Below are 57671 nucleotides of genomic sequence, written 5' to 3' on the forward strand. Positions count from 1 at the left end.
TACGATCATTGATCGACCGATGTTTGCCCCAGTTGCAAAACCGTTTAATTCATTCGCCTCTGTTTGAAAAACTTTCACATCAGAAATTCCAGCCCGACTTAGCACTTTGTCTGCAACAGCTAAAACATTTGGATCATCTATCTCTTTCACGTCTAATGCAATTTTTAATAATCGATCAGAAATGTAAAGATTAAATATCCACAAAACAATGACCGCAATCGTGATCGCCCAAATAGGAACCTTTAGCAGTGATAAGATAACAGTCAATGTCGTGTAGGCGCCGACTCCTTTGACGGAAATGGCAAAGTACATTTTGCCGAGAAGTCTTTTTATATTTTTTTTATGATAAAATGGAAGCACTTCAACTTGTGCAATTTCCGACGGTAGTTCCTTTTCTTCCCGGCTTTCAATGGTCGTAAGCCAAGAAGTGTTTTTAGCATTAAAATAGACAGTTTCGCCTGAAAATACTAGCTTTAATGTTTTTCCCATACTTGTCGTGAAATCTTCATTTGTTGAAAACATCGTAAATAATGGGAATAATTTAAGTACATCAACATTTGACTCGAGCTTTGCTTCCGAAAGTTCTGAAAGCGGATATCGTTTCGCTGTGATGTTCGATAATATGTAAATACAATTTGTTTCTTTGCTGAAATACACTTCAAGGTTTCGATAAAGAACAGCTTTTTTTAACAATTGACAAATCATTACAACATTCGTATATAACAAAATGAGAGACCAAACAGAATCGTATGAATTGAAAACAAAATATAAGACAGATAGACCAATGAATGTCATCGCAAATGCCGCATCAACCCAAACCCGACTCGAATGTTTATTGAGTTCAATCTTTTCAATTTCCACTCTGTTTGCTTCATTTTTTATTTTTTCGTAACCCGATTCATGGGAAAACGTGATTAAACACATAAGAAAAGAGTATCCAAAGCTAGACATCGCTCTAATTGTAAAACCTAATTCATATGCTATAAATAAATAGACTGCAAGAACAGATAACAGTACGATTTCTATCACCAATAACGGAAAAAAGGATATCCGCTTTTTCAACCAAACATGCAAAAAACCAGCTAACACTCCTCCAAGCATAATCAATACCAACGCCCAGATCATGAGCACACCCCGTTTTTTTTATATTCCTTACATATGTATTAACGTTTTTTTTCTATAAAAGTTTCTAAAAAATTGAATTCCTCGCTTCACCAATTCAACAGCAGGGGCTTCCTAAGAACGCCAGCAATCTTTTTATATACTAAAAAAATTGCAATAGCTTGACATTAAGGAGATTTTCGTCCATTTTTTAAAGACTCGTTGGATTGGTCGGGAATGGGAGCGATCTGTTATTCAAATAAAACAAAAAAATCATTTTGATTGCACCTTCCGCCACGCTTGTTGCCATTATTCAGAGCCTGTAATATCTCTGAAGTGTAACGGCAAGCTGAAGCCTTTATTAAAAAATCGCACATTATCGGCATCACCGGAAAAAAGTCATTCAGCATAACGCTAAAACTGTCAATTAATTAGGATGCCATACTCCCTATACGGAATTTGTCTTGCTCATGCTCGATATGTTCCGAGAAAGCTTACTCACTCGCACATTATTTAATTGCAGCTATTCTATTAAAAATCCCTATCAGAATGGACAGTCTAATGTCTTGGACCCCAAAGCATGATTGAAACTCCAATTAAACAAATGCCTGCTCCGATCCAATCGTAAATATCAGGAGTTTTTTTATCAACCCACCATCCCCACAAAACAGAAAGAATAATAAACACGCCGCCATAAGCGGCATATACTCTACCGAATGTAGGAAAGTTTTGCAAAGTAGGGATCAGCCCATATAGAACCAAGATCATACTACCAATAACTCCGTACAAGTAGTGTTTTCCTTCACGTATCCATAGCCAGACTAAGTACCCTCCGCCAATTTCAGCTAAACCAGCAAGAATAAATAAAATAATGGCGTAAATCATATTTCACCACTTTCCTATCGCAATTTAACACTATAGAAGGCCATAGCTTCCAGACTGCCTTCCATTTCAAAAGCTCTCTTTTCAATCAGCTTTCTTAGCCGATATTCCAAGAATTCATCTCCTACATATTGGTCTAGATGCCCCAGTACTTCACCGATTAATCTAACTGATTTTATAAAATCCTTCGTCTTCATTTCATTATGCAGCTTTTTCGCTCTGTTTATTATGAAAAGATCATAATAATCTTCCGAAACGCTGTGTATCGTTCCGTTTTGCCAAATTCGCAATACTTCGCGAGTATTTGCAAGAGCGAGCCATTCCTTTTCAAAATTCTCTCTTTCATGCTGGGAAAGAGGCGGTTCATTTTTACTTTGTTCATATATGAATCGAAGCTTTTCAGGAGGAATTTCACCTGTATCCAAAACAGTATATTTTTCTTTTCGTTTCTTAAAAAGCTCGCCATATACCTTTGTCGTGTTGATGAGGAAGATGTCATTATTTTTATTCTTCAATAGATATAAAACAAATCGCAATCCGGTCTGTTCATGAGCGTTGTCAGAAATCCATATCATAATAGGTGATCCTTCTGGAATCGCTGTTATTTCATTGACTGTTTTTTGAAAGTTTTGTTCATACTCATGAAACTCATTGTATGCATCCGTCAAATTATTTTTTATCCAATGAAATCTCGCTTCTTTTCCAATGTCTTCATGCAGTCTCCAGATCGGACCTACCGAGAATGTTTCCCAAAAAGAAATGACGCGCTCTTTTTTCTCCACATCTAAATCCCTTAAGACCATTTTTAAACTCCCCGAAGGTGAAGCGCCAAGCAGAATATGTATCATTTATAATCTTCCTTCCGCTATCTTATTACTTTATCCTAATCTTTCAAAGTCTTTACGTAAACACGATTTTTTCAGCTTTTTCGACTTTAAGAGGTACTTCATATCAGAAAAATTGTCATATGAAAGCTGAATATGAAAATAGTTTATATACTCAAGTATGGCAAAAACATAAACAAATCCCGCTATGTACAATCCTGTTGCAGGTACCGACGGATACCATCTGACTAGATCGACCAAAAACATGAAAGGCGAAATGATGATAAACAGCGTATTCCATTTCTTTATATTTTTTAATCGCTGAACGATATAAGCAGGAGTTATGGCAGTATTTTCTTTTTTTAATCGCTTCCATTTTGCAAACCAATACACACTACCCTGAAATAAGAGAAACTCTAACAGAAAAAACGAAATCCAAAAAGAGTACAGCGAATATAAATGCAAATGGGCAAAGACTTTATTCCAAATGAAACTAATGATGAAAAAAATGACTGCTGCCATTGCCTCCCCAGTATATAAATAGAAAAATCTCTTCTCCAATTTTCCCCTCAAGTGCATCACCTAGTTCCTTCGTCTCGGATGGCTGATTAATCGTTAAGGATGTAAATACGGTATAGCACCATTTTCATACGTCTCAGCTCTTGTTTTGTTTCACTAGATGCTGTATTCATTGATATTTAACGGAGAAACTTTATGTGCTTTTCGCACCGAACAATCCTAATTTTCCATTGCCAACATCTAGGACACAACTTGAATCGCAGTGTTTAAAAATTGACTAAGGTACTTTATTTTTTAATAAAAAATGGGTTAAAATTCTGAATTGATTCATTGCCCTTTTCCATGAAAATGTTTTATCATTTTTTTACTTTCTCCTATTTTTTGATTGAACGATCAAGAGCCTTCTCTTCAAACTATTTATTGGCAAATAATTTAAATTGCAACAATTTTACAATGAGAAGTGAGCAAAACATTATTTTGGATCCACGAACATATTCTCGTTCTAAATAAAGTTAGATTAAAAAAGAGACACAGATTAATATAGTAATAGACTAAAATCCATAAAAAATGCGTTATGAGTAAGCTGTAATCATCAAACAGTTCGTTAGCGAAATCAAATGTACAAACGCTCATGAACTCTGAGAAAAAATACAAACTTGTACGAAAAATATCAGAAACTCGCCACATCTTCCAAAGATTTTAATTTCCTGACTGTTTTTTTTGGCCTAAAACTAATATATCTGCAACGTTGAAAAGATTAAAATTTATTATATTTACAAACATTCAGTAAATAACTTTTGCATTTAAAGTCCAATAACGATTTTATAATTCCCCAATTTTCAAATTGATAATAAAGCTATCTTAAGAAAATCTTTTTATTGAGAGACATTTACATCCCTTATAAGTTAACAAGAAAAGACTTGGAATGCATGTGTATTAAATTGTTTTTCCATTTTATACTAATTATGATGAATGACTTCCTAAACAGAAATACCTAATTCGTGTTCTCACTAAGATCATTAATCTTTACAATGACCGGCCACTATTTAAATGATAAGCAACCCACCTCTTTGAATCGTCACACTCATCGGAGTTTTAGTGAGAATCTCGCCATCTCCTTGCACAATAACAGGTAATTCGGAGATAACTTCCACTTGTTTTCCTGTTATCATGGTTACACCAGGATGTAGTATATGTTTGCCTTTAAACGCCTTTGGAAAAGTGCGCAACAGCTCCCATTTATTCATGCCGTGTACTATACAAATGTCAAATAGTCCATCATTATAACAAGCATTTGGACATATTTTAATACCTCCGCATAGTTTGAGATATTGGCAATTGCAATTAACCATACATTACAAAAAACTAGTTTCTCCCCATCAACCATTAATTGAATGCTGACAGGACGATATTTTAATAAAACATGCAAGAAGCTAAGTCCATATGAAAGATTACCTAATCTAATAAAATTCAGCCAATTTTTATATTTCGAGCCATTGTTTATCTCGGCGACTTTACCGTCAAAACCGATCCCCATTACAGTAATGAAGTATTCGTTGCCAATTCTTCCAATATCAATTTTTCTTTGTTTTCCCATTAAAATACGTTTTAAAGCCTTTTTATAGTCCTTTGGTATATCAAGAGCCCTTGCAAAATCGTTTCCCGATCCTGCAGGAATAACACCCAAAGGTATATTCGAATTGATTAACCCGTTAGCAACATCATGGATTGTACCATCTCCTCCTACGGCTACAACAGCATAACATTTTTCAGAAGACAACTCCTTAGCAATTTCTGCTGCATGTTTTGGACGATTGGTAAAGCGCACTTGATAATTTATCTGTTTTTCTTGCAGCAACTTTTCAGTCTTTTTCCAAACTTTTAATCCTTTTCCGTTTCCTGAGATTTTATTGACGATAAAATAATACATACTAAAGATCTTTCCTTTATTAAAGATATGAAAGTTTTATATATTATGCCAAAACCGTTTTATTTGGCATGGTTTTATCATCTCCACATTTACTTCGTTTAGAGGTGGGTGTTTCTCGATGAAGCTTCTTGTACAGAAGAAGGTTGTCGGAAGTTTTCTAGATGGATTAGAAAGCAACAACTGCTTGTTTGCCGATTAAGCGGTTCAACCACTTTCCTGCTTGGTTACCAATCCGTTGATACATTCATCTCGTTTGCACATTCAAATGAAAGATGTTCCCATGCACTGTCTTGCCAAGTTTTTTGTAAATTCTCTATCTATTTTATTACAATTTTCTCCTATTTACAGGAATCTATTCACACAACTCCATTTATGCTGTCAATGGGAAAAATCCCCAATGACCGTCGGCTATCACTTGAAATACAAGGAATTGATCTTTGTTTTTTCCTCAGTTTACTGGCAATCCTTTAAAAAATTTTTTGATGAGTAACAAAAGACAAAAGAAAAAACTTCTTTACTATCTTTGCAGAAAAAATGAATGAGACATAGATTGAAGGAGTTGTATTATGTTGCAAAAGGGATGATTGCTTGACATATCCAATCAAATGTTATTTTTTGTAGCAAAGAAAAATTAGGTGAATACAATATAATCGAATTTCAGGAAAGGAGAAATCAATATGCAATATGATTATAACTCGAACTATACTTATAACCTAGATCATCAAGTTCCATATGCGAATCCTCAGGAGCCGTATGAAGAAAATATGCATGATCGGGATCATTATGATCACCATGTGAGCAAGCATGATTTTTGCAAAAGACATAAGCATTATTACGTCTTGCTGGAAATGGACGATGGAAAAATGTATGATGGCATTATTGATAAAGCCGATAATGATCATGCCTATTTATTAGTACCTATTGGCGACCAACGAGAAGAAGATAACGAAGAAGAAAGACAATTTGGCTTTGGTGGGTTCGGAGGTCCTTTTGGTGGATTCGGATCTCCTTTCGGTGGATTCGGAGGTCCTTTTGGTGGATTTGGAGGCCCTTTTGGTGGATTTGGAGGGTTTGGGCATTCCCCATTTCGTTTTCGGAGATTTAGGAGATTCCGATTCCCGTTTTCAAGGATTCGCCGTTTTTCATTTCCGTTTTCTTAATTAATACATTTATGTGGTCGGCAGCTTCGTTATAGAGTTGCCCGTTTTTTGCTTGAAAATTTGTTCCTCTTATATTGAAGCGATAATATTGTCCACCCCTTAATTTAATTTCCTGCTACCACATATAATTTCCATTTATCCATCCGTTAAGTTTTGCGGCTTGTTCCAAAGCAACAATTTTTATTCTGATCTGCCGCCTTTTGTTTGGATTTACGCTTAACAGGATTAAGCGGTGGAAATAGAGTACGGATTTGCTTCAAGTACTGATCGGAGAGTGGTTTTTGCACTAATATTGGCTTGGCATTCTATTTTTATTTAGTACAAAAAAATTTTGATGTTATCGTTATCATCAATATTTGCTAACTAAATGTCGTTTACGTCCTTTACGGTACCGTCAAGAATTTTGTGTGTAATGCAAGATAGATAGGGCAGTCTCCTGTTTGGAAAGGAAGAATCCCTTTTCCCCTTTTTTAATATAATAATATGGTTAAATGTAGCCATTTACAAACACATTCGCTGAGTTTCGATGGTAGCTTCTATGCCGTTCCTCCTGTTAGATTTCGAGGAAATTTTTGATTTCTTCCTGCTAAATCAGTTCTAGCTATGGGAGACTAACCTTTTTTGATTGCTGCAACACCATCATAAGTTTCATAACAGCCTCAGCAAATGCAGTATAAATGGAACTTTCAAGTTCATCTAAATACATCATTGGCCCAACAACAACTTTTTTTACTGGCTTTCGAATCCACTTTTTCGCATCTAGACAAATAATCGCAACCGGAAGAACAGGCGCTCCTGTTTTTAACCCGAAAAAGCTACCCCTTTTTTTCGGATTGACACTTCCCCGTTTTTACATCTTTTACCTTCAGGAAATCAGCCTATCCGTATTTAATCAGGTCTTTAGCAAATCATTTATGTATATCTTAGATAACGATAATGAAACAACAGATATTTATTTTCTTACACCTGAACAAGGTTTTTATAAATTGGAGTATAGAAAAGGAGAAGAAGAAACATTTTTTAAACAAATTTTTGAAAGATTGGAACCGCTCGCAGCTTCGCAGTTAGTCATTGACAATAATTTTTATGATGATCTTCCGGAAGAGATGTGGAACGGAGATGAGATTACGAGATCATTAAGCGAATACGGAAAAAAGCTTGATCGCATGAATTTACTTCCCGCTCCATTTCCATCGGAAGAATATCTTACACCTCGTGGTCTTCGCCATTTAAAAAAACTTTACGGATTAGGAGGACTAAGCTATGGAAACCTCAGTGCCAGACGGGACAGTGAAAGCTTTTGGATGAGTGCAAGCGGAATTAACAAAGCAGATATGAAAACAGTCGGTGAAGATTTTCTCTTAATAAGTGGATATGATCCTGATAAAAATGCCATGAAAGTAAGCGTTCCCCCGAATATAACACCAAAAAGGGCATCTGTCGACGCTATTGAGCACTGGATGATTTATAAAGAACACCCGGAGGTAGGAGCGATTGTACATGTTCATGCTTGGATGGACGGCATAAAGGCTACAGAGATTAACTATCCTTGTGGAACAATTGAACTTGCAAAAACGGTGGCTGAACTTGTCCGAATTTCAAAAGAGCCTTCTAAAGCTATTATTGGTCTTAAAAACCATGGACTAAAGATGACATCTTTGAACGTATCGAAGGCAAAATTATCCCCCAAGTACCGATGTCTTAACGTATTTACATGTTTTTGAACCAACGGAATTTTTATTGAATGATTAAGGCTCCCGAAAAAAATTTGGATAGAGAGAGGGGATTTAACCTTACTTATTTGGTTTGTATGTATTTTTAAGCATCGGCAAATCCCCTGCAACTTTCTCCCTGCTCGCCAAACGGTGCACCGCGTTTTTCACATTGCATCCATCTATTGAAGCATCAGCTTGTCCGCACCGTTTTCTCCCTACTCTGCTTAAATGTTTATTCTGGTTTTACCAAAATTTTCACTTGGTCTTTTTCTTTTATCAGCGTTTCAAATCCTTCTGCTACAATATCATCTAGCTTAATTCGTTTCGTAACGAGTTTTTCTGCTTGGAAGTAGCCTCGTTTCATTAATTCCATTACAGCAGGGAAGATATCGCGGTATGCAATAATTCCTTTTACGTTTCTTTCTTTTAATACGATATTATTTGGCTGAATGCCCGCTTCTTTTTCCCATATGCTAACGATGACTGTTTCTCCTTCAAATGCAGTGCTGTCAATAGCTTGTTGTAAAACAGCCGGTATTCCCGTTACTTCAAACGCAACGTCGACTCCGCCATCGGTCAGTTCACGAAGCTTTTGAACCGGATCTTCCTCTATTGGATTGATGACAGATGTAGCACCGAGTTCTTTCGCTTTTTGCAAACGTTCTTTGGAAACTTCTACTACATAAATTTCTGCAGCGCCAGCTGCTTTTAATGCTTCAATCACAAGAAGACCTATAGGACCTGTTCCAAACACAGCGGCTTTATCGCCAGGTTTGATTTTGCTTAATCTAACAGCATGCAAGGCTACAGCCGCAGGCTCCACCAATGCTCCTTGTTCATAAGAAAGACCTTCAGGCATTTTATGCACCATATGCTCATCAACGACAGTATACTCAGAGAATCCGCCGCCGCCACCGGATAAACCGTGGAATCCTAAAGATTCGCAAAGATTGTACTTACCTTTTTTACAAGCTGGGCATTCTCCACAGCGAAGAATAGGTTCTACAACGACAGGATCCCCAACCTTTACTTTCGTAACGCCTTCTCCAACTTCAACTACTTGACCAGAAAATTCGTGGCCCATGATAATTGGCGCCACATCTTTACTGACAGGATGAGGCTCTTGAACAGGAACAAAAATTGGACCTGCCGCATATTCGTGTAAATCGCTTCCGCAAATTCCTGCCCATTCTACTTTAATTTTTACTTTTCCTTTCCCTGCTTTCGGTTCTTCTACTTCCTCTACTCGAATGTCTCTAGCGTTGTGCCATCTTGCTGCTTTCATTTCATTTCCCCTCCCAATTTTATAATCGCTTTCATTGTATCATTTTTTAGTCCTATTTTTATCATATCGAAAAAATTCGAAATTATTTTATAAAAGAAATTGCTTATTTTGTGATTGGCTCTTTTTCAAACTATGATATGTACAAGCTTCATGGAACAGGAGCATATTTGTCATGCGGCAATTACCATGATCATGAGGTCAGCTTAAGCCTTAAATGTCAAAAATATCTTATTATAAAAATCAGCCCTCTTCTTTCAAATGTTCTATTTGCCAAATGCCTCTTTACCTGAATTTAGTGACTATTTGATCAATCATATAGTTTTCTGCCAGCTGTCTGCAGCATGCACACACTGTTATGAGGGCAAGCACATTTTTCACAGGTTTTAGGGTTTGCAAATTCCCTTCCTTACCGGATCATGCCGGTTGAAAAAGGAAATTCTCATTTCCCTGACCATATATACAAAAGTCCTAAGTTTTTTCGCATCCCACCTCCTGATAGAACTAAAGTTCTATGAATCTATTTTCATTTTATTACAATATAGGAAGGTATTTCAAGAATATCATGATAAAAAAAACTGATTCCCCCCTTCATTACATTTAAAGGTGCGGGGTGAATCGGCAGAAATGAAATGCTAGTTTAAGAATGCACAAAAGTGATTGGACAAGATTTTAACATGCGCGACCTTGATTAATATTGTACATATCAAAATCACTTAAAGAGAAAAAAACATGTACACTCTTAAACAGTCAACAATGTACATGTTTATGGTTCTTACTCAATCTTGGTGATGGGAAGGAGGTTAATGGAGAAAATGAGTGTACAAATAAGTATTTTTATCTCTGTGTTATCAATGACCTCGATTTTTCACCAAAAGAACGTAAGAACCATGTTTATCCTGACTTTTACAGCAAAAAAAGAAATTCCATTCGTTTACTTTTTTGCGTGTTAATTAAATCTGTATCCTCTAGAACGATTTTTTCCCTGATCCTGCAAACGCAGATTTCACAAATCCTGAATCTGATCCGCACACATTTCCGTATGGAGACGCCTCCTTTCTTGATGACTGCTCCTAACAGCTCACTATATAGATCGGCTGAAAAATATAACAAGTTTTGTAGTGGATGGGTCAAATTGACGTCCTTTTGGATGGTGTGTTTTCGTCTTTTTCTTTATATCATAGTAAACAAATCAGAATTCAGGGAGGAGTGATTGTATTTGTCTACTCAAAACAAAAAAGAATCAAAAATCGAAGTGATTAAGCGACAAAGCCGCTATTTACGGGGGACAATCAAGGAAGCTCTTCAAGATGGCAAACCGATGTTTTCGGAAGAAAATGTACAGGTATTGAAGTTTCACGGTGTTTACCAGCAGGACGACCGGGATTTGCGGCACAAGCTTTTGAAAGAAGGCAAAGAGAAGCATTACTCGATGATGGTGCGTGCCCGAATACCAGGCGGGGTGTTGAATCCGGATCAATATTTGGTGTTCGATCGCTTAGCCGATGAATATTCGGAATACGGGACGCTGCGCATTACGACGCGTCAAACCATCCAGCTTCACGGCATACTGAAAGGGAACTTGAAGGCTACCATAAAAAGGCTGAACGAATCACTAATCACAACACTTGGCGCCTGCGGCGATTCGGGGCGGAACATCATCTGTTGCGCAAAGCCGGGCGATGAGCCGTTCCGCGCCGAGATGCGGGAAGATCTGCTTGCACTGACTGATCGGCTGAGTCCTAAGACAAATGCGTATCACGAAATCTGGCTTGACGGCGAACCGGTTCAGCTTTCTGATGGAGAGACTGAGGAGCCGCTGTACGGTGATGTATACCTCCCGCGCAAGTTCAAGGTTGCGATGGTACCGGAAGGAGATAACTGCATCGATGTGTACGACAATGACATCGGACTTGTGGCACATATCGAGAACGGACACGTTGCTGGCTATACTGTGCTGGTAGGCGGCGGTATGGGACGAACGGCGGTCGTTCAGACAACTTATCCGAGGCTGGCGAGTCCGCTTTGCTATGTGCCCAGGAAGGATGTCGTAGACACAATCCTTGATACTTGCGTAGCCATTGTGACCATCGAACGGGACTTCGGAGATCGCTCAAACCGCCGTTTTGCCCGCATGAAATATTTAATCGACCGGCGAGGACTGGATTGGTTCCGGCAAGAGGTTGAGACAAGGCTTGGGCGTACTTTAGAGCCACCGAGAAAGCTGGAATGGTACAACGGGCACGACCATCTCGGCTGGCACCGTGAGCGTGACGGGATAAGCTACCTTGGCCTGTTCGTTCCATATGGTCGTATTAAAGATACTGAAACCATGAAATTGAAATCGGCACTTCAAAACATTGTGCGCGAATTTCGTCCGACCGTTCGCCTCACCACGCAGCAAAATGTGATCCTGAGCGGCATTCCAGACGAATTTCGACCGGCGATTGAAGAGCGATTGCGCTCTGCGGGAGTGCCGCTTCCACATGAGCTATCAACAGTCCGAAAAAATACAATGGCATGTGTAGCCCTGCCGACCTGCGGACTTGCGCTGGCCGAGTCGGAGCGGGCTCTGCCCGATCTGTTGCCACAGTTTGAGCAGCTGTTTCATGAGCTTGGCCTCTCGGACGAGACCATCACCGTCCGCATGACTGGGTGCTCAAACGGCTGTGCGCGCCCGTACAACGCCAACATCGCTTTTATCGGCAATGGCACATTTAAGGCATGGGCTGCTGCGTCCGATGTTTCTTTTATTAACGCCTCTTTTTGTTCTACTGTAAGACTTCCAAACAATTGAATTTGAATAATCGGCATGTTTTTATCCTCGCTTATGATCAGTTTTGCTTTTTCTTACGTCAATGCCTTGGCGAATGACTCCGTCAACTCTCTTCTGTGATAAAAAATTCCTTGACCGATTTTGTCTTCAGTCCATGTTATAGTTGGAAAATCAGGATAAGTAATGTAACCGCTCGCAAAAGCTTCATTGCGATTGCCTGAAGGATCAAAGAAATAAGTTGTTTGTCCTCGCGTAATGCCATGGCGTGTCGGTGTAACATCGAATTGGACATTATTTTTTGATAAAATATCTGCTGCCTTTAGCACATCATACCAATTGTCAACATAGAACGCGACATGGTGCATCTTCTTGTCCGGTCCTTTAATAAAGGCAACATCATGCGGTTTTCCATTTCTAGCATAAATAAAGCTCCCCACCATTTGTTCTCCATCTACTGTTGTAATTTTTTCACTAACGAACATATCCAGGACTTCAGTGAAAAATCTCGTTACAGTGTCTATATCATCTCCTGTTAATGCTAGGTGATCGAGACGATGCGGCGCAATTCCCCGCAGTCCATCCGGCCATGGGTGAGGATTCCAATCTCCTGTTTTCGTACCGACACGCTCGATTTTATGATACAATTCAACTTGGTGGCCTGTTGGAAGTTCAAAACGAATTGCTTCTCCTTCCGCAATTCTTGTTCCTTTTGAAACCCGTTTTAATGTACACCCAAATTGTTCAATCTTCTTTTCGTACTTGGCTAAATCTTCTTCGTTTTCTACTTTAAAAGCAATGTGGTCAAGGCCATGAGAGTCAGCCTCCTGAAGAATAAGGCTATGATGATCGAATTCATCCCACGCCTTTAAATAAACTCTCCCTTCACTTCTTCTCATCTCTTCAAGACCAATTACATTTGTGTAATACTTGACTGATTCTTCAAGGTCCATGACTCTTATTTCAGCCTTGCCAACCCGCATAATAGCCATTTCAACCACTCCTTATATTTGATTTAATTTATGGAATAATTTTAACAATTTTTATTTTCTGATTATACAAATAATTGTGCTGTTTTACCTTTAAATTCTTTGCCATTTTCGCAATAATGTACTAAATTTTCATGAGGAGCTTCGAGAAATACTGAAAAACATATACTTATATGGTAAGAACGAAATCATTGATGATATGTTTGATAAATCCCTGCTGCTTTCAGTTCCTAATCGAAATTAATAAAAACGAAAAATATAATCGAAGTTTAAATTTGTAAAATATATGAAAATATCGGAATTTTTTATAATAGTGTGATATACTACTGAATGTTTGGAAATTTTGAATTTGTATAAAGTGGGGTAGAAAAATAATTTAAAAGTATTTGTTTGTTCTTCCAAGTATTTTTTTCATATTAGTCTTATTTCCGGTTTATGGTTCTGCCGAATCAAACAATACTGTAGAAAAAATAATTCTCTAGAAAACTACACATATTTGAGCATTTTGCATATTTTTTGACCCAAGAGCCATAAGGATTTCAAAGACATAAAAAAGGACTTCACCCCTAAAATGTAGAATTTTTGAAGTGACGAAACCACAAAAATTCAAAAGGAGGAAGTCACTTTGTATATTCTACAAGAAAGCCTATTTTCCTTTGAAGAACTGCAAAAATTAGAGTCAAAAGAGAAATTACCTATCTTTTTTAGCTCGCTTGATTTACGCCCTTATGCTAAACAGTTGAGAAGTTCTTCACCCCGAGGGGCTGACGGTCATTCCAGAGAAGGGATTCTAAGGGCTCTCATCGCTGCCCCACTCGAAGGCATCGACACCTTTACCGCCCTTCATCATCGATTGGATAAAGACCTTCGTTTCCGTTATCAATGCGGTTTATCGATTGATCGCCCCGCACCGTCTATCTCCACTCTCAGCCGGGTTTTTGCGGCACTTACCAAAAAAAAGCTGGCTGAAAAGATCTTCCTTGACTTGGTACAGTTAGCTCAGGAGGAAGGAATAATTGACGGCAGCCACCAGGCCATCGACAGTGCCGCCATTGATGCCTATGAAAAGAAACAGCCCAAAAAGCGTAGTGAACAAACGGGTAATGCCAATTGGGGCGCAAAATATGATTCCTTCGGCAATAAAATTACCTGGTTTGGCTATAAGATGCATCTTTCAGTCGATACCGCAAGCGAACTGCCAATAGCCATAAAAGTAACCCCTGCCCATGTGAACGATGGAGAAGTCGCACCAGAATTAATAGAGCAAGTGGCAGAGCGTACCAAATCCAAAATTGAATTTCTGATCATGGATGGCGGATATGACCAACTAAAAAACTATGAATCAGCCAAAAACATTGGAGCGCAAGCCATTATCCCGCTCAATTTGCGCAACGAAAAAGAGCCTCCTGAAGGGATTTCTTCCAATGGAACTCCGCGTTGTTCCATGGGTTATGAAATGACTTATTGGGGAGCTGATAAGGACCAGCTCAAGTTCAGATGTCCTCACGCAACCGGCAAAGTGGATTGCCCATTAGGAATGGCAGCCTGTTCATCTTCCAACTATGGAATGGTGGTAAAAGTCGACATCAAAAAGGATGTGCGCCGATATTCCAATCCGCACCGTGATACAAAACGTTGGAAAGAGCTTTACAACGAGAGGACAAGTGTAGAACGCTGTAATTCAAGAATGAAAAGCTACCTTACGGCGAACTCCCTACATGTATGGGGAATTGAAAAAGTAAAGACCCATATTTACCTGAACGCTATTGTATTACTTGTTTCAGCGCTAGCGATGGCAAAGGAAAATAAAGGGAAGAAAGCCGCTTAAAAAAATTCAATGTGAAAAATTCTGTAGGTATGCCCGAAAACAAGATTATTGTAATATTTTGTAAAATAACATGCTGGTAGCTATTTGCCGAGTGCTTTATTTTTTATACTTTTATCCAAAAAATCTAATTTTGCAAAATGCTCATTTATTAAAAAGTCCTAAACAGGCTAAAGAAGTTTTAGAAATAATGAAAAACCAATACCCGTCTTTGAATGTAACAGCAATCGAAGATATTGGATTAATATATGTAGAGAATTCTAAAAATATAGATGTAAATAAAATTGAAAATAAAATAATAGAATATATAGATGTACAAGGGGAATTACCAGATCTCATTTCCCCTTACGAAGATGCCGTTACACCAAATAGAATTCTAAACGAAGTGAAGCAATTAACACTCGATGAGTTTAAAGAATCTAATCAATTTGACACTAATATCGAGTTTCCATCACTAAATTCTGAAACATTTACGCCTTTTAATTGGTATTTAAAAGATGTGACAAGTGATTATAAGAATTTATCTATTGATACAGGGGAACATTCCACAATTGCTTTAATAGATAGTGGAGTAGATATAGAACACCCATTGATAAAAGAAAATATTGATTTAACATTAGCAAAAAATTATGTCACAAATGACATGGATATTACTGATGAATTAGGTCATGGCACAACTATTGCTGGGATAATGTCAAGTATTGCTCCAGAGACAACAATTGTTCCTTACAAAGTTATTGGAAATGAGGTAGGGAAATCAGTATGGGTGATAGAAGCTATTATTGATGCAGCTAATAATGATAATGATGTGATCAACTTAAGCGTCGGTACTTATTTTATTAAGTCTGAAAAAGAAGATAAGTTACTGATTAAGGCATATAAAAAAGCTGTAAAATATGCAGAAAGTAAAGGGGCTTGGAATTCCTCAAGGATACACACTAACTGAAGGAACAAGTTATGCAGTAGCACAAGTCAGTGCTACTGCAGCTCTTATTATTTCAGAGTATACAGAACGAACAGGTAATAAGCCTTCTGTTAATAAAGTGCTTAAATATCTAGAGAAGGGAAGTTCTGATATCGGTAAGCCTGGTAGAGACAATTATTTTGGAGAAGGAAAAGTGAATGCATATAGTTCCTTAATGATGATAAATAAATAAAAATTAGAAAAGAGACTTTCTCAGGTTCTTTATATATATATAAATCATTTTTTACTAATAATTGGTAATGATAATTACCCGTTCTAATTTAAAATATTGAGAAAAATAATTTGAAGGAGGCAGTTCATATCAATAAATTTAAAACTGTTGGTATCTCTATTTCTATCGTACTGATAATATTACTCTTTATTGCTTTTTTTGAATACATCATTTTAAGAATAATAGGTTTCCAATATAATTCATTATTGGATTTAGTATTGTTCTTTATTTTGTATTTATTCCTTGAAATACCTCTTGCTTTTATTACAGATGCAATACCAAAAGCTTTAAAATCTGTTGGCATACTTCAAACGAGTAAAGGATGGCTACCATTTATTTTGAATACAACTCTTACCTTTTTATTGATTGAAGTAATAGATAATTTTATGGCAAATATTGAAATCGAATGGCAAGGTTCACTCATATTTGCGATGGTTACTGGATTTATTGGTTGGAAATTAAGAAAAGATGAGGATGAACCACCAGATATTGATAGTGAGGAATTTAAAGAAATAGATAATAAATTTAAACCCAAAAAATAAATCATTAAACATATGTGAATGCTTTATACAAATCTAGGTAACATAAAGCCAACTATGGGAAGTAATGAAAACCGCCAACCCCTTGATACGCAAGGAATTGGCGGTTTTCTGTTTTGACTCGTTTATGCAGGATTTTATACATCCTTGATGGATCAAGGGTTTTCCCCTTTTATGAAGCTCTAAATCTTGCATAAAAAAGGCGGATTTTATGCAGTCCTTCTCTCCCTTTTCCTCCTTACAGAACAGGTAAATGAATTATATCTGTCGAATGCTTCTAAAACGGATAGGAGAACGCTCTATATCCCGTCCCATCCCACTAGGAGGTTGAACGAATGAAATCGCAAGAACGAGCTTACAGTACCAAAGAAGTGAGCCATACCTTAGAAATTGGTGATAGTACATTACGAAAATGGTACCTAGCTTTGGAAAAGAACGGTTATACCTTCATCAAAAATGACCGAGCACAGCGATTATTTATTGAAAGCGACCTAGTCAAACTAAGACACTTCCAAACCCTTGTTCAACAACACAACATGCAGTTAGAGAACGCCGCGATCGTTGTCGTTGACCGGTTTGGGAAAGGGGCGTTCGAAGAAGTAACGGGCCACGTTCCAGCTGAAAAACCAAACGAAAATCGTTCGTTCCCTCATTCGGATGATCACATTTCTAAATTATTGAAACACATCGAGCAGCAAGAAACATTCAATCAAGAATTATCCTTCCAAGCTAGAAATATTTCCATAGCCTCTCACTCCTCGTATACTAAGTTTCAGAAAGTTTTTTTTATCGAATTTCCAGTCCATGCAACAAAAATAGAGTATGAACTTTTCAATTTAAAACATTTATTAATTTCTAAATTACTGTAGTTGAGCAATTTTCATTACAATAATTACCATGTAAAAAGAGACAAACGGAGTACCCCTTATGCCACATGAAGCTGTTTTTTAACGACATCAATGGGAATATCTTGTTTCGCTGCATCGTAAATAAACTCCACGAGGCTATGTCCTTTCTTCTTTCGAAGGAAGTCAAGCCCGGTAGAGAAATCGCTGTTGGATTCGACCATACTGTACACATAAGCGAGTTGCACCAAGATCCAATACCGTTTCACCGCCCGACGTTGACGAACGCGGTACCCATCGAGCTTCAGCTGGTCTTTCGCTTGTCGAAAAAAGCATTCGATCGACCAACGCTGGGCATAGTAGCGCAAGATCTCTTCATCGCTTAGCTCCCGGTCGGTGCTCAAGACGCAGTGAAGATGTTCAGGTGTCATCGGCTGATCGGCTTTCCAAGCCAACAACACAACGGCATCATCGAGACCTTTCAGCGCTCCCTCGTAGCGATACACGCGATAACGCTCTTCTCCCACCGTGACGAGATGGGTGTCGTTCGGTTCGATATAGCGGGCAAACTGTTTGGCTTGGATGGCGATGCCTTTTGGATAAAGAACCCGATTCGTCTTGAGCATCGCAATGACGTGGAATCCTTTTTTCAGGCAGGCTTCCACGAGTGTTTTCGATGGGTACCAAGAATCCATCAGCACATAAACAGAACCGTGCACATCCAAAGAAGAAAGCATCTCGATGGCCCATTGACCCTTGCTTTTCCCATCCGCCTTGTCGTAGAGGCGAAACGCAAAGGGAAAGGCTTGCGTCATCGTATGAACCATGAGCCAGACGAGAGAGTGTCCCCAAATCGACTTTTTGTCCGCGTGAGAATAATGCCAATTACACCCTTCAATAGCGTGTTTCGCCTGTGACGAAGGCTTCGTTTTTCGGCAGATCGTATCATCGATCGAAACAAAAATGGGGTGATTCTTTCGCTTGGCCGTTCGTTCCACATGACGAAGCATCCACTGCTGGAGTTTGCGAAGCAAGATTTCTTCATCCCAAGGGCTTTTCGTGAAAAAATGGCTCAGTGTCGTTCGATGGTTGGGATGAAAGCTCTCATGATGCAGATCGGTCAAGGTTCCCACAAATCCTTTCGTTGTCAGCGCATCGATAATATGAACGAGATGCTTCATGACAGGTTTTGAAAAATAAAGTGCCAACCCCAACATCGTGAAAAACTTGTGGATTCCTTGATGATGTGCTAATCTATTCATGAGACATGAACCTCCTTGTGTGAATGGTTTGTTGGCACATCTATTCTAACCAAGGAATCGGGTTCATGTCTCCTTTTTTGTTTCGATGTAAATTTATGTTAGTGATTTTGCTCATCTACTGTTATATAAATGAATCTTAGTCTAATTCCAATAAAGAAGCGGCCAGCTCTTACTTCTAAAATAAAAAGGATGCCCTAAAGTTTTACTTTTTGGGACACCCCTAACTAATTGACTCGACCATTAAACTGTCATTTTCGCATGACTATTTTTTTAGATGCAATATTTCCCTTCATCTACAGTGTCTCTCCTATTTTAGCAATTAAAGTATTTTCAGGACGTTTTAGCCCTAAATGTTCTCGTAAAGTATTGCCCTCATATTCCGTGCGGAAAAATCCCCGTTTTTGCAGTTCAGGTATCACTAAGTCAACGAAGTCTTCAAGTCCTCCGGGCAAATATGGCGGCATAATATTGAAGCCATCAGCTGCCCCATTTTCAAACCATTCTTGCAGTTGATCGGCAATTTGTTCAGGTGTTCCCTTAATTTCTCTATGCCCTCGTGCTCCCGCTATCCGTTGATATAGCTTACGAATCGTTAATCCTTCACGCTCAGCAAGGTCTTTTAACAGCTTAAAACGGCTTTTCCCTCCATTTATTTGTTCCAAATGAGGCAAATCAGGCAAGGGACCGTCGACAGGATACCCTGATAAATCAACACTTAACATTCCAGATAAAAGAGCAACTCCTGCTTCTTCAGGAATAAGTTCCTCCAGCAGCTTCTTATTCTTATCAGCTTCTTCTTCAGTTCTTCCGATAACAGGAAAAACACCTGGCATAATCTTCAATTCATCTGGTGAACGCCCATATTTTTTCATTCTTCCTTTCACATCAGCATAAAAAGCTTGAGCCTCTTCAAGCGTCTGCCACGCTGTAAAAATAACCTCCGCGGTACGTGCGGCCAGCTCTTTTCCAGCTTCAGACGAACCTGCTTGGATCACAACCGGATGGCCTTGAACAGGACGGGAAACGTTTAAAGGTCCTTCTACAGAAAACCACTTTCCTTTATGATGAATGGCCTGTATTTTTGAGCCGTCCACAAATTGAGCCGATTCCTTATTAATCACTAAAGCGTCATCTTCCCAACTATCCCATAGCTTTTTCACTATATCTACAAATTCTTCAGCACGATCATAACGCTGTTCATGCGGAAGATGTTGCTCTAAGCTAAAGTTATGAGCTTCTGCTTCCGTATTGGATGTGACGACATTCCATGCTGCCCGGCCTTTGCTCAAATGATCAAGCGAGGCAAATCTTCGCGCTACATTAAAGGGTTCATTAAATGTGGTCGACACGGTAGCTGCAAGCCCAATGCGTTCGGTCACAGATGAAAGGGCTGATAACAGAGTAAATGGTTCAAAAAGTGTATTCACTGTCTGCTCAAATGCCTTTTGATTCCCTGTTCTTACTGCATATGTGTCCGCCAGAAAGATCATATCGAACTTTCCTCGTTCAGCCGTTTGCGCAAGCCTTTTGATAAAATCAAAGTTCATGACATTATGAGCTTCTGCATCAGGATGCCGCCAAGCTGCGACATGATGCCCCGGGATCATGAAAAATGCACCTAATTTCATTTCGCGCTTATTTGCCGTCATTTAATTTTCCCCTCTTTCCTTTATTATTGATTTGTCTTCCAAGCAGAGAACCGTTTTTCCAAAGATACTAAAATATAATTTAATACAAAGCCAAGTATGGCAATGGTAATAATACCGGCATACATTTCGGGAATTTGAAAATTCATTTGAGTATAATTAATTAAGTATCCTAATCCTTCTTTAGCCCCTACCATTTCAGCAGCAATTAATACGAGAATGGAAGCTGTTCCCGCCATACGTATTCCGGTAAAAATAGTCGGAATAGATGCAGGCAAAATAACTTGATAAAACAATTTATATGGCGGTAATCCCATTGATCTTGCCGATTTAATAAGTAACGGATCGACATTTCGAACGGCACTAATAGTATTTAGCAGAACAGGAAATGTACAAGCGAATAAGACAATCGCTACTTTCGATGTTTCACCAATGCCAAACACTAATATAAATACAGGCAATAACGCTAATGCAGCTGTGTTTCGGAATAATTCCAGCACCGGGTTTAACAAATCGCTAACGATCGGGTACCAGCCAATCAATAATCCGAGAGGAATAGCAATAAGCAGCGCAATTCCAAATCCAATAAATGAACGTACAATACTCGCTTGAAAGTGAGCCAATAATTCACCTGAGACAACTAATCCCCACCAGCCTTCAACTACTTTTGAAAAAGGCGGAAAGAACGTCGGATCGGTCACTCCAATGCGAGGCGCCACTTCCCAAAATAAAAGCAGCAGGATAATAACGGCTGTTTGCTTCACAAGTTTTTGAATCCAGTGAAAAGAAAAACGGATATGTTTTCTCGTTTCATATGTAGTTTGAATGGATTTGCTAACACTAGCCAATGTCATCACTCCTTTTATTAAATTTCCTAAGCTGAATGCTCTTTTTTATGATCATTTTGCGATTTACTGACCTCATCCCGAAGTGAATCCCAAATTTGATGGCGAGTCTTTACAAATTCCGGCGTGGAACGCGCATCGTCTTCCTTTGCTTGGGAATGAGCTGAGTTTGTAATAATTTGTTTTATCGTCCCCGGACGTGAAGTCATTACAGCGATACGCTGTCCTAAGTACACGGCTTCATCAATTCCATGAGTAATGAACACGATCGTCTTCTTTGTTTTTTCCCAGATACGAAGCAATTCGTTTTGCAATGTCTCGCGTGTTTGAGCATCCAAGGCCGCAAACGGTTCATCCATTAATAAAACGTCAGGGTCAAAAGCCAAACTTCTAGCAATAGCTACACGCTGCTTCATCCCGCCTGATAGTTCGTGGGGATAACGTTCTTCAAAGCCGGACAAGCCGACTAGCTCCAAAAAATGACGGGCGATTTCCGAACGTTCCTTTTTTGGCACACCTTTCGCTTTTAAACCAAACTCAATATTTCCCTTAGCTGTTTTCCAAGGAAACAAGGCGTACTGTTGAAAGACAATTGCTCGATCTAAACCGGGGCCGTCGATTTGCTTCCCATCTATTAAAATTTTCCCAGATGTTGGTTGAGACAATCCGCCGAGAAGATCAAGCAAAGTTGATTTTCCGCATCCTGACGGCCCGACTAACGTTAGAAATTCTCCATTTTTAACGGAAAAATGAACGTTCCTCAATGCGGTAAACTCTTTAAAGCTTCCTTTTCCCTTTTCAACATCCCGAATTTTAAAAATTTTTGTGACATGGTCAAATTGAATTTTATCTGTCACCTGTTGAACACCTCCTAAACATTTTTGTTCAAGCTTCCTTTAGTAAGGGTTGAATTCATTTGTGTATAAGTCATCCAGCCCAATTTCGCCTTTTTTCAACTCACCGCTTTTTATTAGCCAATCGATCCACACTTGAAAATCTTTCTCCTGTATATAACCTCCTTTCGAGCCGATTCCTGTACTCTTCCAAAATTTAACTGTTTCACCATCTTCTTTTCGTTTTCTTTTTTCAATAATTGCTTCATAACGGGCAATGACTTCTTCTCTAGGGGTTGAACGCGCCCATTCAATTGCTTTCGCTGTTGCTTCAACGAATTTTCTCACAGTATTCGGATTTTCTTTAATGAATTTCTCAGTAAAAACATAACTGCCCGCATTAAAAGCACCAAACAAATCATAATCACTAAAGAGCTTCCGAATCCCGCCCCTTTCTAATGCCCGGTCTCGCAGCATTCCGCCTAACACAGCTACATCAATTTGTTTATTACGCAATGCTTGTTCTGCATTGACTGGCGGAATCACCACTATCGTTACTTTTTTAATTTCTTCCTCTGTTAATCCATTTTGACGCAAGTATTCTTTTAACACGAATTCATGGTGTGCACCGAGAGTATTCATCCCGACTTTTTTGCCAATTAAATCTCGCGCCTCTTTAATCGGACTATCCTCTAATGTATAAAACCCACTGAACGTATCTTCATCGCTGCCGTAATAACTGATCACGGCTTTAATCGGGGCGCCGCTGGCTTTTAATTTAATAATTGCTCCATTAAATGCACCGCCAAAATGAATTTCCCCTGTTGCAACTGTTTGGATATCCTGTGGTCCACTCGTTGTATTTCCAACCCATTCAAGTTTGATTGGATCTAAATAACCTAAATCTTCCGCCAATTCCGGGAAAGTGACTTGTCCAGGAGATCCTTGATAGCGCAGTGTCAGCGTCTCATATTTGCCATCACCTCCGGCTTTGCCTTCTTTTTCAGCAACTGTTTTGTTCTGACAGCCAGCAGATAAAACAACTGTCCCTACTAACAATAAAATTCCTATCACTCTGCAATTCTTCAACAACTTCATCTTACTCCTCCCTTTTGATTTCAATTGAATAGGAAGAGGTGACTAACCCCCGACCTCTCACACAACCGTACGTACCGTTCGGTATACGGCAGTTCAATTAAGTCCATGCCAGCCCGCATAAAAAAGGTCTTTACATTTTCTGTAAAGACCTCCAGTGTACTGGTCGGCATATTCATCTATTAAAAAAATACCGGAGACATTTTGCAGCAATGTCTCCGGTTGACCGGTGGGAACAATCAATTAACCGATATTTCCTATTGAATTAGTATACATTAGTTATCCTTAATGTTACTGAGCAAATGAAAAATAGTCAAGCTAAAAATTTACTGTAAAATATTAATTTTTTATAAATAAAAAATTTTTAAAATTTAATATTGACATTTTTTTCTTGCGAATCTAATATTTTTACTAAAACGATATGAATTCATCGGATTTACAACTGGAATAAAAAGCTGACCAGCCATCTGGAAGCCGGAGCTCATCTGCTCTGGCTTTCTTGCTTATTATCGGTTTATTAAAATGGCTCACTCAACGAGTAAGGAGGTGGGGCTTCTATTAAGTGCCGATGAAATTTTGAGAAAGATGAATATTCCGTAGAATCATAAACTTTCTTGAGGAGGCGATCTCTATGACTGATGTCAAACAAGTACAAAATGAATCAGAGATTATTGTCAAACCAGTTGCCGGACGAATTGGCGCTGAAATATCAGGCATCAAACTTTCCGATGAACTAGATGCTGAAACAATTCAATTTATTCGCGAAGCGATCTTAAAGTACAAGGTAGTTTTCTTCCGAAATCAGCATCATCTAGATGATGCGGGGCAGGAAGCCTTTGCACAGCTGCTTGGCAATCCTGTTGTTCATCCAACTGTTCCAGCAAAAGACGGCTCCAATTATATTTTTGAGCTAGACTCTGATCGTGGCGACCGGGCCAATTCATGGCATACAGATGTTACATTTGTAGATGCATTTCCGAAATTCTCCATTTTACGGGGGGTTGTGATCCCTGAAGCAGGAGGGGATACTGTTTGGGCGAACACAGCTGCTGCCTATGAAACTCTGCCAACAGAACTGCGGAATCTTGCTGATCAATTGTGGGCAATCCATACAAATGCCTATGATTATGCAGCACTGCGATATAATATATCTCCTGAAGAAAAAAAGCACTATGACGAAGTATTCACTTCCACTTTATATGAAACCGAGCACCCCGTTGTCCATATACATCCTGAAACCGGTGAACGCAATCTTTTACTTGGTCATTTTGTCAAAAAATTTGTCGGACTTTCCACCTTCGATTCAGCCCAATTGTTCACTGTCCTGCAGCAGCATATTATACAATTAGAAAATACAGTTCGCTGGAAATGGAGTGCAGGAGATGTTGTGATTTGGGATAACCGTGCAACCCAGCATTATGCAATAAATGACTATGGCGACGAACAAAGAGTTGTGAGAAGAATTACAATTGCAGGAGATGTTCCTGTTAGTATAGACGGCCGCCGCAGCATTACACGAAAAATAGAAAAATAGTCCCATCAGGATTTTTCTAACCAATAATTTATAAAAGCCTTTCAGTTAAACTTCAAAAATTTTTATAACCAAATAAAAACGGCATCTCCCTTATGTGAATATCAAGCTATATAAGTTCGGGACCGTTTTACGCAGAATCGTCATCCTCTGATGCGAACACTGCCTTTTATCTAATAACCTTGGAATCGTTTTTATCGCTAATGACTTTTGAAAATTGGGCATCCCCCCTATTGCCCGGAAAAGAAAGTTTATTTGCAATTGGTCGACCATAAAAAGAAATGGATTTCACAATCTATTCAACAATCGTTTGCGGCATCAAAGAATACGGAAGAATCCGTTCACCACGTGAAACAGCGATGCCGCAATTTTACCTTATTACGGAATTTTTAAGACATAAAACTTAAACAGTAGAATAACGATCTAACAGCTTCTTTTTATGTGAATGAAATACTTCTTCCAAAGGAATATTGTATTTGTTTGCAATCACTATGATGTTTCCTAACACATCTCCCAGCTCTTCGATTAATGCCTGTTTATTTTCCTCAACTGAACCTGTTGATTCGTCTGGTCTGTCTCTGCCAATTTCAAGCGCTCTTATAGCTCGGGCAACTTCCCCCGTTTCTTCGGCTAAAAATCCAATGCGGACAAAAATATCTAATTCAGCCCAGCCCCTGCTGTCATAATACTCCTTCACCCATTGTTGAAACTCATTGATATCCATTTTGTTCACCTGCCCTTTCTCTCTTAAAAGAGTCAACATGAAAACTCTTTTCTTGTCAATATTCAAATGAGAGAATTCAAATGACTTTTGAAAAGATAGTAATTATGACCATTTTATATTGTGGTACTGTCAAGAATTTTGTATAATCTAAAATGAATCAGTGAATAAACGGTAAATTTTTTTGAGTTAAGTTAGTTATATGAATAACTAATAAGGAGTGATCATATGGCAAAGCCGAATGTTATTAGTAAAAATGAATTAATTCGTTCCGCGAAGAAGTGTTTAGTCAAAAACGGAATTGAAAAGTTCACATTGAGGGCAGTCGCCGAAACGGCAGGGGTTACGCAGGGGACTGTTTATTATCATTTTCGAACTAAAGAACAATTATTATTGGATATTGTAAAAGATATTTGCGACAGTTCTTGGGACGAATTATCGAAAAGTGACGGCAACATCATTAAACAAGCGATTGAGACAGCGAAAAGCCGTTGTTCTCATGATTCTTTTTTTCATAAATTGTTCTTAACGCTCGTCGTTTCAGGTTTTCATAATGATAAAATCAGGGAACAGCTTGAGGGGATTATTTTACAAGAAAATAAAGCTCTAGCGGAAAATTTATTAAAAATATGGCCTTCATCACCAATTAAAGGAATTTCGCTTGACACATGGGCGATCATTTTAAACGCTGTTGTAGACGGAATCGCCTTACAGGCTCTATTGTCAAAAAATTTTCCGGTAGAGAAAACATACGCAGAACTTGAGAAATTATTTATAGCATTGAGCGGCTTACAAGAGGTGGAGAACAAATGAAAGGATATTTGTACACAGCATGCTGGAGCGTTTTTGTTTGGTTTTTTGCCACAATGTTTTTTGTTATGTTTGGGGACAGCGTTCTTTTCAGACCGGGTACAGCGGAGTTTGCTGTCAGCCTCTCTTTGCTAATAGCTGGAACAGGGGTGTTATTGGCAGGAGCCACGTATTTATATGTATTGTTTGACAAAGCCGAAAATGCACCGCTGAAATTTGGATTCATCGGCACGATTGTTGGTTTAATTTTAGATACTTTTTCTTTATCCAACCACCAGCTGATTTTTCCTAAGCTTGATGAGCCGCAGGTTATCGCTTTTGCAGCATGGATGTCTTTTGCCTACGCATTGTATTTATTAATACCTGCCATAATAAATGAATTAATGAAAAAGAAGCTTAAAACCGAATGAATTAAAATGCAATCACAAAATGGGGGTGTCTAATAAGTCATTTTTACGGCTTATTGACGCCCCATTAATGTTTTAGAAACGTTGATATATCGTGGTTATCAATGACGATTTGACTTTCTAAGACAGCCCCTTTAGGGCATTGTATGACTGTTCGAATTTAAAGGGATTTCGCCTTATCAAAACGTAAGTCTTTTCTTTTCCTTATTTAAATAATCCATGCTGCCGCCTGCCTAATAACCGAATCAACATTTAGAAGAAAGCAAGATAGATGTTGAGGACGTCTTTCTCACTAAAAAGAATTTCAAAATGTCCTTTTACGCTATTTATAAGCTGCCGTCTACCTGATAAAGCTCCGAAGAACCTTTTATTTTAACTTACACGTTTGGATCATCAATTTTATCATTGAAGCTAGACAAACTGTTCCAAATAAAACAACATATAAGAAAGGCCGATTACTAAAATCATTCGTATTTAGTACAGCAAAAATTAAAGCTGTAAAAGTGAGAGTCAGCAAAAAATACAAACTATATTTACCCAATAATTTTGAAGTGAATCCTATTCCAACAACTAACAATAAGAATATGCCAATCTGGCAAAAAAAATTCCAAGCTCCTCACTTCTCGCATAAAGTTTAGAATTCCAGCTGATGGCACTTTTCTAATCTTTAAATTGTTTTTCTTTTACAGGAAAACCAAGTGCACGGATTAAGATATTTTTTGTACTTGGCAGCGACTTCCCGACCTGCGATTGCCAGCCCGGCCCACCAAACGATTTCGCCAATTGCAATCAGCGCCGGAACAGCCGCCGCTTTTTGAGTAAGAGTGAGCGGAAGCAATGGGACAACGGCGGCTAGTCCATACAAAATAAACGAGGCGATAATAAGAATGACAGCAATCTTGCGGAGATAGCCTCTTTTATGCCTACTCGGCTTTTGCTGTCCGCCATCCTCTGTCCTGTAAAAAAATTGTTGAAGCATTTTTCCATATTTTCTCATCATGATAGCATCAGCCAGCTTCGGTGATATGGAGTTAACCTTGGCAAAAAGGATCGTGGACATCCCTCCCATAATTCGTACTGTCTTCTTTTTTTCAATTGTTTTAAGCAAATCCTCTGCCACTTTTTCAACAGGCATAATGGAAACACCCATTTTCCTCCAAAGCGGATGAAATGGTCTTTCAGCTTCAGTATCTGCAGGACTTGGCGAAAAAAAGGCAACCCTTGCTTGACTACCTTCCAACTCCAATTCACGGTTTACAGCTTCAATAAATGTGAACAGCCCTGCTCGTGATGCAGCATCGACACTATAATATGGAAAAGCCAAGCGGCCATCTGCAAATCCCCCGATATGCATAATCGTGCTGCCTTTTTGTTCTCTCATATGCGGCAGGAATCTAAAAGATTGATATCAAGCGTGTTCTTCGCTTCTTCATAACTATGCTCAGCTAAAGACTTTCTCACGTCATAACCCGAAGCATTGATGACAATATCAATATGGGCCGACCACCTTTTTACAATATCTTTCAGTTCTTCAATCAATTGTAAATCAGTAATGTCAAAAACGGCTGTTGTTATATCTCCAGTTATTTGCTCTGCTGTCTTTTTAACCTTTTCTTCATTCCTTCCAACTAAAAGAAGCCTTGCACCTTTATCGGCAAAAGCTTTTGCAAAGCTTGAACCTAATCCCCCTGAAGCGCCTATGACAATAACAGATTTACCCTCAAAACTCCTTTTCATGAACAGCTCCTCCATGTAAAAATGTATATGATGCATTAGCGATCTGTTTTTTGCAAATAACGAACGATTTCTGCCAATAAAGTTTCCAGAAATTCATATTTATGATCGCTTCCTAAACACTCTTTTATTTGCAAGTCAATTTTCTTGTAGAGCTTTTCATCACCTTCGACAATGTTCTTTCCTTTTTCTGTAACACTTACATAATAAACTCGTTTGTCCTCCTGCGATTGTATTTTTTCTATAAGGCCCATTTTTGACAGCTTTCTAATCATCGCTGAAACAGCCGGCTTCGTCACGTTCAAAGCTTCTGCCACCTGAGAAAAATTGGGTTTCCCCATATAGTAAATAGTCGTTAAATAATAGTAGTCATTGCTGCTGAAATTTTTAATCTCTGCCTCCGTCAAATGCATATGTAAATTTTTAATCGATTCCCTCCACAAATAATTTGCAATAAACGCAATGCTGTCTTTAACCATAAAATCCCCCAATAAATAGTTAAATATATTTAATTAATTATATTTAACTATTTACCATTATTTTTTGTCAATCACAAAAAAAATTTCCCCAAACATAAGCGTGGGGAATAACACTTGACAAAATTTGAATTCGTTTCTCGTTTTAAAACATTATCTCATTCGGTTTCATATGCGCACAGTGATTGCATGATTCTTTGGCGGAGACCGAAAATTGGCTGGATAAAATTTCAGCTAGGAAAAAACTGTCTAAAAGAAATTTTTTTCATCACAATTCGATTGTTATTCACAGCATAACCATTTTTTCTGTAGAAGCTTTCTGCGAGTCCTCCAGTGGATGTTAAGAGGTAAATGCTTTTAACTTGTTTCTTTTGTAAATCTTTCTCTAAATATTGGAGAAGCTTAGAGCCATAGCCTTTACCTTGAATTTCATGATTGATGCATAATTCCGCTAAATAAAAAGTTATTCCTTGATATGTTTTCTTGCTGTTCCCTGCTATAAAACCAATGGGAGTTCCATCGATTCCCCAAAAAAATCCTGTAAATTTCGGAGTATGCAGCAAATCTGTAAGCCTTTCTTTAGCCGTTTCATATGTCCAGCTTTCATTCCAAGGGTCACGATTAAAAACTTTCATATATAGTTCAATACATTGTTCCAAATGTTTTGCCGTCATTGGTGCAATTGTTTCTGCCACAAAAATTTCCCCCTATAGTAAATAGCTGGGGAGTGCATCCTGACTCCCGTCTGTTCGAAAACACTCCCCATTAAACTATTCGATTTGGTGTTGCCAGCACAGAAAACTTTCTCTGTTGTTTTTGCTTACCATTTTCTATCTATTTTAAATCTTAAAATCATTTTAATAGAAAATGGCCTTCATGTCATTTGCGGATTCTAGTCTTTTCGGCTAATTTTGTTTATGCTTCCGTTTCATTTTGTACATCTTTCGTAAAATCTTCAGAATTTAAATAGCCTGGTTCTAGGATAAGTTCCTCATCATCATAAAAAAATCCAGCGAACGGATACCGCTGACGGACTGGCTGCACAGCCTATGCTCATAATTAAGAAGCTTAATAAAGAAGGTGAGGCGAATTTTTCCTGCTGGCAGCTCTGCCTTTTTCCTTTCAAAACACAGCCAATTCCAAATAGCACAAGAAGTATCTCAATGAATCTCGGAAAAAATGGCGCCTGACAATATATTTTTGCTATAAAAATCAGCGAATGACAAGCGTCGGCGCTAAGGCACATCAGCTCATATATAAGGGTGATAGAGTTTTGCTTTCATTTACCGATAAGAGGCCGAACAATACAGCGGTGAACCCGTCGATTTTTTCTCGGAAATAAACTTAAATGTCATATGTTAGCCGTTATCCCTCTTTGCGTTTTCTAAAGTCTGCTCGACACTTTGTAAATGCTTCTCCATGCTTTTCCTTGACCTAATTATGTCGCGCTTTTTGATCATTTCGACAATTTCTAAGTGCTCCAGCCACGAATGGTGCATCCGATCAGGTATTTTAGATGTCTCCACCCTGATATTGTTAAAAAGGCTAGTGAGACTGTTCATTATCCGATAAGCAATTGCGTTCTTGGAAAGCTCCGCAATTCTAATATGAAATTTGTGATCTTGTTCAGACAATATCTTTTCATTCACTTTATTTTCGCTGATTAATTGTACAGTCTCTTTTACAAACTGATACAAAACGTCAATTTCCGAATCGGATGCCCGTTCAACAGTCCATACTACTGCTTGCGTTTCAATGAGCATTCTTATTTCAAATAAATCTGCAAATTGGTCGCTTTTGACAAAGTAATGATTGGCTAATTGAGCTAAATTATTCGTTCCATCCGCTACAAAAACGCCATTCCCCTGTTTAATTTCAATAAATCCGAGCGTAGAGAGAACTTTGTAAGCTTCCCTTATTGTATTTCGACTCACATTTAATTTAAGAGAAAGCTCTCTTTCTGACGGCAGCTTTTCCCCGGGTTTCAGCTTATTTTCTTGAATAAGTGATTTCAATTCTTCAACAATCTTATTCGGAACAGTGGAACGATCAAAACGAATATTTTCAAACATAATGATCACCTGTGGTAGGAAATTCCAAATGCAACTGATTAGCCAGCTGCACTAAATCCTTTTCCACTTCCTGAGATAAATGAATACCACAATGTAATTTATGAATATAAGATTGTTCTCTTCGTTCCCCAGGGTACAAAATTGTATGGACTTCTTCTTTTTTAGGAACAGCTTTCATTTCCAAAAGCATTTTTGGCAGAAGAGAGGTAAATTGATCGACAGGCATAAATTTTTCTATATCGATTAAAATAAAAAAATGCCCTACATTTGCTATTTGGCCGTTATCGTCATATATATTTTCGACATGTGGGCCGTAAGCAGCACCTGTTAATAGCCCTGTTAATATTTCCACTGCCAAAGCCCAGCCATACCCCTTTACTCCTCCCGAAGGAAGAACGGCTCCGTTTAATGCTTCTGCAGGATCTTCCGTATCATTGCCTCTTTGATCGATTGCCCAGCCTTTTGGAATGGCTTTTCCTTCCTTTGCCGCTTCTATAATTTTGCCTCTTGCAACGACGCTTGCAGACATATCGATAATAACATCCGGTCCGTTTTTGACTGGAAAGCCAAATGCTATCGGATTCGTTCCAAAGAAAGCTTTTTTGCCTCCCCAAGGCGGAATCCCAGCCGGAGAATTTGTCATCACAATTGCTGCAAGGTTTTCATCGCAAGCTGCCTTGCAATAATATGATGCACATCCAAAATGGTTGCTTTTTCGAATGGCGATGGCAGCAACTCCCGTTTCTCTTGCTGTTTTGATTCCCTCTTTAATGCCATAATATGATGCAATCTGGCCCAATCCGTTATCTCCATCGACAGTTAAAATGGATAACCCTTTTTTTTGTATTTTTATGGACGGGGTCGGATTAATCCGCCCCTCTTTTAAACGTTTTGAATAGATCGGCAATCTGCTGATTCCGTGGCTTGTGATACCTTCAAGATCTGCCCTTATTAATGAATCTGCTACAACTTCAGCATTCTCTTTTTTAACGTTTTGCTTCACCAAAACATCTTCAACAAATTTTTTTAAAGCTTTCGCATCATAAACAGTCAAACTTCACTCACCCTTTAAAAATCAGATGAAACTAAAAATAGTGATTCTTTTCCCTCAAGTACTTTCATAATTTCATCTGAAATAATGTTAGTGATTCGTTCTTGGGACTCTTCTGTTAATCCAGCAATATGCGGAGTTACAGTAATCTTGCTGCTGTTTAATAGAAAATAGTCTTTTTCGACCGGCTCATTCTCAAGTACATCTAAGTAAGCACCAGCTATTTGCCCGGATTCCACCGCCTTGAATAAGGCGGATTCATCAACAATTCCCCCGCGAGAAGTGTTGATAATAATTGCATTTTTTTCATTAAGTTAAATTCTTTCGTACTAAGTAAATTTCTTGTTTCATTCGTTAGCGGAACATGAATGCTTACAAAGTCGGACTCTTTTAAGACCTCTGCTAATTCAACCTTTGTAATCCCCGTTTCAGAAAAAGGATAATCGAATTCTCTTATATAAGGATCATAGCCGATCACTTTCATTCCAAATGCAATGGCTCTTTTAGCAAGCCTGTGGCCAATCTCTCCCGTTCCGATTAATCCCAATGTTTTCCCGTATATCTCATTTCCCGTAAATAATTTCCTATTCCAATTTCCTTTTTTAACGTCTTCTCCGGCTTGTATGATAGGCCTCGATGCCGTTAAAATAACGGCCATAACATATTCTGCTACTGAAACCGAATTGGCATTTTTGGCGGAGACGATTTTTACATTACGTTGTTTTGCTGCAAGTAAATTTATATTATCAAGCCCGACTCCTAATCTGCCGATTACCTTTAATTTTTTCCCTGCATCCAGTATTTCCTGATCAACAATTGTCTGGTTTCGAACGACTAATGCGTCTGCATCTATTATTTTGTTTATTAATTCCTGTTTATTTCTCCATAAATCCGGATTGTATTCGACCTCCGCTATTTTCCTCATCCTGTTAATCCCGGATTCAGGCATATATTCAGAGATTAGTATTTTCATTACTTTCCTCCGCTCATGCACTGCGATAAAGTTTCGTCAAAACAAATTCTCTATGCCCTAATGTTTCCGCTGCAGTTAAACGTCCGTTTATTGTTCGGATCAAAATATCAAGCAGCAAATCGCCAGCCTGCTGGAGATTATATTCCCGTTTCAATAATCCTGTAACGTCTACATCGATATGCTCTGACATAGTAGAAACTGTAATTGGATTTGCCGAAAGCTTAATAACGGGTACTATTGGATGACCAATTATATTGCCTTGACCGGTAGGAAAGAAATGTACGACTGCCCCTCCAGCTGCCATTAAAGTAATGCATTCAGCTGCTGCAGAGGAGGTATCCATAAAATTCAATCCCGCTTTTACTGGAGCCTCCGCAGGTCCTAAAGCATCAACCACCGGTTTTGTGCCCGTTTTTTCGATATTGCCGAGCGCCTTTTCCTCAATTGTTGTGAGGCCGCCTCTTATATTTCCTTCTGTCGGCTGGCTGCCAAGCAGATCAACACCTTTTGATGCGATTTCTTCAACATAGTTTTGATAAAGGCTTAAAAATTTTTGTTTTACTTCTGGAGTGGCACAACGCTCTGCAATTAAATGCTCGCCGCCAGTTAATTCGGAGGTTTCACCGAACAAAACAGTTCCGCCTTCGTCGATTAAACGATCAACTACATTTCCTACCGTAGGGCATGATCCTAACCCGGTTGTCGTATCCGACTCTCCGCATTTAATACTTACTAAAATTTCTGATAATTCCACAGGCTCTCTGCGAATTTCAGAAGCATCCTGCAGAAATTTTTGTGCTGTTCGAGCTGCTTTTTCAATCGTAGACAAATCGCCATAACGTTCAATTGAAAATCCAGCTACCGGCTTGCCTGTTTTTTGTACCTCCTCAACAATTCGATTTGTCCAGTTAGGCTCAATACCAATCACAACAACAGCTGCTACATTTGGATTAGAACAGTTACCGATAATCGTTTTAAAAAACAAGTCTAAATCCGGCCCATATTGTAATCGCCCGTATGCATGCGGGATCGCTAAAGTACCAGGAACAATTTTAGCAACCGCTTCTGCTGCCGCATTAGAAATGTCATCGACAGGCATGATCACTACATGATTCCGAATACCAACTCTTCCGTTCTCTCTGCGATAACCCCAAATTTTATTCTCCATATTTCCACCTCGCCGTTTTTAAATTATGAGTATGAACATAGCTCCCTTTATAGATTTTTTTTGTAGCTACACCAATCGGTACGCGATATTCAATTACTTTGCTGTTTTCATCCAAATCCACTAAAGCAATCTTATGACCAAGAGGAATAAAATCTCTAGACTCTACTGAAACAACTGAATCGTCTTCTAAGATGACCCCTTGGATTTGCTCGCCTGCTTCAATGTCTTCTATTGCGACTCCCACAGAATCGCCGACATTATGTACTAAAAACTTGTGTGACACTATGAACCACCCCTCCATTTCCTTTTTTACAACGCATTTGGTTCAGACATTCAATGGTCCAACCAATTTCTTTAAATTAAATAAAAACAGGCCTTGCACGCCTGAAAATATATTATTTCCAAGCATTGCAAGGCCCTTCAGTCGTCTGATCGAACCTAAATTATTCCTATTGATTTACTGCGGTTTAAAGATTACCATGGATTGAATTTTTTGTCAATATTTTTTCAAAAAAAATCAATTAAATTATGTTCAAGATTGGCTCCGTTCCGGGAATAATCATTCAAAAATTCCACTCTTGCAATCTTTTCAACAACTCGAGAGCCGTTTATGGCGAATCATTAAGTTATGATTTTCATAAAATGGCGAAAAATCGTTACCGTTCCAGAGCCCGTTCCGCCTTGCCCAGCCGCCTTATATGCTTGATTCCGAGGGAAGTAATGAAAATCAACTGATAGAAAAGGTTCAGGAATAACAACAACGGCGCAGGCTGTAAAAAGAATAAAAGAACGTCTTCAAACGGCCTTGTGAATATGATAGCTGACCACAAAAAAATGAAATACGTATATAAAATCCAAATAAAGATATGAAAGGCAATCCGCACAAAAGCATAGAAGGAAAGCAAATTAATTTTCAATTTCTTTAGTTGATCTATTGCATTTTTCCACAAATTCGGCTGATTCAATAGATCAACGATCATCCAGTAGCCGTCTCCAGGAAGCAGCGGGAAAATCGCAAACAGCATTCTAAACATATGAACAATAAGAAAGGACCAAATCCATGGTGAAAGCTGTGCAAAGCATAAGCCGATCACTGATGTTAATCCGCATACAATCAAATCTGCCGTAAAGCCCGCGATGTTGATCCGCATGCGCTGCCATTTTGATAGCTTCCAAGCTTCATTGCAAACAATGCTAAATAACGGGACAGGCCCGGACCATTGAACAGAAATGGAAATGTTCCCTGTACGCGGCATTGTTAATAAGTGCCCAAGCTCATGGATGAGGACTGAAAATGTTAAAACTCCGGCGATGATCCATTGACCTTTTAGATCAGTGACGAGAAAAAATGGAGTGTTGATCATGAACAAAACGGTGCTGATGATCGAAATCAAAACAGCACCTGCGGTAATCCAGTTAAACCATTTACGCTCCAGCCAAGGATTGTAATAGGTTATGAGCGGCTTTTGATCCGGCTCAAAATCAGATTGTTTTTCTTCAATAAGGGAAAAGGCTGCATCCTTATCGATGCCTAACTTTTCAAGAAATAGTAAAATTTCCTTCTCCGATACTTCCATTTTATCTGCAATAGAAGATATAGGCTCTTTGTTTGCCAACTGCTCCAACAATTTTTTTGAATAGTTATCTATTTGCAATAAAAGTCCATCCGGTCGTTCAATCCAGTACCGATCTTCTTTTATCTTTCCTATTTTGTATACTAACGGTTTTTGAAATGACTGTGAGTAATTCACAAATACTCCCTCTCCAAACGTCAGTTTCTCACTTTCAGTTTATTTTCCTCTTTAAGAATGGCTTGTTTGATCAAGTATGAAGCCAGCTGGGAAACAATTGAAACAGGGGCAACCCGATCGAATCCTTCGAACATTGGGCTTGGATTACATTCAATGCATATAACAGAACCGTCTGGACGTAGTTTTAAATCAATTCCGCTGAAAATAAGCCCTAATGTTTCGCATGCCTCTATACATAACTGAGCGATCTCTGGCGTTATCTCAAAGGGTTTGACTTGATGGGCGCCTTCACGATAATCAATTCCTTCTCCCTCAATGATAAATGATGCGATGACTTTTCCGTCCAGGACAAATACACGTACATCCTGGCCTTGTATGTATTCTTGGAATTGCACCGGTGCTGTGCTCAATGCTTCTAATCTTTCAGGTTTTTTATCTTCCTCTGTCAATAGACGGCACAATGCTCCTCCAGCAACGGGTTTATAGATGACATCGCAGTTATGGCTGAATTCCAAAACTTTTTCCGGATTGCTGGTTACTAACGTTTTAGGAACGGGAATACCTGCTCTTCTTAGACACTCAAGGTGATAAGGCTTTGCAAAATGAATGAGCAGTGTATCAACAGGATTGACGATGAGTCTGCCGAAGTAAGAGGAAGATTTTAACCAAGACAGCCAAGCAGCATATCTCTCCCGCTCCGCCGCATATGCCAAAAATCCATTCTCCTTGATTTGTTCCTTTATTTGAGAAGTATCGAATGCAGGAGTAGGAACAAATAATGCTCTCAAAAAGTAAACGTTCGTTTCCGATAAATCACGGTTTTCATAATGGCTGTCTTCACCGCCAAAGCTTAAGGGGTAGGGGACATCCGGCGAATTATCTAAAATGAATGCTTGGGCGCCTTGTCGAACCAATTCCTTTTGTAAATAAAGACAATGCCTTTCAAATTGTGAACCGATAATACCAACAGATACTTCCGCCATTTCGCACCTCCGATGAAATAAATGAGAATTTTCCGAATTTTAGCGCCCCAGAAAACATTCTCTGGGGCGCTTGTCCAACTTTTGCAAAACCTATTTTATAAAACCGCCTTCTTCGCCAAGTGCATATGTGGTAACAATTGGTCCGCCTTCTTCCCCGATAGCTTGAGTTGTATATCCTCCTTCTTCGCCTAAAGCTAACGTTGTGGCATATCCCGGATCCACAATAGGGCTCACAAATAACGGAGAGCTAGATTGCCTTACTTCCAATTCTTCAATAAACAATTTCTTTTTCATTTTTGATTCCTCCTATTCAAAATATTAAAAAAATTTTCTGTTTAAAAATAACATATTTACCTTTATCTTCCTATAGATAAAATGTCCTATTCTGAATAGTGCTTAAGAATGAAATTGAGAGAACAAATAGGTCTTTTTGCTAAATCCTCCACCTAGAAAAGTCAAGTTTATACATTTCGGCTTTAAAAAATAAGAGAATCACTATGTTTGATAGACACTCTCACACACGGTACAGCGGTTTTGTTGTTTAAAGCGCAATTGAGTTCAGACACAATATCTATGTCTTGAATACCTACATGCTGGAATGTAGGCTTCCGATTTGGACAAAATATATCGATTTTAAATAGTTTTTAATAGTCCTAGTTTTATTCCTTTTACCACTGCACCAACTCTTGAGTACACATTCAGCTTTTTAATAATTGATGAAACATGGTGTTCGACCGTTCTTCTGCTTACCATCAAAATATCACTGATCTCTGCGTTCGTTTTATCTTCAGAAATCAGCTTTAAAATTTCTAACTCAGTTTTGGTTAAATAGTGATTCTGATATTCTATTTTTTTTCTAGGAATGATATTGTTGCCCAAAAAACTTTGTCTGATCGCATTTGCAAGTTCTGCAGCAGAGTTTTCCTTCGTAATGAACGCATAAGCACCGGCATGATAAGATGCGTCAATATATTCATCATCGTTATAAGCTGATAAAATGACAATCTTCAGATTCGGATAGCTTTCGATTAATTTCTTTGTCAACTCAATTCCATTGTAGCCTTTCATTCTTATGTCCATTACCACAACATCCGGATGATTTTTTGATATTGCTGCATTGATGCCGGCAGGGTCGCAAATGGTATTTACAACTTCAAGATCTGATTCGTGTTCTAATAATTGTTTGATTCCTAACAAGACTAGTAAGTGATCATCTACCAGTAGTACTTTAATTTTCATTTCAATCATCCTAATCTCGGCAAAGTTATCAGGAAGTTACAATGCCCAGTTCTGACTGCATTTAAGCGTAGCCATCTTCGTCGAAGATTTTAGATCGTCACTCACCCTAATTGATTTTTCCGGAAAACTCAATATAAACACCCTTTTATTTTTAAAGCATTTTATAAGTCTAAAAAACATTGAAGAGAACAGATGTGAGAATAATTCACAAAATTTCCATCAAAAGAATTTCAATTAGAACAGAATGTATTTAGACTAGCTTCACTAAAATCAGATGAAAAAATTAGCGATTATAGACTAAAAGCGTATACACATCTCGAAAAAAATAATCTTCGTTTCCAAATCATTTTCCTCTAAAGGCGCAACAGTTTAAAGATGCCTTTTTTCAAGCTTAGAGCTAAACAAGTGTTTTTCCAAAAACTCATTTACTTTTCCGTTAACTGTCCGTCTGTTTTTCATATATACACAAGTGATGAGAACACATCCAAATCCAATCTTTTCTTTTGCGAATGCAAAGTTCAGTGAATCCTATCGATTCTCGCTTTTTATCCCTCCTTCAACTAGTATTTATAGTAAAAATTTTACACTAAATGACAGTTTTTTTCATTGTTTTTTCTAAAAATAGGTATTTTCCGCATCATTTTTTGTGGAAAATACCGATGTTTTTTTAGAAGATTTGTAATATATTTTGAATTAAGAAGAAGAAATTGTAAATTCTACCAAAAATATATCAATTCTTCTCTTCTCTCTAAAACTTTAAACAACAAGCCGGAGCATTGTGATCATATGAAATATTGACATTGTTTTTTAGCAAATAAATATCGAAAACTCATTAAATTATGTAAGCAGGTGATTTGATAATGCGTCTTGAAGAGCAAGAGCAATTGGTAAGAAACCCTAGTCATGTTTTTATCAAAAGGATATTTTATCCATTTAAAATCATTTATTCGCCGCAAAAAACTTTATTGAACATACATAATGAAAAAAAACTAGGAATACTAGCTACTTTGACATTAGTTATATTGTTTGCCGCAATAAGTATTGTTATAAGTCAAAATTTATTAGAATCCGAATATATAGCAGATCTTTTAGGAAACAATCCATCACAATCGTTTAAAAATGCTCTTACTATTTTTGCCGCAATTATGCAAGTCTTCTTATTTTTCGTTAATATTCTTTTACTTACAGCCTTAATAAAAATAGTTCTCTCCATCGTAAAATTGAAAGTAAAATTCAGGGAATTATTGAGATTTGTCATCATCGCTCAATCCCCTGTTGTTTTGGGGCTTGGTATAAAATACGTGTTATCTGATCCGTCTCAATATCATATTCCTGTCACCAGTTTGGCCTACCTATTTTCAGGATTAAACATGAATCAATTTCTGCAAATATTTTTATCGAAAATTGAATTATTTAATTTGTGGTCATTATTTCTAATTTGTTTAAGCTTAACAATTGTTACAAAGCAGTCTTTAACAAAGATAGTTTCCATATTATTTCCAGTAACAATTATATTTAACACACTAATTGAACTTATTTGAAAGGAGGTGAATTATAATGTTGGAACTTGATCTTTTAGTTGCTTATGGCATTAATGAAACTACTGCAAATACTATTGCTGCATTTTTGGACGCCGGTTTGGGAATAGCTTCATTCTTGACATTGATAACCGGAGCAGGTCTCACATTAAAAGCCTTGCAGATAGCTCTAAGAGCCGGAGGCAAAAAAGCTGTAGTAGCATAATGTTTTTAGGATAGGATAGAGAGCCGTTAGTCTTTCTCTATCCTACCTTCTATTTAATTTAAGAAAAAGTTAGCGAGTGAGTGATGTTGAACTATTTTTCCCGTCTACGAAACACTTTTATCCTTTCTGCCATTGTATTTGGCATAGGTTTAATTATTGGGGTCATGATAATTTTTTCGACTTCGCCTCAAATGGAGGAGGCAGCTGAGCTCCAAAGAACTTATAAAGCTGGCTGGTACTCAGTGTATTCTATTTTTTTAAATAATATACTTGTTTGTCTAGTTTTAATGCTGGGTTTATTTACATTTGGGATTCCTACGTTTATTTATTTACTCTTTAATGGCATATCTATCGGAGCAGGTCTAACTCATCTTATTTTATCTGATCAACCTTTATTAAATATATTTTTAAAGGTTATACCTCATGGAATATTTGAAATCCCCTTTTTTTTATTAGCAGGAGCTATCGGCTTTTTAGGATTTACATTTTATTTTAATAGAAAATATGGGTTGAAATTTTTATTAAAACATGTCGTAATGGTAATTATAGGAATCCTTCTAGCTTCCATTGTAGAGGGATTGATTACATTAAATTTATGAAAGTCGGGAGTCAAAATGAGAGCAGCATGGATTAAATGGAAGATTTATATAAGATGGAAAAATCAATGGGGTAAATTTTTAAATAGAAGAGGGTATTCAGGATATATATTTGCGATCACAGCTTTTTTTCTTGATGTCATAGAGGCTATTTTTTATTTTTTTTCTGCATATGCTGTATTAAAACTGGTAATTATGAATGAATTTTTACATACAGCAACGACAGGTGCGCCATTTTTGGACTTTTTATTGCAAAAAATTTCCCAAATTAACAACAATGTTTATATTCTCTGGCAGTTTTATTTTGTATATGTAATAGTTTTCTCTGTTATTGCTGGCATAAAAGCTTCCAAGTGGAATTTAAGCTCAATGGACAAGGAGTGGCTGCTGTCACATTTTAAATTGAGTTTAAGTAAAGCCAACTCTATGGTTATTTTCGAAACAATCTGCTGGAACATAAGAAGTTTCATCATACATATTTTAACATTGCTTTTTAGCTTATCATACGCAATCGGTTTAAACATATCTATGGTAATTGGATTAACACTGCTCAGCTTTTCTTTATATTTGTTTGTCAGCATTGCTGTCTCTTTTTCGCACACATTTTATGTATACAAGTTTATAATAGAAAAACCTTTCGTAAACAAAGTAGCCAAAATTGTCATATCAAGAATGATCATATTTTCAATAGGCTATTTTTTCGCTGCAAAGTTTACAGGATGGATTATTGATATTCCCTTTATTAAAGAAAATCCCACATCCGAGTCATTTGAAAAATGGTCTAACAAAGGTTGGGAAATTCTGTTTGACAGTGTAACGACGATCAAAATCAATTTAAGCTTTTTTGATATTCTCACTGCTGATTCTCTATATACATATATTGGCACGATATTGATGTGTATGTTTACTATGGTATTTTACTTGTTATTTATCATTCTTTTTAAAGAAAACCCCAACAGGCGATCAGCGGAGTATTTTGATCGGCTGCCTTCCCCGTTATTAAAAGTGCCGTTTTTAAAGAAAAAAGCTTTTATGATTCTTTTATTTATTAGATCGAGCTTTTTTCAAAAGAGGCTTCCGTATATGTTTGGCGATTTCGTTTATTGGTTTTCTGTTGGCATATTTAGCGGATTGCTCGCCAATTTAGATGATGAGTACAAAGTGCAGCAATTAGTATTTTCATTTTTTATTTTGTACCATATTTATTTTTTGGCGGAACGTCATTATCAGCATTTCATAGGGGGAATGGCCTTAGAAAGTGATGGCACCAATGTCTTAATTTATTTAAATGCTGGAAAAAATCTTTGGTATGTATTTAAACAAAAGTTTTTTGTTTACATCATCACGTTAATTCCTTTAATCATAATAGGTGATTTCATTGTTTATATACTCACTCCCATTTCATTAACTACTATTATATGGTTGCTCTCAATGCAAATTTTAGCTTTAAATGCTTTTGGCGCTTTAAATTATATTTCCAGCGCCTTCTATCCTCATTTTGAATTTCGAAACGCTGAAGAATTGAATGAATTTGGCGATAAAAAAATGGTCGATTCTATCTTAGATGCAATGTCTTTATTTATCATACTTCCTAGTATGACAATCCCCATGGTTTTATTTATCATGGGTTATTTAACAAAATCACAATATTTGTTCATCAATCCTATTTTTCTTGCTATTTATCTATTCGGAATGCTCTTTATATCACTTTTATTAGTAAAAAGAAAGCTAAATAAAAAACAATTTATTTATTAGGAGTGAAAATCCAGTGGGAGCAGCATCTTCTGATTATTTATTGAAAGTCCATAATCTGACCAAAATTGAAAATGGGAAAAAAATATTAGATCAAGCAACGTTTGAAATTGCTGAAAATAAAATTGTCGGATTTCTCGGGCCAAATGGAGCGGGGAAAACCACAACCTTTAGAATTTTATCTGAATTGACCGGCTACGATGATGGAGAAATTTACGTCAATGGTGTAAAACTGTCAGATCTGGATCGAAAAGAAATCATGTTACTTCCTGATGCCCCATTATTATTTTCCGTGCTGACCGGAAAAGAATATTTAAAATTCATGAGCGAGTTATTAAATTTTGATATAGACAGCCCGGAAATTAAAGAAATGCTCCAGTTATTGGGATTATTAAATTCCTTAAATAAGCAAATTTTCAATTATTCGCTTGGAATGAAAAAGAAACTCAATCTTATTCCATTATTAATGAAAAAACCGAAGCTACTTTTGCTAGATGAGTATTTATCAGGAATTGATCCTGTCAGTATGAAAGATATTAAAAACATCTTAATTCAATACGCACAAAATGGATGCAGTATTTTTATGTCTACACACCAACTAGAGGTTTGTGAAAGATGTTGTGATTCAATTATTTTAATTTCCAATGGGAAAATATTAAAAAATAATATATCTATTTCCGAGATCAAAGAGACAGCTAGCAGTCTTGAGGAATATTATTTAAATGTATTTTCAACTGAGGAAGGATGAGGAATGTGTACAAATATATTGGGGATATACTTCTCTTTATACTTTTTGCATTTGCCTTTTATTACGCAATTAAGGGATGGAAAGAAAACCGAAGCGAAAGTATATGGTATCTCATATTTAGTTTATTTATTTTGGGAGGAATCATCGTTAGATTTATATTTTAAATCACTACCATTGCAAATAAATCCGATGATTCCACCACACTAACAATGTTCAAAAATGATAAAGTACATAACCCTTGGAAAAGGTGGTTCCTATTCGAAAAGTTACACTTAATCGAACAATAAAATGAAGTTCTTATCAAGTTAAGAAAACCATGGGGAAAAATCTTTCATGCACCACCGATCAAACGAAAAACTTTACGTTGAGTGGTTTGAATTAGCTAACTGTCTTCCTAGCAAAAAAAGCATACATAGTGGCTCAAAATCAAATCGCAGTATGTTCCCGTCTGCTTCACCTTAATTCATTAAGGAGACGATACAAGTCAAGTTTCAATGACTTTCGGGACAATCCCATTGTGGAAAAAGAATCCTTATTTTAGTCATAAATATTCACTATGATTCGGCAAGGAAATAATACTGTTTTGTTCATATCATAATTCAGAAACTTTCAATCTCCCTGGGGTTCTTCCTGCGAGAAATAAATTACTTAATAGTGCCAAAATGATTGTTCCAATTGTTAAAAAAACGACACCATGCCATCCGTAATTTTCCCATAAAAGGCCGGGAATCCAACCGCCAAGGCTTCCTCCTAAATAGAAAAACACCAAATATAAAGACGTAGCAGCTCCCCGTGAATCGGCGGCCATATCTGTCACATAAGCTGTTGTTGCTGATTGAGAAGCAAAATTTCCGAGCGTCAACAATGATGATCCCACAACAAGCGCAGGAATCGTTGGCCAAAGCGTTATGAAAATACCGATTCCGCCAAGAATATGCCCCATACTCATTGTCCAACGCCGGCCAATCTTATCAGATATCATGCCAGCTATAGGAGCGGAGAAAATGCCGAACGCATATGTAGCATAAAGCAACGAAATTTGTGTATTGCTTAACTGAAAAGGAGGTTGAGCAACATAAAAAGGAATATATGTGAAAAAGCTAATAAATGCGAAGAATTGCGAAAAACCTATAGTGAATGTACCTATCAGAGCAGGATTTTTAAAATGTATGCCAAAATTTTGTTTCTTCCTTTCTCTTTGATAGTTAGGTTTAGGGAGATATTTCCAAACTAAAAAAGCAACGACCATGGAATACACCGCGATTATTGAAAAAACAGTCCTCCAGGAAAATGTGTCGGCTATCGGTCCAGAAATAACCCGTCCCAGCAATCCGCCCGCCACATTAGCACTTACATATACTCCCATCACTCTTCCACGTTGATTTAGAGGAAATTCTTCAGATACATATGCCATCATCACAGCCAAGATGCCAGGTATGATGAGACCATACATACATCTCCAAAATAAAATTGATGAAAATGATTCACTAATGTAAATCATCATACTCGGAAAAATTAATAATATACTTGCAAAAAGAATAACTTTTTTTCGATCCCATTGGTCCAATAATTGAGCAAATACAAAAGATGACACGGCTAATGAAATAATGGTAATCGAAATAGCTGAGCTTGCCGTTGCTATCGATATATTAAATTCTTGAGTCCACAACGGGAGTAGAGGCTGTGGTGCATAAAGAACAATGAACGCATTTGCTGTAGCTACAAAAATAATGAATAAACGTAACATATAGTGACTACTCCTCCGCTATCTTTTATTGTTGAAGTCATCTTTTTAAATGTTTACTGAGAGCATCGCCGGTTCATATTCAATAATGCAGCCTATACAATGAATGACATCCTTATATGGAAAACAAATTACCGAGGATGAGAAGAGTTCTTTTCGTTTAACAAAAAAGTAACTCTTTTAAATAATTCGAGATACGAAAGAAATATCCTTCATTTTTTTATCCTCACGCCTCTTTCAATCTATAATCGTTCCAAATATATAGAAAAAAGAACAGCCAACCATATGAATGCGGCTGCACTTTCGAATCCTATTTAATAGAATCTACTTTTTTCGAAAATACAAATTCAGAGTCGCCAACGCCACTTATTCTATAAATCGTATCATTTTCCTCAAGAACAATATTGTCTCAGCCAATTCACTTGAAATAACCGTTACTATCAGAGCCTGTATCAACCAATATCCGATTGTATTTGATAATTGAATTTTGAGCCACTCCGATCTAACTTTGCAACTGGTAAATCTGGATAAATCTTGATGTCAAAAAAGCTTCCTTGTCTTATAATAGGCATAGGGGGTCAACCTTAAGTCGATAGACTGTTTGGCCGCTTACTTATTTCGACATTTTCGGGAGTACTTCTTATTTAGTGCTTAGAAATCTTTGAGTCTGGATGAATAATATTTATAAAATTCATTCAATTTATTATTTTTAGTATTGTTCAAAATTAATGTAATATTAATGATGAAGAGAAAGGTAAAATTACAACACTAAACTCATACACTTGCTTAAATGCCTTGAACAAGAAACTAATTACAAAGCTTTGATTTATTTAGACTGCTAGCTTTTATCAGTATGGGAAACTTATTTGATATACCCAAAAACTGTTTTTTGCAAAATAAAAGTGCAGAGAATTGCAAAATCCTTATGCAGTGATATGCAATGGGGCTTTACATGGAGGAGGAGCCATGATAACCTTTTTTGGTTTTGCCAAAACTGTTGAAGCTGGCGCTTGGCTAAAGAATCATGGCTACAGAGGATCCATGTCAAGCCCTTGATGGATAGATCACATATATGTATATTTATTCAAAATTTTGATAAAGATATACTGCAACACTCTGTATTTTTTTCTTGCAGAAAACACCCAAAAACGTTAATTCCAGTAAAAATATCCAAAGTTAAGGTAAAAGAAAGTTATTCTAAAATTATCTAGGTAAGCTACCTTTTATCACGGATTCAGGTATCTATAGGATATATGGGTAAAGATATATTTTAAACATTACAACTGCTTATAAAATTCTTAATAACCCAAAAATCTAAAGGAAGAAGGGAAAGCATTGAATTACTTAGTAAAGCAAAAAAGATTTGTAGCTAATTTGTTTAAAGCTAGATTCCCATTTATATATATTCCAACTTGGGAAGAGCAAAGAGCACTAGCACTTATTAATGACATTGCCTATGATCAACAGTTGATTAAAACAACAAGAAAATTATTTACTTGGAAGATTACGGAAGGGATTGTAGGAGAGGGTATACGTAAAGACGATACGAAGGTTCCTGTAAAAGCATTAGAATTTATTGAAAAGTATGATGAGCCCGCTATTTTTGTACTGCAAGACTTCCATGTTTATTTTGGTGATCAAGGAAGATTACCAGATCTTCTTGTGATAAGAAAACTACGTGACATTGTAATGAGTTTAAAACAAAGTGTTAATCCAAAGAATATTGTATTTTTATCTCCAATTCTTAAATTACCGCAAGATTTGGAGAAAGATATTACAATTGTTGATTTTCCTTTACCAACCTTTACTGAAATGAAGCAACTGCTTGATGAAATGATTGAAGTAAACCGACAAACAGGAAGAATTGAAATTAACTTAAATGAAGAAGAAAAAGAAAAACTCGTAAAAGCATCATTGGGTTTAACACTTTCGGAAGCCGAAAATGCCTTTGCACGGGCAATGGTTGATGATGGAAAATTATCAATCAAGGATGTTGAAGTGATCCTTCAAGAAAAAGAACAAATCATTAAGAAAACAGGGATACTAGAATTTATATCGAGTAATCTTAATATGGATGAAGTCGGTGGATTAGAAAATTTAAAACGTTGGTTGAAAAAAAGAGATAAATCTTGGTTAGAGTCTGCGCAACAGTATGGTTTACCAGCTCCAAAGGGTGTGCTCATTACAGGTGTTCCAGGTTGTGGTAAAAGTTTAATAAGTAAAGCGATTAGTGGAATGTGGCAGCTTCCATTACTGCGATTAGATATTGGAAAAGTGTTTAGCGGCATTGTTGGTAGTAGTGAAGAAAATATGAGAAAAGCGATTCAAACAGCTGAAGCCATTGCACCTTCCATCTTATGGATTGATGAAATCGAAAAAGGATTTAACGGAACTAGTTCATCTGGAGATAGCGGGACAAGTTCTCGTGTTTTTGGACACTTTTTAACTTGGATGCAAGAAAAAGAAAAATCCGTATTTGTAGTTGCCACTGCAAACAATATATCGGCACTTCCTCCTGAAATGTTGCGAAAAGGTCGATTTGATGAAATTTTCTTTGTTGATTTACCAACACATAGAGAACGTATTGAAATCTTCCGAGTTCATTTAAAGAAAAGATTAAATAACCCAAGCGTAAAAGGTAATTTTGAAATTAGTACTGAAAACCTGGAAAAATTGGCTGACATGACGGAGGGGTTTGTAGGAGCAGAGATTGAACAAGTTGTCATAAATGGATTATTTGAGGCATTTTATGAAGAACGAAGTGTTCAATTTAGTGATTTTGAAAAAGTTTCGAAATTAATTGTACCACTTGCGGTGACACAGGCTGAACAAATTAAAGAGATTCGTGAATGGGCTAGTGTTAGAGCGGTTGCGGCTACGCCTAGAGAAGATCGAGCGGAGTATTGCGAATCAAATAGCTCTAACATGGATATGGATATTAAGTCCACTCGTGGCGGTCGTGCGATTGACTTTTAATAGAAGTAGGTGAATGAATTGAGCATTGAACTTTTGTTAGTTCCAATTGGTATTGCAACAATTAGTTCGATTAAAGCCTTTGCAAATCAAAAAAATGATTCCTTTATCATTCCAACGATTATGAAGAAAGAAGATTTACTTCAAAAATCGATTGAACAGTATGGTTGCAAAGTGACAAAATTGACTGAACAAAATTACCAAACGACAATTGAAGATCTTCAAATTTATTTTCAACTAACTGAACAGGGGTATTTTGAAGCGATATTTAACAATAGTGTTGACACACAAGCTGCCATGGAATTTATTGAAAATTTACAGACAGAATACAAATATCTAATACAACAAGAAACTTATCAACATTTACTGAAACAAGCAGCAGAACATGGCCTACATCTGGAATCGGAAATTATGCAAGAAGACCGAACAATTGTTTTAACTTTTAATGTCAACAATATTTCTAAATAGGTGATGCTATGGGAACCAAAAAAATACAGATCAAATTGACAGAAGACGGTAAAATCTTTGCGGAAACAATTGGCATGAAGGGACAAGAATGCATCAAGTATATTGACCTTTTGGAGAAACTACTCGAATCGGAAACAGTTGATTCAAATTATAAAGAAGAATATTTTCAATTTGAAGAAACTATAACTGAACAAAATAAATTGAAGCTAAAGGAGGAGTGAATGATGCGGAGTATAACTGAGAAGGGGATAGGTTGGGAATTACGTAACTCCATCTGGATGCTATGGGTCTTTTTCCCTTTTGCTTTTTTTAATTATATTTCTTTTTTCTATGCAGCTTTCAGAGTAAGACAAAGAAAATGGTTTTTTGCAGGACTCATATATACTTTACCTTTTATCATATTTTTAATTGCAGAAGAAGGACATTTCTTATTTGATATCGCGTTTGCATTAGCACTTATTAGTTGGGTTTCTTCCATCTTTCATGTTTTTAGAATTAGACCTGAATATTTACTCCGTCTTGAATCACAGCAAAAAGTACAAGAAAAAAATTTAAAGCAATTAAAAGAAGCTATTGCGAAAGAACATATCCTTGAATCGAATGATGAACAGCAAGTGATTTCTCCAAAGGAAGAATTTATAAACCCAATGCAGCCATCAATTGAAAACGAAAGCGTAAGTAAACGAATCGATGTCAATCATGCTTCAGCAGATGAAATTGCAAAGGTACCTGGGGTTGGATTGATTTTTGCGAAAAAAATACTTGCAGAGAGAGAAAGGGTAGGATTCTTTCAAAATTTCGAACACTTTATCCAAGTTCTTGGGATTAAGCCTCATGTAGCTGAAAAAATGAGACCATATTTACAGTTTAATACTGACGATAATAATCAAGGAAATCAAAAGAAAAAAATGGAACGAGGAAGAGTTGTGGACTTTTGATGGAACTGTACATACATCGTTATATTCCAGTTACTGAAGTGGAAGGACCAGGCAAAAGATTTGCAATTTGGGTACAAGGTTGTTCAATTCGTTGTAAAGGGTGTGCCGTTCCTTGGACTTGGGTAAATGAAAACGGTACAAAAATGAATGTGGAGAATTTATTTGAATTCATTAAAGATAGTAAAGAGCAAAACGAGATTGAAGGCGTCACATTTCTTGGAGGAGAACCGTTTGATCAAGCTGAAGCCTTAGGGGAACTAGGAAGAAAAGTGAAACAACTCGGCTTAACAGTTATGACATTTACAGGGTATTTATATGATGATTTGAAAAAACAAAAACAAAATCAACAGCTGCTATCAGTGACAGATTTGCTAATCGATGGACCTTTTATCGAAGAAAAATTAGATTTAAGCCGTCCTTGGGTTGGTTCATCCAATCAAAACTATCATTTCCTCACGGATGTTTATAAACATTTAGAAACGAACTTTCATCAATTTCAAAATAAAATTGAAATTCGAATTTCTCAAAATGGTACAATCTCAGTGAACGGAATGGCAACGAAAGATACATTGAAAGAAATATTGAATCAGCACACTTTTAAACGTATCCGATCAAATACTTAATTTTTATTTGTTAGGTGCACTTGATAAAGAAACAATAGATAATCCCCTACCTTTCAGGTACCGTCAAAAATTTTGTGTAATACAAGATAGATAGGGGGTCTCTGAAATGGATTTGGAATGTTTCTCCACACGGGGCTGTCCAGAAAATCAAATCCCCATAAAAAACAAAAAATCATAAACATCGATATATCAACGTTTCTAAAACATCAAAGGGGGCGTCAATAAGTAGTAAAAACGACTTATTAGACACCCCCATGTGGAAAGTGGGAATCCTCCTATTTTTTTGATTTGCATTATTTAGTTCTTCAAACATTTGCTCGAGGGCTGCTTGTACTTCGGCCAATCCTGGCAACTTTCGCTCTGCCCATTTCTCATTAGCTGATACAGGATTAATTTACCAAATCCTCAATCATAAGGGTGTGGTTGCCAGGTCATTTTCACCTAGGCAATCGATTACTTTCTCGTATACCAACCGGCGGCAGATGTTATTGCGAAGCTTTATAATGCAGGATGATAGGCTTATTTTTTTCATTGTTGCTTTATATAAACTAATTTCACCAGTTGTATGTTCGGAGTCTGCGGAATCAGCCACAAAATTTTCATTTAATGATATAGTCCAAATCTCTTCGTTATGTCTCATTAAAACAACAGCAAGAGTACCAAACTGAGTAATATGATCCCAGTAAAATAATTTCCTTTTTACCATTTATGAGTAACAGAAATTCCTTCTGAATGGCTCACAACCTCAACGTTATTTCCTTGCCATCGACCATGGATTTCAGCCCCGACATAATAATAGAACCTTCCGTTTCCGCGATCACCATAAGTCCAGATAAATTGTTGAATCGTATGATCAACGGTTTTATATGTAACGGCGGCAATAACATTCGCTAACTATTCCACTTTAAAATTCCCCATCTGTTTTATAGGGAAGCCTTTCTTTTGGACGAGACAGAATTCCGTAATAAGACCTCAAGTAAACGGCATCCCCACTCTAATTGATAATACATGTTTAAAATCAGGCGATATACTTATGATATTTTTAACTTTTTTACCATTTGCAACAAACAATCCCTCATTGACTACTTATTCCATCCAATTTCTGGATGATGTGTCTCAAACCCTAGGATATTTTACTTAAAATAGAAAGTTTTAGGTAGATTATTTAAATTTTTCCTTATAATCATTTAACTATTTATTTAAAAAGCCGATTATAAATAATGAAATTGTTTGGTTTTCAATTTAATTATCACTTTGATGACTATTGTGTGCAGAAAAGCTTTGCGGAAGACCAACCAAACATGAACTCTGCAAGTTCCGATTTTTGCAATTACGGGATATCTGGAAGTAGGTACGCTTTTTACGAATCACAATATTAATCTGGTCCAAACCCGTACATAGTTCGTTTGTTGATACTTTAAAAAAACAACACAACGCAGACTGGAAACTGGCGATTTTAACTATGGCAATCACATTTTAATCGTCGATTTAAAAACAGGTAAATCAATCGATTTCTTTAGTGCGTTGAATTTTTACTATGGAAGCAAAGTGGAACCATTGCCTTCCATTAATTAGATAGGAGGGAATAACCGTGAAAATTGATCTTGGATATATCGGAGCAATAGTCGCTCGAAATAGAGCCAAAATGCCATCCGTACACGAAATCAAAAATCCATTGGCCGGACAACAAGTGGAAGTCATCCGAAACGGACAAGCCTATAAACTTACGATTTCGGATGAAATCAAACAAGTTCAAGGCTTGATGGCCATACCGATGGAAAAGTTTTTTCACGTAGAAAACGCTGACCCTTCTGATATTTTCTCTTATCGGCCAAAGGATCAATGGCTTGTGTTCAGCCAATATTTATATGAATCCAAATACTTTGATTCGCTAAGTAATGAAGAAGTAAAAAAAGTAGAATCCATCTTACAACACATAACGGACGGAGTAGATAGTTTGTCGCCATATCTAGGGATTAGCCTTTTTGGAATTAGTAAAGAACAACAGCATTCTTATGAAGCCCATCTTGAATTGGCTTCTTCAACAGCTGCACTTCAATACTTCAGTGATACGTTTTTAAGCGGTGATGTAAAAAAAGGATTTGATCAACTGATTCAAGATTATGTCCGCCACAATACGAAAATAGCCATAAATCACCAATCGGTAGAGGAGCGATTCATCGCAGCACGAGCCAAAATCAGGTCACTAAATGCTCCTTTAACATACCAACAAAGCCGTGAGCTGTCCATGACGAATAAACTTGGGAAAACGGTATATACACAAGCAGAAATTGAATCAGTCATCAAAAATTATCAAGAAATGTTTGAGAGCATTCAAAATGAAGAAGATTTGTCTGGAGTGCTTGCAAAAGCAAAAGAACAACTGCTTTCATTTGCTACGAAAGGCATCTCACCAAGGGATATAGATTACCAATTGGCAAGAGATTTTGTTGCACAGCGTGCCGATGACACATTCAATCGAATTGAGAATTACTGGCGTATGTTATTGCAAGAAAAATAAATTGTTCATTTGATCCGTGTTAAAAGATAGGGGGAAGTTTTTGCACTTTTTAACAAAAGTTGAGCAAAATATGGAAAAAGCTCAACCAACAGAAAATTGCTTGCAATGAAAATTACCGTTTAATAACTGAAGAAATCAATAATCTGCTTTCCAATAAACTGAAGCTTAAGCTGGAAAAATCTACTATCAATCCAAATGTGAACGAAAGAAATATGAGGAAAGACTACAAAATGATTTAATAGATATTTCAATGAACTAACTTCTGAGATGCTTCACCGTTTGGTTGATCGAATCGAAATAAAAGAAGATGCTTCACCAAAGATTTATTATCATTTCAAAAATGATGGTTTAAAAGAATAAAAGATAATCGAGTAGGAGGGAGCGATTAACTCCCGTCCTCTCACACCACCGTACGTACGGTTCCGTATACGGCGGTTCAATTAAGATAATTGACGCAAGTCTTTATAACTTCCGTGAATAGCTGTTCTCTTTATGCCAGTGGTCACTCCACCCTCCAAGAGATCTCCCACGGGATTCACCGCTTCCTCCCTCAAGTGAGGTACTACGTTTTCTGTGTTCATCATGACTCACTGAATGCCAAGGGCTATTCTCTCTTAATTGTTCGGTCCTTCTTAGTTGTTCTAGACCAACTAATACTATGACCTCTGCTGACTTCTGACTGTTCAGCTATCTATCACTAGATAGGTTACCAAGGTTACTTGGCGTGCCAGCCAGACCTCCCCGGGTAAGAGTGTAATCTTTCCTTCCATCCATCTGCTTCATTTACTCTGTATCACCTTCGGCAGAAAGGGCTTTGTTTTGTCTTGCAAACTCACCCAGTGATACCTAGCCTCATATGAAGTTCGTGTTCCTCAGACCGGAAGTTTGCCGCTCGCTTCCTTCAGATTCCGCGTCACCACGGACACCCTTGCGTTAAGCTAACTGCTACTTCTGCCTTCGCAGCTCGGGACTTTCACCCTATAGATTACACCCATGCCGGGCGCACTAGGAAAAGCACGTTTCATGATTTCCAGAAACGTGCTTTCAGCTTATCGACAAAGTCGACAAACTGGGATTAGTTTAAAAAGCTAATCTTTTTGATTCCATTAAAAGCCAGTTACGAGTGGCATAGGGGGATACCGCGATAATAAAGAAAGCTAAGGTTCTATGAATTAAGACTTCATATTTTAGTGTTTATGATAAATTAAATCAGTTTCGTAACTATCACCGCTGTAATTATTTTTTTAAATACAATCTCTTTAATTCTTCTGTTTCTTCTTTCTTTAATTTAAAATTATAATGTGAAATGATCTTTTTCATTAAGGAGTCAAATTGCTTTAAATAAAAGCCATAATTGTAAATATCACAAATGCACTTGGCAATCTTTTGTTTCGGACAATTGGGATTATATTATTCTCAAAAGACAAGTAAAAAACATCACAACGATCGTCATTTATTTTATCAATATTTATTTTTCCAATTTCTTTCCTATACAAAGAAAAATAATTTTTCCCTATATGATCTTCAAGGATTTTATTTGCTTTATTAACATCTTCTCCTATATTTCGCAGCATTTTTCTTACGCTATTACTTGGTTTATCTTGATTAAAGTAACTATACACAACAATATAAAATGCCAATTGGCCAAATTCCGAATCGGCATATTGTCCAATCAAAAATTCTTTATTTCTTTGGACTTCATATAATCTCATTTTTTTGTTGACAATATTAGTTTTACATTTTATAGACATATCGAAATACACATTGTCTTTATCATAATTTTTTTGATAGACAGAAACTTTGTAATGCACCCCTTTGTCAAGACACAAATTGATAATATTTAAGTTATCCATTCTCTCCTTTCGCTATGAATGTGGTGCGTGTGCAAAAAAGGCTTGACATGGAGCCTCTACGGGCACGATTTTTTGCGCCTACTTGATGTACTAATCACATAGTCTAAAATTCTTTCTTTCGATAAATAATTACAGCAATTAAATATGAGAGAGTAAATACAGTAATACCAAGTACTATAAATAAAATCGGAACTAATAAAGACGAATCTATGGATAACGGTAATTTGTCTATTAAATCTTCTACTAAGAATTTGATTCCATAATAAACAAATAGACCTACAAATCCTCCTCCAAGTACAAATGCATCAGATTTGTCTGCACCAAAGATATAGAGGAACGGGTATATAAGCGCACCTGCTAAAAGAACTACGAAAATTCCAGAAGAAATAATATTAATTATGCCATTTATTTGTGTTTCAAAAATTAGATCATATGTATAAATAACAATATATGAAAGAAATGCTCCGATAATCACAACCGATAAGTAAAAAATATAGTGACTTCGGACAATATTAGACCTACTAACCGGTAAGGTAAGTACATATTTATCATAACCAGACTTACTCTCTATTTTTATAACTTCAAGTGAAGGCAAAGTCATTAATAATATAATTAACATAGCGGCCACACCACTTACCATAGGCCCTGCAAAAAATAAAAGTACACCAGAAATCAATAATGCGAGACCTACATATGCAAAAATACTTCGATAAACTAGGTAATAGTTTGTCAATAATAGACCTTTCACTTAAATTTCACTCCCTGTTAGTTAGTAAGAGACTAAGTTCTTCCATTGAAATCTTTTTAGAGCTAAGGTCCTTTGGCAATTCCATTTTATTTGATACAAGTATTCTAGAATAAGAACCATAGTCCCTTTTTGCAACAACTATATTTCTATTTAGTAAAGATAATCGTTCCTTTTTGATATCAACAATTGCAAATTTTTCAAGAATCTTGTCCTTTCTCTCATTTAATAAAATTTCACCATTTTTGATAAAAACAATATGACTAGCAATTTTCTCAATATCACTCATAATATGAGAAGAAAGTAATATCCCACCACTACTCTCTCTCACAAAGCTTTTTAACTCACCTAAGACTTGTTCTCTTGATGAGGGATCAAGCCCTCCTGTTGCCTCATCTAGTAATAGTAGTTTTGCATTATGTGACAGTGCAACAGCTATAGAAAGTTTCATTGACATCCCACGAGAAAATTTATATATTTGTTTATCTTCGGGGAGAGAAAAAGAATTAACCAATCGGAAAAAATCATCTTGATTCCAAGTATTAAATATTCTCAAAAAAACTTTATTTAGTTGTTTGATTGTTAGGTGCGCCGGTAAATTCATAGCATCGAACACAACTCCAATTTTTTCCTTCATCTTAGGCTGTTTATGTATATTTTCTTTGCCAAAGATTTTAATTCTACCTGAATCCTGAGAAACTAGACCTAGTATTGTTTTAAATGTAGTAGATTTACCTGCACCATTATCACCAATAAAGCCAACTATTGATCCTGACGGAACATTGAATGTAACATTTTTTAAAACAACTTTATTGCCATATCGCTTTGTAATATTTTGAACATCTAATAAGTACGACATTTTCTCACTCCAACATATTATCTTAGTATATATATGTATTCTACTTACACCCGTTAAATCATTTATTTTTTCAAAAATTATCTTTCTATTCAGAATAATAATGTAGAATAATACATTTTAAAAGGGGCTTTTGAATCGTTTTGTTTTTTTATTAGGTCTAAGAGCCTATGTTTTTACTTATTTTTGTTTGTACATCCAAGGTTATGAAAATAATATAGAGAATAAATAGTATTTTTCCATTGATTGATGTTAAATTAATAGATGGATACTACCTTGACACTACATTAAATAAAAAAATTTATAGAAAAATAACAAGTATCATTTACTTAATGATTAGTGTCGAACTCGATTCATCAGAAAAATGTAAGTGTAGTACTTCTTCTAGGTCCTTTTCGGTTAATTTTTCTAATATTTTTACGTCAAATAAATTCGTCCCATTGAAATGATAACGTGTGAATTGATTTGCAATAAATTGAGGCGAATTAATAGACCTTAAAAAGCAACCAATTTCCTTATTTATTACACGTTGTGCATTATCTCTTTTTATCGGATCCCTTTTAAATCTAGAAACCGTTTCATATACAGTATTAATAACTTCTTGAGGCTCTTTACTTTCCCCACTAATTATGGAGTAACCAAAATTCCCCTCAATTCCGCCGGAACCTTAACATCCCCAACCCCTTCCATGGGAATCCCATTTGCCGGTCAGGGTTCGTATTTTTCAGATTTGTTATGGCGTCGTCTACGAATCGGCCGACTTTAGGCGCACCGTTTGCTGCGCCGGTTTTCAAATGCTGCGGCACTTCTAATTCATTAGCCTCCTACTCGATGTTTAGGGAAGCTAAAGCTACATAGTGAATAACCGTGAGAAAGAAATTTTATATGTTTTTCCAGTTTGAAAAGTTCGTGAAATTTTTCAAACTGTGGGAAAATGTTCAAATGGAAAGGATAAGTCCCGACATCTTGCCAAGTTATTGTTAAAAATTAGATTTTAATATAACTTAATTGTAAGCGCTGACAGTTTATAGTTGCAACTATAAGCACCTTGACATTTTTGCTATGGCAATCATCTTTTGCATGAAATAACAGATCCCACAAATTACTTCTTAAGTATTGTTATTTAATTGCTAGTAAAGGAGTGGATCAAGGATGATGCAAAAAATCCAACGGTTCGGTGGGGCGATGTTTGTGCCAGTATTATTATTCCCATTTGCGGGGATACTTGTAGGTCTCACAATTTTATTTAAAAACGGGGATATTATGGGTTCTTTGGCTGATCCAGATGGAGCATGGTATAAATTCTGGACGGTAATAGAGGAAGGTGGATGGACAGTATTTAATCAAATCCCGTTGCTTTTTGTTGCCGGCATCCCTATTGGATTAGCGAAAAAAGCACACGCGAGAGCTGTTTTAGCAGCACTCGTAACCTATTTAACTTTCAATTATTTTGTAAACGCTATTTTAACGATTTGGGGGGAAAATTTTGGTGTCGATTTTAGCCAAGAAGTTGGAGGAGTGAGCGGGTTAACGGAAATTGCCGGTATTAAAACTTTAGATACAAATATTATCGGTGCGATTGTTATTTCTTCCATTGTTGTTTTAATCCACAATCGATATTTTGACAAAAAACTACCAGATTTCCTAGGTATCTTCCAAGGAACATCCTTTGTTGTCATTGTTTGTTTTTTTGCTATGTTGCCTCTTGCCTTGCTTACCTCGTGGGGATGGCCGATAATTCAGAACGGAATTGCTTCTTTACAAGGGTTTTTGGCTTCCTCTGATGTATTAGGGGTTTGGTTGTATACATTCCTTGAAAGAATCTTAATTCCAACGGGGCTGCACCATTTTATATACGGTCCTTTTATCTACGGCCCGGCAGTTGTTGATGGCGGAATTGCAAAATATTGGATGGAGCATTTATCGGAATATGC

Annotated in this window: 55 protein-coding genes and 1 pseudogene (2 of these 56 running past the window's edge); 23 read left to right on the plus strand and 33 right to left on the minus strand. The window is 37.0% G+C overall.

Going from position 1 to position 57671, the window contains the following annotated elements; genetic code table 11:
• The 6 genes from NSU19_RS15990 to NSU19_RS16015 form a co-directional block, all read right to left on the minus strand.
• Nucleotides 1-1125, minus strand: partial view of a M56 family metallopeptidase gene (locus NSU19_RS15990; protein ID WP_339197322.1) — the 5' portion only. 591 nt of this gene lie to the left of the window's left edge; the window shows 1125 of its 1716 coding nt (coding positions 1-1125); its start codon is at nucleotides 1123-1125; its stop codon lies off the left edge, out of view.
• Nucleotides 1126-1659: 534 nt separating this feature from the next.
• Entirely contained in the window at nucleotides 1660-1986 is a 327-nt protein-coding gene (locus NSU19_RS15995) for a YnfA family protein (RefSeq protein WP_044895977.1), read from the minus strand.
• A gap of 14 nt (nucleotides 1987-2000) precedes the next feature.
• Entirely contained in the window at nucleotides 2001-2831 is an 831-nt protein-coding gene (locus NSU19_RS16000) for a DUF1835 domain-containing protein (protein ID WP_066247358.1), read from the minus strand.
• Nucleotides 2832-2861: 30 nt separating this feature from the next.
• Nucleotides 2862-3380: a general stress protein gene (locus tag NSU19_RS16005; RefSeq protein ID WP_339197325.1), complete on the minus strand. Its 519-nt coding sequence runs from the start codon at nucleotides 3378-3380 to the stop codon at nucleotides 2862-2864.
• Between the two features lie 992 nt (nucleotides 3381-4372).
• Nucleotides 4373-4678, minus strand: coding sequence for a hypothetical protein (locus NSU19_RS16010; protein WP_327856734.1), 306 nt, complete (start codon nucleotides 4676-4678; stop codon nucleotides 4373-4375).
• Nucleotides 4582-5256, minus strand: coding sequence for a YegS/Rv2252/BmrU family lipid kinase (locus NSU19_RS16015; RefSeq protein ID WP_327856733.1), 675 nt, complete (start codon nucleotides 5254-5256; stop codon nucleotides 4582-4584). The genes NSU19_RS16010 and NSU19_RS16015 overlap by 97 nt, the downstream gene beginning before the upstream one ends.
• A gap of 677 nt (nucleotides 5257-5933) precedes the next feature.
• Between NSU19_RS16015 and NSU19_RS16020 the strand changes: the two genes are divergently transcribed.
• Together NSU19_RS16020 and NSU19_RS16025 are read left to right on the plus strand one after the other, a co-directional pair.
• Nucleotides 5934-6416 carry a hypothetical protein gene (locus NSU19_RS16020; protein ID WP_339197327.1) on the plus strand — a complete coding sequence of 161 codons (483 nt, stop codon included), beginning with the start codon at nucleotides 5934-5936 and terminating at the stop codon, nucleotides 6414-6416.
• Between the two features lie 870 nt (nucleotides 6417-7286).
• Nucleotides 7287-8121 (plus strand): annotated as a pseudogene (locus NSU19_RS16025) (class II aldolase/adducin family protein); the annotation flags it as partial.
• Between the two features lie 242 nt (nucleotides 8122-8363).
• Here NSU19_RS16025 and NSU19_RS16030 read toward each other — a convergent pair.
• Nucleotides 8364-9416: a 2,3-butanediol dehydrogenase gene (locus tag NSU19_RS16030; protein WP_339197330.1), complete on the minus strand. Its 1053-nt coding sequence runs from the start codon at nucleotides 9414-9416 to the stop codon at nucleotides 8364-8366.
• 1216 nt (nucleotides 9417-10632) lie between these two features.
• Between NSU19_RS16030 and NSU19_RS16035 the strand changes: the two genes are divergently transcribed.
• A complete protein-coding gene (locus NSU19_RS16035; RefSeq protein WP_339197333.1) occupies nucleotides 10633-12210 on the plus strand; it encodes an NADPH-dependent assimilatory sulfite reductase hemoprotein subunit in 1578 nt (525 codons plus the stop codon).
• Between the two features lie 53 nt (nucleotides 12211-12263).
• On the opposite strand, the gene NSU19_RS16040 is transcribed toward NSU19_RS16035, so the two are convergent.
• Nucleotides 12264-13178: a catechol 2,3-dioxygenase gene (locus NSU19_RS16040; RefSeq protein ID WP_339197336.1), complete on the minus strand. Its 915-nt coding sequence runs from the start codon at nucleotides 13176-13178 to the stop codon at nucleotides 12264-12266.
• A 622-nt stretch (nucleotides 13179-13800) separates the two neighbouring features.
• Here NSU19_RS16040 and NSU19_RS16045 point away from each other — a divergent pair.
• The 5 genes from NSU19_RS16045 (at nucleotide 13801) to NSU19_RS16065 (ending at nucleotide 17604) form a co-directional block, all read left to right on the plus strand.
• Nucleotides 13801-15003, plus strand: coding sequence for a transposase (locus NSU19_RS16045; protein WP_339192838.1), 1203 nt, complete (start codon nucleotides 13801-13803; stop codon nucleotides 15001-15003).
• Between the two features lie 70 nt (nucleotides 15004-15073).
• The gene (locus tag NSU19_RS16050; RefSeq protein WP_339197339.1) at nucleotides 15074-15946 is read left to right on the plus strand and encodes a S8 family serine peptidase; all 873 of its coding nucleotides are present in this window, start codon (nucleotides 15074-15076) and stop codon (nucleotides 15944-15946) included.
• On the plus strand, nucleotides 15897-16157 hold the full coding sequence (locus tag NSU19_RS16055; RefSeq protein ID WP_063388371.1) for a hypothetical protein: 261 nt from the start codon (nucleotides 15897-15899) through the stop codon (nucleotides 16155-16157). Before NSU19_RS16050 ends, NSU19_RS16055 begins: the two co-directional genes overlap by 50 nt.
• 110 nt (nucleotides 16158-16267) lie before the next feature.
• Complete coding sequence (locus tag NSU19_RS16060) at nucleotides 16268-16738, plus strand: YrvL family regulatory protein (protein WP_235600456.1); 471 nt, start codon at nucleotides 16268-16270, stop codon at nucleotides 16736-16738.
• A 332-nt stretch (nucleotides 16739-17070) separates the two neighbouring features.
• Nucleotides 17071-17604 (plus strand): hypothetical protein, encoded by a 534-nt coding sequence (locus NSU19_RS16065; protein WP_339197343.1) that lies wholly within the window; start codon nucleotides 17071-17073, stop codon nucleotides 17602-17604.
• A gap of 56 nt (nucleotides 17605-17660) precedes the next feature.
• On the opposite strand, the gene NSU19_RS16070 is transcribed toward NSU19_RS16065, so the two are convergent.
• From NSU19_RS16070 to NSU19_RS16090, 5 genes are all read right to left on the minus strand, one after another.
• The gene (locus tag NSU19_RS16070) at nucleotides 17661-18842 is read right to left on the minus strand and encodes an IS701 family transposase (RefSeq protein WP_339196464.1); all 1182 of its coding nucleotides are present in this window, start codon (nucleotides 18840-18842) and stop codon (nucleotides 17661-17663) included.
• A 293-nt stretch (nucleotides 18843-19135) separates the two neighbouring features.
• Nucleotides 19136-20491: an LLM class flavin-dependent oxidoreductase gene (locus tag NSU19_RS16075; RefSeq protein WP_339197346.1), complete on the minus strand. Its 1356-nt coding sequence runs from the start codon at nucleotides 20489-20491 to the stop codon at nucleotides 19136-19138.
• A gap of 23 nt (nucleotides 20492-20514) precedes the next feature.
• Nucleotides 20515-21336 carry an ABC transporter permease gene (locus NSU19_RS16080; RefSeq protein ID WP_232515604.1) on the minus strand — a complete coding sequence of 274 codons (822 nt, stop codon included), beginning with the start codon at nucleotides 21334-21336 and terminating at the stop codon, nucleotides 20515-20517.
• A gap of 26 nt (nucleotides 21337-21362) precedes the next feature.
• On the minus strand, nucleotides 21363-22190 hold the full coding sequence (locus tag NSU19_RS16085) for an ABC transporter ATP-binding protein (protein ID WP_339197349.1): 828 nt from the start codon (nucleotides 22188-22190) through the stop codon (nucleotides 21363-21365).
• 39 nt (nucleotides 22191-22229) lie between these two features.
• Nucleotides 22230-23264 (minus strand): ABC transporter substrate-binding protein, encoded by a 1035-nt coding sequence (locus tag NSU19_RS16090; protein ID WP_339197352.1) that lies wholly within the window; start codon nucleotides 23262-23264, stop codon nucleotides 22230-22232.
• 628 nt (nucleotides 23265-23892) lie between these two features.
• Here NSU19_RS16090 and NSU19_RS16095 point away from each other — a divergent pair.
• The gene (locus NSU19_RS16095; RefSeq protein WP_339197356.1) at nucleotides 23893-24795 is read left to right on the plus strand and encodes a TauD/TfdA family dioxygenase; all 903 of its coding nucleotides are present in this window, start codon (nucleotides 23893-23895) and stop codon (nucleotides 24793-24795) included.
• Nucleotides 24796-25195: 400 nt separating this feature from the next.
• Here NSU19_RS16095 and NSU19_RS16100 read toward each other — a convergent pair whose 3' ends face one another.
• Nucleotides 25196-25516, minus strand: coding sequence for a MazG-like family protein (locus NSU19_RS16100; protein ID WP_063388408.1), 321 nt, complete (start codon nucleotides 25514-25516; stop codon nucleotides 25196-25198).
• Nucleotides 25517-25741: 225 nt separating this feature from the next.
• Between NSU19_RS16100 and NSU19_RS16105 the strand changes: the two genes are divergently transcribed.
• Together NSU19_RS16105 and NSU19_RS16110 are read left to right on the plus strand one after the other, a co-directional pair.
• A complete protein-coding gene (locus NSU19_RS16105) occupies nucleotides 25742-26326 on the plus strand; it encodes a TetR/AcrR family transcriptional regulator (RefSeq protein ID WP_063388407.1) in 585 nt (194 codons plus the stop codon).
• The gene (locus NSU19_RS16110) at nucleotides 26323-26733 is read left to right on the plus strand and encodes a DUF5367 family protein (RefSeq protein WP_063388406.1); all 411 of its coding nucleotides are present in this window, start codon (nucleotides 26323-26325) and stop codon (nucleotides 26731-26733) included. Before NSU19_RS16105 ends, NSU19_RS16110 begins: the two co-directional genes overlap by 4 nt.
• Before the next feature lie 664 nt (nucleotides 26734-27397).
• On the opposite strand, the gene NSU19_RS16115 is transcribed toward NSU19_RS16110, so the two are convergent.
• The 15 genes from NSU19_RS16115 to NSU19_RS16185 form a co-directional block, all read right to left on the minus strand.
• The gene (locus NSU19_RS16115; RefSeq protein ID WP_339197359.1) at nucleotides 27398-28111 is read right to left on the minus strand and encodes a transporter suffix domain-containing protein; all 714 of its coding nucleotides are present in this window, start codon (nucleotides 28109-28111) and stop codon (nucleotides 27398-27400) included.
• The gene (locus tag NSU19_RS16120; RefSeq protein WP_339197362.1) at nucleotides 28108-28467 is read right to left on the minus strand and encodes an SDR family NAD(P)-dependent oxidoreductase; all 360 of its coding nucleotides are present in this window, start codon (nucleotides 28465-28467) and stop codon (nucleotides 28108-28110) included. Before NSU19_RS16120 ends, NSU19_RS16115 begins: the two co-directional genes overlap by 4 nt.
• A 35-nt stretch (nucleotides 28468-28502) precedes the next feature.
• A complete protein-coding gene (locus NSU19_RS16125) occupies nucleotides 28503-28943 on the minus strand; it encodes a MarR family winged helix-turn-helix transcriptional regulator (protein WP_311066481.1) in 441 nt (146 codons plus the stop codon).
• A 227-nt stretch (nucleotides 28944-29170) separates the two neighbouring features.
• Nucleotides 29171-29635: a GNAT family N-acetyltransferase gene (locus NSU19_RS16130; RefSeq protein ID WP_339197367.1), complete on the minus strand. Its 465-nt coding sequence runs from the start codon at nucleotides 29633-29635 to the stop codon at nucleotides 29171-29173.
• Between the two features lie 220 nt (nucleotides 29636-29855).
• On the minus strand, nucleotides 29856-29984 hold the full coding sequence (locus NSU19_RS16135) for a hypothetical protein (RefSeq protein WP_261308733.1): 129 nt from the start codon (nucleotides 29982-29984) through the stop codon (nucleotides 29856-29858).
• Nucleotides 29985-30298: 314 nt separating this feature from the next.
• Nucleotides 30299-31012, minus strand: coding sequence for a FadR/GntR family transcriptional regulator (locus NSU19_RS16140; RefSeq protein ID WP_339197370.1), 714 nt, complete (start codon nucleotides 31010-31012; stop codon nucleotides 30299-30301).
• Nucleotides 31005-32066 (minus strand): Ldh family oxidoreductase, encoded by a 1062-nt coding sequence (locus NSU19_RS16145; RefSeq protein WP_339197373.1) that lies wholly within the window; start codon nucleotides 32064-32066, stop codon nucleotides 31005-31007. The genes NSU19_RS16140 and NSU19_RS16145 overlap by 8 nt, the downstream gene beginning before the upstream one ends.
• Before the next feature lie 14 nt (nucleotides 32067-32080).
• Entirely contained in the window at nucleotides 32081-32359 is a 279-nt protein-coding gene (locus tag NSU19_RS16150) for an NAD(P)-dependent oxidoreductase (protein WP_311067367.1), read from the minus strand.
• Nucleotides 32284-33036 carry an NAD(P)-dependent oxidoreductase gene (locus NSU19_RS16155; protein ID WP_311066484.1) on the minus strand — a complete coding sequence of 251 codons (753 nt, stop codon included), beginning with the start codon at nucleotides 33034-33036 and terminating at the stop codon, nucleotides 32284-32286. The genes NSU19_RS16150 and NSU19_RS16155 overlap by 76 nt, the downstream gene beginning before the upstream one ends.
• A gap of 13 nt (nucleotides 33037-33049) precedes the next feature.
• The gene (locus NSU19_RS16160; RefSeq protein ID WP_066248079.1) at nucleotides 33050-34204 is read right to left on the minus strand and encodes a UxaA family hydrolase; all 1155 of its coding nucleotides are present in this window, start codon (nucleotides 34202-34204) and stop codon (nucleotides 33050-33052) included.
• Nucleotides 34194-34487: a UxaA family hydrolase gene (locus NSU19_RS16165; protein ID WP_232515603.1), complete on the minus strand. Its 294-nt coding sequence runs from the start codon at nucleotides 34485-34487 to the stop codon at nucleotides 34194-34196. The genes NSU19_RS16160 and NSU19_RS16165 overlap by 11 nt, the downstream gene beginning before the upstream one ends.
• A 373-nt stretch (nucleotides 34488-34860) precedes the next feature.
• Nucleotides 34861-35955, minus strand: coding sequence for a hypothetical protein (locus NSU19_RS16170; protein WP_144598178.1), 1095 nt, complete (start codon nucleotides 35953-35955; stop codon nucleotides 34861-34863).
• Nucleotides 35956-35975: 20 nt separating this feature from the next.
• Nucleotides 35976-36938 (minus strand): ATP-grasp domain-containing protein, encoded by a 963-nt coding sequence (locus NSU19_RS16175; RefSeq protein ID WP_063388396.1) that lies wholly within the window; start codon nucleotides 36936-36938, stop codon nucleotides 35976-35978.
• Nucleotides 36939-37028: 90 nt separating this feature from the next.
• Nucleotides 37029-37232, minus strand: a complete 204-nt coding sequence (locus NSU19_RS16180) for a hypothetical protein (RefSeq protein WP_063388395.1) — start codon at nucleotides 37230-37232, stop codon at nucleotides 37029-37031.
• Nucleotides 37233-37571: 339 nt separating this feature from the next.
• A complete protein-coding gene (locus NSU19_RS16185) occupies nucleotides 37572-38177 on the minus strand; it encodes a response regulator transcription factor (protein ID WP_339197380.1) in 606 nt (201 codons plus the stop codon).
• 860 nt (nucleotides 38178-39037) lie between these two features.
• On the opposite strand from NSU19_RS16185, the gene NSU19_RS16190 reads away from it, so the two are divergent.
• The 5 genes from NSU19_RS16190 to NSU19_RS16210 all read left to right on the plus strand — a co-directional run bounded on the left by NSU19_RS16190 (nucleotide 39038) and on the right by NSU19_RS16210 (nucleotide 43016).
• Nucleotides 39038-39718: a YIP1 family protein gene (locus tag NSU19_RS16190; protein ID WP_063388393.1), complete on the plus strand. Its 681-nt coding sequence runs from the start codon at nucleotides 39038-39040 to the stop codon at nucleotides 39716-39718.
• A gap of 16 nt (nucleotides 39719-39734) precedes the next feature.
• Nucleotides 39735-39920, plus strand: coding sequence for a hypothetical protein (locus tag NSU19_RS16195; protein ID WP_063388392.1), 186 nt, complete (start codon nucleotides 39735-39737; stop codon nucleotides 39918-39920).
• An 83-nt stretch (nucleotides 39921-40003) separates the two neighbouring features.
• Entirely contained in the window at nucleotides 40004-40519 is a 516-nt protein-coding gene (locus NSU19_RS16200; protein ID WP_066248075.1) for a stage II sporulation protein M, read from the plus strand.
• 15 nt (nucleotides 40520-40534) lie between these two features.
• On the plus strand, nucleotides 40535-42271 hold the full coding sequence (locus NSU19_RS16205; RefSeq protein ID WP_339197385.1) for a hypothetical protein: 1737 nt from the start codon (nucleotides 40535-40537) through the stop codon (nucleotides 42269-42271).
• A 13-nt stretch (nucleotides 42272-42284) separates the two neighbouring features.
• On the plus strand, nucleotides 42285-43016 hold the full coding sequence (locus NSU19_RS16210; RefSeq protein WP_066248071.1) for an ABC transporter ATP-binding protein: 732 nt from the start codon (nucleotides 42285-42287) through the stop codon (nucleotides 43014-43016).
• A 592-nt stretch (nucleotides 43017-43608) separates the two neighbouring features.
• Here the strand turns inward: NSU19_RS16210 and NSU19_RS16215 are convergent.
• On the minus strand, nucleotides 43609-44763 hold the full coding sequence (locus NSU19_RS16215; protein WP_339197388.1) for an MFS transporter: 1155 nt from the start codon (nucleotides 44761-44763) through the stop codon (nucleotides 43609-43611).
• A 1332-nt stretch (nucleotides 44764-46095) separates the two neighbouring features.
• On the opposite strand from NSU19_RS16215, the gene NSU19_RS16220 reads away from it, so the two are divergent.
• The 6 genes from NSU19_RS16220 to NSU19_RS16245 all read left to right on the plus strand — a co-directional run bounded on the left by NSU19_RS16220 (nucleotide 46096) and on the right by NSU19_RS16245 (nucleotide 52283).
• Nucleotides 46096-47736: an AAA family ATPase gene (locus NSU19_RS16220; RefSeq protein ID WP_130157217.1), complete on the plus strand. Its 1641-nt coding sequence runs from the start codon at nucleotides 46096-46098 to the stop codon at nucleotides 47734-47736.
• Nucleotides 47737-47754: 18 nt separating this feature from the next.
• On the plus strand, nucleotides 47755-48201 hold the full coding sequence (locus NSU19_RS16225) for a hypothetical protein (RefSeq protein ID WP_066248066.1): 447 nt from the start codon (nucleotides 47755-47757) through the stop codon (nucleotides 48199-48201).
• A gap of 8 nt (nucleotides 48202-48209) precedes the next feature.
• Nucleotides 48210-48422, plus strand: a complete 213-nt coding sequence (locus tag NSU19_RS16230) for a DUF2997 domain-containing protein (RefSeq protein WP_066248063.1) — start codon at nucleotides 48210-48212, stop codon at nucleotides 48420-48422.
• A gap of 3 nt (nucleotides 48423-48425) precedes the next feature.
• On the plus strand, nucleotides 48426-49139 hold the full coding sequence (locus tag NSU19_RS16235) for a helix-hairpin-helix domain-containing protein (protein WP_158640202.1): 714 nt from the start codon (nucleotides 48426-48428) through the stop codon (nucleotides 49137-49139).
• Nucleotides 49139-49762 carry a 4Fe-4S single cluster domain-containing protein gene (locus NSU19_RS16240; RefSeq protein WP_066248060.1) on the plus strand — a complete coding sequence of 208 codons (624 nt, stop codon included), beginning with the start codon at nucleotides 49139-49141 and terminating at the stop codon, nucleotides 49760-49762. The genes NSU19_RS16235 and NSU19_RS16240 overlap by 1 nt, the downstream gene beginning before the upstream one ends.
• Nucleotides 49763-51353: 1591 nt before the next feature.
• On the plus strand, nucleotides 51354-52283 hold the full coding sequence (locus tag NSU19_RS16245) for a hypothetical protein (protein ID WP_339197393.1): 930 nt from the start codon (nucleotides 51354-51356) through the stop codon (nucleotides 52281-52283).
• A 1337-nt stretch (nucleotides 52284-53620) separates the two neighbouring features.
• Here NSU19_RS16245 and NSU19_RS16250 read toward each other — a convergent pair.
• The 3 genes from NSU19_RS16250 to NSU19_RS16260 all read right to left on the minus strand — a co-directional run bounded on the left by NSU19_RS16250 (nucleotide 53621) and on the right by NSU19_RS16260 (nucleotide 55740).
• On the minus strand, nucleotides 53621-54136 hold the full coding sequence (locus NSU19_RS16250; protein ID WP_339197396.1) for a hypothetical protein: 516 nt from the start codon (nucleotides 54134-54136) through the stop codon (nucleotides 53621-53623).
• A 103-nt stretch (nucleotides 54137-54239) separates the two neighbouring features.
• Nucleotides 54240-54884 (minus strand): ABC-2 transporter permease, encoded by a 645-nt coding sequence (locus NSU19_RS16255; RefSeq protein WP_066248048.1) that lies wholly within the window; start codon nucleotides 54882-54884, stop codon nucleotides 54240-54242.
• Between the two features lie 7 nt (nucleotides 54885-54891).
• The gene (locus NSU19_RS16260) at nucleotides 54892-55740 is read right to left on the minus strand and encodes an ABC transporter ATP-binding protein (protein ID WP_066248045.1); all 849 of its coding nucleotides are present in this window, start codon (nucleotides 55738-55740) and stop codon (nucleotides 54892-54894) included.
• Nucleotides 55741-56889: 1149 nt separating this feature from the next.
• Between NSU19_RS16260 and NSU19_RS16265 the strand changes: the two genes are divergently transcribed.
• Nucleotides 56890-57671 carry the 5' end (the start) of an alpha-glucoside-specific PTS transporter subunit IIBC gene (locus NSU19_RS16265; protein ID WP_130157209.1) on the plus strand. It continues 835 nt past the right edge of the window, so only the first 782 of its 1617 coding nucleotides appear in the window; the start codon lies at nucleotides 56890-56892; its stop codon lies off the right edge, out of view.

The sequence above is a fragment of the Aeribacillus sp. FSL k6-2211 genome (assembly GCF_037966125.1).
GTDB classification, from domain to species: domain Bacteria; phylum Bacillota; class Bacilli; order Bacillales; family Aeribacillaceae; genus Aeribacillus; species Aeribacillus composti.

Excerpts from the sequence above, each read along its gene's own strand:
- NSU19_RS16000 (WP_066247358.1), bottom strand. The coding sequence starts at position 2,831 with ATGATACATATTCTGCTTGGCGCTTCACCTTCGGGGAGTTTAAAAATG.
- NSU19_RS16110 (WP_063388406.1), top strand. The coding sequence starts at position 26,323 with ATGAAAGGATATTTGTACACAGCATGCTGGAGCGTTTTTGTTTGGTTT.
- NSU19_RS16095 (WP_339197356.1), top strand. The coding sequence starts at position 23,893 with ATGACTGATGTCAAACAAGTACAAAATGAATCAGAGATTATTGTCAAA.
- NSU19_RS16260 (WP_066248045.1), bottom strand. The coding sequence starts at position 55,740 with ATGTCGTACTTATTAGATGTTCAAAATATTACAAAGCGATATGGCAAT.
- NSU19_RS16235 (WP_158640202.1), top strand. The coding sequence starts at position 48,426 with ATGCGGAGTATAACTGAGAAGGGGATAGGTTGGGAATTACGTAACTCC.
- NSU19_RS16100 (WP_063388408.1), bottom strand. The coding sequence starts at position 25,516 with ATGGATATCAATGAGTTTCAACAATGGGTGAAGGAGTATTATGACAGC.
- NSU19_RS16250 (WP_339197396.1), bottom strand. The coding sequence starts at position 54,136 with ATGGATAACTTAAATATTATCAATTTGTGTCTTGACAAAGGGGTGCAT.
- NSU19_RS16015 (WP_327856733.1), bottom strand. The coding sequence starts at position 5,256 with ATGTATTATTTTATCGTCAATAAAATCTCAGGAAACGGAAAAGGATTA.
- NSU19_RS16230 (WP_066248063.1), top strand. The coding sequence starts at position 48,210 with ATGGGAACCAAAAAAATACAGATCAAATTGACAGAAGACGGTAAAATC.
- NSU19_RS15995 (WP_044895977.1), bottom strand. The coding sequence starts at position 1,986 with ATGATTTACGCCATTATTTTATTTATTCTTGCTGGTTTAGCTGAAATT.
- NSU19_RS16125 (WP_311066481.1), bottom strand. The coding sequence starts at position 28,943 with ATGGTTAAAGACAGCATTGCGTTTATTGCAAATTATTTGTGGAGGGAA.
- NSU19_RS16020 (WP_339197327.1), top strand. The coding sequence starts at position 5,934 with ATGCAATATGATTATAACTCGAACTATACTTATAACCTAGATCATCAA.
- NSU19_RS16155 (WP_311066484.1), bottom strand. The coding sequence starts at position 33,036 with ATGAAAATACTAATCTCTGAATATATGCCTGAATCCGGGATTAACAGG.
- NSU19_RS16070 (WP_339196464.1), bottom strand. The coding sequence starts at position 18,842 with ATGAATAGATTAGCACATCATCAAGGAATCCACAAGTTTTTCACGATG.
- NSU19_RS16175 (WP_063388396.1), bottom strand. The coding sequence starts at position 36,938 with ATGGCGGAAGTATCTGTTGGTATTATCGGTTCACAATTTGAAAGGCAT.
- NSU19_RS16205 (WP_339197385.1), top strand. The coding sequence starts at position 40,535 with ATGAGAGCAGCATGGATTAAATGGAAGATTTATATAAGATGGAAAAAT.
- NSU19_RS16090 (WP_339197352.1), bottom strand. The coding sequence starts at position 23,264 with ATGAAGTTGTTGAAGAATTGCAGAGTGATAGGAATTTTATTGTTAGTA.
- NSU19_RS16055 (WP_063388371.1), top strand. The coding sequence starts at position 15,897 with ATGCAGAAAGTAAAGGGGCTTGGAATTCCTCAAGGATACACACTAACT.
- NSU19_RS16190 (WP_063388393.1), top strand. The coding sequence starts at position 39,038 with ATGCGTCTTGAAGAGCAAGAGCAATTGGTAAGAAACCCTAGTCATGTT.
- NSU19_RS16040 (WP_339197336.1), bottom strand. The coding sequence starts at position 13,178 with ATGGCTATTATGCGGGTTGGCAAGGCTGAAATAAGAGTCATGGACCTT.
- NSU19_RS16050 (WP_339197339.1), top strand. The coding sequence starts at position 15,074 with ATGCTGGTAGCTATTTGCCGAGTGCTTTATTTTTTATACTTTTATCCA.
- NSU19_RS16115 (WP_339197359.1), bottom strand. The coding sequence starts at position 28,111 with ATGAGAGAACAAAAAGGCAGCACGATTATGCATATCGGGGGATTTGCA.
- NSU19_RS16120 (WP_339197362.1), bottom strand. The coding sequence starts at position 28,467 with ATGAAAAGGAGTTTTGAGGGTAAATCTGTTATTGTCATAGGCGCTTCA.
- NSU19_RS16185 (WP_339197380.1), bottom strand. The coding sequence starts at position 38,177 with ATGAAAATTAAAGTACTACTGGTAGATGATCACTTACTAGTCTTGTTA.
- NSU19_RS16140 (WP_339197370.1), bottom strand. The coding sequence starts at position 31,012 with ATGTTTGAAAATATTCGTTTTGATCGTTCCACTGTTCCGAATAAGATT.
- NSU19_RS16065 (WP_339197343.1), top strand. The coding sequence starts at position 17,071 with ATGAAATCGCAAGAACGAGCTTACAGTACCAAAGAAGTGAGCCATACC.
- NSU19_RS16030 (WP_339197330.1), bottom strand. The coding sequence starts at position 9,416 with ATGAAAGCAGCAAGATGGCACAACGCTAGAGACATTCGAGTAGAGGAA.
- NSU19_RS16075 (WP_339197346.1), bottom strand. The coding sequence starts at position 20,491 with ATGACGGCAAATAAGCGCGAAATGAAATTAGGTGCATTTTTCATGATC.
- NSU19_RS16180 (WP_063388395.1), bottom strand. The coding sequence starts at position 37,232 with ATGAAAAAGAAATTGTTTATTGAAGAATTGGAAGTAAGGCAATCTAGC.
- NSU19_RS16195 (WP_063388392.1), top strand. The coding sequence starts at position 39,735 with ATGTTGGAACTTGATCTTTTAGTTGCTTATGGCATTAATGAAACTACT.
- NSU19_RS16105 (WP_063388407.1), top strand. The coding sequence starts at position 25,742 with ATGGCAAAGCCGAATGTTATTAGTAAAAATGAATTAATTCGTTCCGCG.
- NSU19_RS16200 (WP_066248075.1), top strand. The coding sequence starts at position 40,004 with ATGTTGAACTATTTTTCCCGTCTACGAAACACTTTTATCCTTTCTGCC.
- NSU19_RS16215 (WP_339197388.1), bottom strand. The coding sequence starts at position 44,763 with ATGTTACGTTTATTCATTATTTTTGTAGCTACAGCAAATGCGTTCATT.
- NSU19_RS16160 (WP_066248079.1), bottom strand. The coding sequence starts at position 34,204 with ATGGAGAATAAAATTTGGGGTTATCGCAGAGAGAACGGAAGAGTTGGT.
- NSU19_RS16240 (WP_066248060.1), top strand. The coding sequence starts at position 49,139 with ATGGAACTGTACATACATCGTTATATTCCAGTTACTGAAGTGGAAGGA.
- NSU19_RS16010 (WP_327856734.1), bottom strand. The coding sequence starts at position 4,678 with ATGGTTAATTGCAATTGCCAATATCTCAAACTATGCGGAGGTATTAAA.